This window comes from Nostoc sp. LPT (genome assembly GCF_017115165.1).
In the GTDB taxonomy this organism is placed as follows: domain Bacteria; phylum Cyanobacteriota; class Cyanobacteriia; order Cyanobacteriales; family Nostocaceae; genus Nostoc.
In genome coordinates this window covers 1-53,717 of record NZ_JABXKF010000056.1, presented here as the reverse complement: position 1 = coordinate 53,717, position 53,717 = coordinate 1, and the positions used below count along the sequence as shown (strand labels likewise).

39 protein-coding genes and 2 pseudogenes are annotated in these 53,717 nt (G+C 41.7%); 21 read left to right on the top strand and 20 right to left on the bottom strand.

The window, feature by feature from the left end; all coding sequences use genetic code 11:
- Nucleotides 1-43: 43 nt before the first annotated feature.
- From HWQ58_RS13540 to HWQ58_RS13505, 8 genes are all read right to left on the bottom strand, one after another.
- Entirely contained in the window at nt 44-349 is a 306-nt protein-coding gene (locus HWQ58_RS13540) for a hypothetical protein (RefSeq protein WP_292862985.1), read from the bottom strand.
- A gap of 326 nt (nt 350-675) precedes the next feature.
- The gene (locus HWQ58_RS13535; RefSeq protein WP_292862982.1) at nt 676-3,297 is read right to left on the bottom strand and encodes a TonB-dependent siderophore receptor; all 2,622 of its coding nucleotides are present in this window, start codon (nt 3,295-3,297) and stop codon (nt 676-678) included.
- A gap of 482 nt (nt 3,298-3,779) precedes the next feature.
- The gene (locus HWQ58_RS13530) at nt 3,780-4,232 is read right to left on the bottom strand and encodes a nitrate reductase associated protein (RefSeq protein WP_292862979.1); all 453 of its coding nucleotides are present in this window, start codon (nt 4,230-4,232) and stop codon (nt 3,780-3,782) included.
- Between the two features lie 78 nt (nt 4,233-4,310).
- Nucleotides 4,311-4,769 (bottom strand): phosphate-starvation-inducible PsiE family protein, encoded by a 459-nt coding sequence (locus HWQ58_RS13525; protein ID WP_292862977.1) that lies wholly within the window; start codon nt 4,767-4,769, stop codon nt 4,311-4,313.
- A gap of 295 nt (nt 4,770-5,064) precedes the next feature.
- A complete protein-coding gene (locus tag HWQ58_RS13520; RefSeq protein WP_292862974.1) occupies nt 5,065-7,290 on the bottom strand; it encodes a molybdopterin oxidoreductase family protein in 2,226 nt (741 codons plus the stop codon).
- A 356-nt stretch (nt 7,291-7,646) separates the two neighbouring features.
- Nucleotides 7,647-9,161 (bottom strand): MFS transporter, encoded by a 1,515-nt coding sequence (locus HWQ58_RS13515; RefSeq protein ID WP_292862994.1) that lies wholly within the window; start codon nt 9,159-9,161, stop codon nt 7,647-7,649.
- The gene (locus tag HWQ58_RS13510; protein WP_292862970.1) at nt 9,065-9,625 is read right to left on the bottom strand and encodes a hypothetical protein; all 561 of its coding nucleotides are present in this window, start codon (nt 9,623-9,625) and stop codon (nt 9,065-9,067) included. The genes HWQ58_RS13515 and HWQ58_RS13510 overlap by 97 nt, the downstream gene beginning before the upstream one ends.
- A complete protein-coding gene (locus tag HWQ58_RS13505; protein WP_292862967.1) occupies nt 9,626-11,269 on the bottom strand; it encodes a ferredoxin--nitrite reductase in 1,644 nt (547 codons plus the stop codon).
- Between the two features lie 618 nt (nt 11,270-11,887).
- Here HWQ58_RS13505 and HWQ58_RS13500 point away from each other — a divergent pair.
- From HWQ58_RS13500 to HWQ58_RS13465, 9 genes and pseudogenes are all read left to right on the top strand, one after another.
- Entirely contained in the window at nt 11,888-12,079 is a 192-nt protein-coding gene (locus HWQ58_RS13500; RefSeq protein ID WP_292862964.1) for a Rieske (2Fe-2S) protein, read from the top strand.
- Nucleotides 12,045-12,116 (top strand): annotated as a pseudogene (locus HWQ58_RS38445) (hypothetical protein); the annotation flags it as partial. The gene HWQ58_RS13500 and the pseudogene HWQ58_RS38445, both read left to right, overlap by 35 nt.
- Nucleotides 12,117-12,233: 117 nt before the next feature.
- Nucleotides 12,234-12,896 carry a hypothetical protein gene (locus HWQ58_RS13495; RefSeq protein ID WP_292862961.1) on the top strand — a complete coding sequence of 221 codons (663 nt, stop codon included), beginning with the start codon at nt 12,234-12,236 and terminating at the stop codon, nt 12,894-12,896.
- Between the two features lie 201 nt (nt 12,897-13,097).
- Nucleotides 13,098-13,244 (top strand): hypothetical protein, encoded by a 147-nt coding sequence (locus HWQ58_RS13490; RefSeq protein WP_292862959.1) that lies wholly within the window; start codon nt 13,098-13,100, stop codon nt 13,242-13,244.
- A gap of 47 nt (nt 13,245-13,291) precedes the next feature.
- Entirely contained in the window at nt 13,292-13,507 is a 216-nt protein-coding gene (locus HWQ58_RS13485; protein ID WP_292862957.1) for a hypothetical protein, read from the top strand.
- A gap of 148 nt (nt 13,508-13,655) precedes the next feature.
- Nucleotides 13,656-14,069, top strand: coding sequence for a ubiquinol-cytochrome c reductase iron-sulfur subunit (locus tag HWQ58_RS13480; RefSeq protein WP_292862954.1), 414 nt, complete (start codon nt 13,656-13,658; stop codon nt 14,067-14,069).
- Between the two features lie 53 nt (nt 14,070-14,122).
- On the top strand, nt 14,123-15,424 hold the full coding sequence (locus tag HWQ58_RS13475) for a HEAT repeat domain-containing protein (protein WP_292862991.1): 1,302 nt from the start codon (nt 14,123-14,125) through the stop codon (nt 15,422-15,424).
- A gap of 1,551 nt (nt 15,425-16,975) precedes the next feature.
- Nucleotides 16,976-17,104, top strand: a pseudogene (locus HWQ58_RS13470) (WGxxGxxG family protein); the annotation flags it as partial.
- 572 nt (nt 17,105-17,676) lie between these two features.
- Entirely contained in the window at nt 17,677-18,624 is a 948-nt protein-coding gene (locus HWQ58_RS13465) for a LysR family transcriptional regulator (RefSeq protein WP_292862951.1), read from the top strand.
- 93 nt (nt 18,625-18,717) lie between these two features.
- Here the strand turns inward: HWQ58_RS13465 and HWQ58_RS13460 are convergent, their stop codons facing one another.
- From HWQ58_RS13460 to HWQ58_RS13450, 3 genes are all read right to left on the bottom strand, one after another.
- Nucleotides 18,718-20,442, bottom strand: coding sequence for a DUF4157 domain-containing protein (locus tag HWQ58_RS13460; protein WP_292862948.1), 1,725 nt, complete (start codon nt 20,440-20,442; stop codon nt 18,718-18,720).
- Nucleotides 20,443-20,563: 121 nt separating this feature from the next.
- Nucleotides 20,564-20,731, bottom strand: coding sequence for a hypothetical protein (locus HWQ58_RS13455; RefSeq protein WP_292862945.1), 168 nt, complete (start codon nt 20,729-20,731; stop codon nt 20,564-20,566).
- 48 nt (nt 20,732-20,779) lie between these two features.
- Nucleotides 20,780-22,222 carry a DUF4157 domain-containing protein gene (locus HWQ58_RS13450; RefSeq protein WP_292862943.1) on the bottom strand — a complete coding sequence of 481 codons (1,443 nt, stop codon included), beginning with the start codon at nt 22,220-22,222 and terminating at the stop codon, nt 20,780-20,782.
- Between the two features lie 186 nt (nt 22,223-22,408).
- On the opposite strand from HWQ58_RS13450, the gene HWQ58_RS13445 reads away from it, so the two are divergent.
- The 6 genes from HWQ58_RS13445 to HWQ58_RS13420 all read left to right on the top strand — a co-directional run bounded on the left by HWQ58_RS13445 (nt 22,409) and on the right by HWQ58_RS13420 (nt 30,076).
- Nucleotides 22,409-22,648 (top strand): hypothetical protein, encoded by a 240-nt coding sequence (locus tag HWQ58_RS13445; protein WP_292862940.1) that lies wholly within the window; start codon nt 22,409-22,411, stop codon nt 22,646-22,648.
- A complete protein-coding gene (locus HWQ58_RS13440) occupies nt 22,648-23,172 on the top strand; it encodes a phage tail protein (RefSeq protein ID WP_292862937.1) in 525 nt (174 codons plus the stop codon). Before HWQ58_RS13445 ends, HWQ58_RS13440 begins: the two co-directional genes overlap by 1 nt.
- A 23-nt stretch (nt 23,173-23,195) precedes the next feature.
- A complete protein-coding gene (locus HWQ58_RS13435; protein ID WP_292862934.1) occupies nt 23,196-27,110 on the top strand; it encodes a hypothetical protein in 3,915 nt (1,304 codons plus the stop codon).
- A 33-nt stretch (nt 27,111-27,143) separates the two neighbouring features.
- On the top strand, nt 27,144-27,716 hold the full coding sequence (locus HWQ58_RS13430) for a hypothetical protein (RefSeq protein ID WP_292862931.1): 573 nt from the start codon (nt 27,144-27,146) through the stop codon (nt 27,714-27,716).
- A 71-nt stretch (nt 27,717-27,787) separates the two neighbouring features.
- Nucleotides 27,788-29,521: a VgrG-related protein gene (locus HWQ58_RS13425; protein WP_292862928.1), complete on the top strand. Its 1,734-nt coding sequence runs from the start codon at nt 27,788-27,790 to the stop codon at nt 29,519-29,521.
- A gap of 57 nt (nt 29,522-29,578) precedes the next feature.
- Nucleotides 29,579-30,076 carry a PAAR domain-containing protein gene (locus HWQ58_RS13420; RefSeq protein ID WP_292862925.1) on the top strand — a complete coding sequence of 166 codons (498 nt, stop codon included), beginning with the start codon at nt 29,579-29,581 and terminating at the stop codon, nt 30,074-30,076.
- 140 nt (nt 30,077-30,216) lie between these two features.
- Here the strand turns inward: HWQ58_RS13420 and HWQ58_RS13415 are convergent, their stop codons facing one another.
- Nucleotides 30,217-30,453: a hypothetical protein gene (locus HWQ58_RS13415; RefSeq protein WP_292862922.1), complete on the bottom strand. Its 237-nt coding sequence runs from the start codon at nt 30,451-30,453 to the stop codon at nt 30,217-30,219.
- Between the two features lie 212 nt (nt 30,454-30,665).
- On the opposite strand from HWQ58_RS13415, the gene HWQ58_RS13410 reads away from it, so the two are divergent.
- The 4 genes from HWQ58_RS13410 to HWQ58_RS13395 all read left to right on the top strand — a co-directional run bounded on the left by HWQ58_RS13410 (nt 30,666) and on the right by HWQ58_RS13395 (nt 35,753).
- The gene (locus HWQ58_RS13410) at nt 30,666-31,079 is read left to right on the top strand and encodes a GPW/gp25 family protein (RefSeq protein WP_292862988.1); all 414 of its coding nucleotides are present in this window, start codon (nt 30,666-30,668) and stop codon (nt 31,077-31,079) included.
- A gap of 100 nt (nt 31,080-31,179) precedes the next feature.
- Nucleotides 31,180-33,384, top strand: a complete 2,205-nt coding sequence (locus HWQ58_RS13405; protein ID WP_292862919.1) for a putative baseplate assembly protein — start codon at nt 31,180-31,182, stop codon at nt 33,382-33,384.
- 57 nt (nt 33,385-33,441) lie between these two features.
- On the top strand, nt 33,442-34,473 hold the full coding sequence (locus tag HWQ58_RS13400) for a phage tail protein (RefSeq protein ID WP_292862916.1): 1,032 nt from the start codon (nt 33,442-33,444) through the stop codon (nt 34,471-34,473).
- A gap of 80 nt (nt 34,474-34,553) precedes the next feature.
- The gene (locus tag HWQ58_RS13395) at nt 34,554-35,753 is read left to right on the top strand and encodes a DUF4159 domain-containing protein (protein WP_292862913.1); all 1,200 of its coding nucleotides are present in this window, start codon (nt 34,554-34,556) and stop codon (nt 35,751-35,753) included.
- Nucleotides 35,754-35,805: 52 nt separating this feature from the next.
- Here the strand turns inward: HWQ58_RS13395 and HWQ58_RS13390 are convergent, their stop codons facing one another.
- The 6 genes from HWQ58_RS13390 to serA form a co-directional block, all read right to left on the bottom strand.
- Nucleotides 35,806-36,993, bottom strand: coding sequence for a YbjN domain-containing protein (locus HWQ58_RS13390; RefSeq protein WP_292862910.1), 1,188 nt, complete (start codon nt 36,991-36,993; stop codon nt 35,806-35,808).
- Between the two features lie 143 nt (nt 36,994-37,136).
- Nucleotides 37,137-37,772 (bottom strand): hypothetical protein, encoded by a 636-nt coding sequence (locus HWQ58_RS13385; protein ID WP_292862907.1) that lies wholly within the window; start codon nt 37,770-37,772, stop codon nt 37,137-37,139.
- Between the two features lie 18 nt (nt 37,773-37,790).
- Nucleotides 37,791-42,431 (bottom strand): DUF4157 domain-containing protein, encoded by a 4,641-nt coding sequence (locus tag HWQ58_RS13380; RefSeq protein ID WP_292862904.1) that lies wholly within the window; start codon nt 42,429-42,431, stop codon nt 37,791-37,793.
- A 621-nt stretch (nt 42,432-43,052) separates the two neighbouring features.
- Complete coding sequence (locus HWQ58_RS13375) at nt 43,053-44,330, bottom strand: hypothetical protein (protein ID WP_292862901.1); 1,278 nt, start codon at nt 44,328-44,330, stop codon at nt 43,053-43,055.
- 123 nt (nt 44,331-44,453) lie between these two features.
- On the bottom strand, nt 44,454-45,374 hold the full coding sequence (prmA, locus tag HWQ58_RS13370) for a 50S ribosomal protein L11 methyltransferase (RefSeq protein WP_292862898.1): 921 nt from the start codon (nt 45,372-45,374) through the stop codon (nt 44,454-44,456).
- Nucleotides 45,375-45,551: 177 nt separating this feature from the next.
- Nucleotides 45,552-47,132: a phosphoglycerate dehydrogenase gene (gene serA / locus HWQ58_RS13365; RefSeq protein ID WP_292862895.1), complete on the bottom strand. Its 1,581-nt coding sequence runs from the start codon at nt 47,130-47,132 to the stop codon at nt 45,552-45,554.
- 804 nt (nt 47,133-47,936) lie between these two features.
- On the opposite strand from serA, the gene HWQ58_RS13360 reads away from it, so the two are divergent.
- Nucleotides 47,937-48,719, top strand: coding sequence for a Uma2 family endonuclease (locus HWQ58_RS13360; protein WP_292862892.1), 783 nt, complete (start codon nt 47,937-47,939; stop codon nt 48,717-48,719).
- A gap of 417 nt (nt 48,720-49,136) precedes the next feature.
- Here HWQ58_RS13360 and HWQ58_RS13355 read toward each other — a convergent pair whose 3' ends face one another.
- Nucleotides 49,137-49,991 (bottom strand): bifunctional class I SAM-dependent methyltransferase/HIT family protein, encoded by an 855-nt coding sequence (locus HWQ58_RS13355; protein WP_292862889.1) that lies wholly within the window; start codon nt 49,989-49,991, stop codon nt 49,137-49,139.
- Between the two features lie 79 nt (nt 49,992-50,070).
- On the bottom strand, nt 50,071-50,814 hold the full coding sequence (locus HWQ58_RS13350) for a Uma2 family endonuclease (protein WP_292862886.1): 744 nt from the start codon (nt 50,812-50,814) through the stop codon (nt 50,071-50,073).
- Between the two features lie 247 nt (nt 50,815-51,061).
- Here HWQ58_RS13350 and HWQ58_RS13345 point away from each other — a divergent pair.
- On the top strand, nt 51,062-53,717 hold a 2,656-nt coding region (locus HWQ58_RS13345), incomplete at its 3' end, for a HEAT repeat domain-containing protein (RefSeq protein WP_292862883.1).

Below are 53,717 nucleotides of genomic sequence, written 5' to 3'. Positions count from 1 at the left end.
AAAATCGCTACACTCCACTATTTCTCATGCTTCCGCCTCCTTGTCACCCCTTCAGGATGACGACATTAAAGAGATCGTCCGGTTTAGTTGGGAAATAAACTCTTTGGAATCCCATTTCTGGTTGATTGGTATAGGCAGCTTTGACAATATCTAGGATGTTTTCCAACGATAAGCGATCGCCTTTGGGGAAGATAGCACCAAACTGTTGATGCAGTTGAAACTCGTTGATTTCGCGCTGGAAAACGATCATGCTCCCAGTTATGCCAACCAAGATGGCAATTGATGCGATCGCAAAACCCAGGATGCGATGCACAGTAAATACAATGTTACGTAGTTTTTTATAATTCAAGGTAGACGCTCCTTTGCACAAGCTCAGGCTTGATAAACCAGTTAAAATAGTGGGTTTAAATTTTACCCCCTCATCTTTCCAAGGAAAGGCGGGAGGAAGAATCTTGTTTCCTCCCTAATGGATTGGGGAGCCACTGCGTTGCGGGAGTTCCCCCCGTTGTAGCAAGTAGCGTGAAGGCTAGGATCTGATCGGTGTAGGTTTTTCACATTTAATGGAAAAAAGCCTATTTTTTCGTTCCGAAATCTTTAAGCGCGTGCTTTGCGTCAGAGCGTCAATCAAAACAGGAAATCTAGAAACCTACACTTGTTCAGAGGGCTAAGGTGGGGTCAAAATTCCACAGAAATTGTACCCTGTAAGGTAAATGGTGCTTGGGGGAAGATAAGAGGCCAATTGGTTTCGTAATATCTAACATTAAAGATGTTCTTGAAATTGAGTGCAGCTCGCCAATTATCACGTTTATAAGAAATGACAGCATCAGTTCTGACATAGGAAGGAAGGGTAATAATCGGGTCATAGAAATCATTAACCCGATCGCCCACATAAAATATGCCTCCTCCAAACTGTAACCCTTTCAAACTCCCCTTTTGAATCTCGTAGGTTGTCCACAGACTTGCACCCTGACTAGGAACACCTGGGAAAGCTTTGCCTATGAGTGTCAGATCGCTGTCTTTGCTAGTATAGGCATCATTGAGGTACGCAGAAGCAATGACTTTCCAACCAGGTGAGATTTGCCCGGCAATATCGAATTCAATTCCTCGGCTTTTGACTTCTCCGACGGCGATTGAGTATTGACGATTATCAGGGTCTGTGGTAGGGATGTTTGTTTTGGCAATGTCATAGGCTGCTAGTGATGATATCAGCCGTCCATCAAAAAGCTCGGCTTTGACACCAACTTCATACTGTGTACCACGACTCGGCTCTATTTGCGTCAGGTCTGCTTTTTGAGTTCCTAAGTTGGGTGTAAAGGAGCGACTGTAGCTGACGTACAAAGAGATAGGTTCGATTGGTTGATAAACAATGCCCACACGCGGTGAAAAGGCTTGGGAGTCAGATGCGGAGTTTTGCGGTTCGCTAGGAATACTGATGTCAGCAATACTGTCACTGTCTGTGCTGATAAAGTCATATCTACCGCCTGCAAGCAACTTGAGATTTGGCAGCAATGTCACCTGGTCTTGCAAGGCAATTCCGACAGTATCATTTCTACTGTTACGACTTGACGTACTAACCGCAGGAAAGGGAAAGCCATAGACTGGATTGTAAATGTTTATCGACGGATACGCATCACCAGGAGAGGAAAAGTCGTAGTTTTTAAGGAAACTTGGTTTCCATTCCAATCCTGCCAGCAGCTGATGCTCTATGGAACCGGTTTGAAATTTAGCAATTAAATCAGTTTGCAGCACAAGGTCGGTAGAATATTGATCACCACCGTAGAAGCCTCGCAACACCGTTTCACCATCTTCAGCAAAAGCATACTCATTGACCACACTACTGTAATAATGTTCAAACTTCGCCTCAAACCGACTCCTGAGTCGGAGATGATCATTAAACTGATGGTTGAGCGTTAAATCGATTTGATGGCTTTCAGTGTTTTGATCAGCATTATTGTAATCATTTAAAGAAAGATTGATCGGCAGATTAAACGATCTAGGGTCGTTAGGAAAGCCGCGATCAAAGTTGGAGTCAAATTTTTGATACTCATAGGCGAAATCTAGGGTTGTTGTATCGCTGATTTTGTAGGTAAACGCAGGAGAGATAAAGAAAACCTTGTTGAAAATTAAATCCCGAAAGCTATCGGAATCCTCGTAAGAAACATTCAACCGATACAATAAATTTTTATCGGTCGTCAGCGGCCCAGACAAATCAATCGCCCCATTGTAATAGTTGTAGCTTCCAGCAGTGAAATTAGCAGCATAATAGGGATTGCTCAAAGGTTTTTTCGTGACATAATTGATCACTCCACCCGGTTCCACCTCTCCATATAGCACTGAAGCCGGACCTTTGAGTACCTCTACCTGCTCAATATTGGTGGCATTGGTGAAGATAGACGTAGTGGCAAATCCATCTTTTAAAGAGTTGGCATTAAAGCCACGAATGTTGACACCGTTTTCGGAATTGCCATAGCCCGTTCCAAGGCTTGTACCTGATACATTACGAACAGCATCATTAATCCGCGTGATTCCCTGATCCTTGATCACCTGTTGGGGAACTACCTGAATCGACTGGGGAATATCACGTAAAGGTGTATCAGTCCTAGTTGCAGTTGATGCTTCTGGCACAGTGTATCCATCTTGTTCGCCTGTAACCACAAGTTCAATCGGTTCATCACCCTCAGAGGAGGGTTGACTTGGCTGTGTCTGAGTTTCTGACTGTTGTGGCGTTTGAGGTTGCTGCTGTGCTTGTGTGGAAGGTGCTGCGCTAGGAACACTAAGAATCAAACCCTCGTCAGGACTGTCAAACAACTCTACAGTCGGTACATTCGCCTCACCAATCACCGTCACTCGAATAGTATTAACATCCAAGTTTGCTACCGTTATCTCGGTAATACCTGCAACTGGCTGCTCTGAACGAAATGTAAATGCTTCACCTGAAGGTAAGCGCAGTTGCGCGTTGGGAATATCAGCAATAAAGTTATTGCCAGAACTGCGATTCACCACTTGCAATTTTTCACCAAGGGAGGTTTGTAAAATCACTTCTAAACCCTGCTTAGTGGGATTCGCCTTAACTGCCGTCACTGGCACAATTTCTGAGGTAGGTACTGTTTGTGGTGCTGGCGACTGTACTAGTTCTTGAGCGCTAGTGTTAGTCGGTTCTATTTTATTGAGTCTTGGAATCTCTCTAATCGTTCTAGAATTGCGTAATACCGATGCAACAGATTTATCCTGTGCTTGTTTGTTTATTTCAGCAGCAGTTGCACTTATTGCAACGCAGAACCAAATAGAGCTTGTCACCAAAACAATCTTCAATGTCTGTTTTAACACTATGTAGTACCCCAACACCTACTCTCCACTCACCACTACTCTCAAAAAAGCAGCAAATAGCTGTTATTTGCTGAGATTTGCAGTCAGCTACTTGAGAATAAACATTACAGGAAATGACTCAGCAATTGCAAATAATTCTCAAATTTTTTTCACTAAGTACAGCTCACCATAAAAAAGGTTTGGAATTCGATTTTCTGTAGGTTGGGGAGCCACTGCGTTGGACGGGTTTCCCGGCTTAAAGCAAGTGGCGTTTGAGGAACGAAACCCAACATCCCTGCGTTTGTTGGGTTAAGCAGAGCAAAACCCAACAAAGAGTTAGTATTTTCAACCCCTATTAATGGTGACGTGTACTAAGGGAGTTAATAGATACAGTAGACCAAAAAGCTTTGCGATGCCTGCGCCGGGCGTAGCCATCGCTCTGTAGATTTTTTCTTTGAAAGACTATTGTCTAATTAAAACAGGTGAAATTCTGCAATCGCTCTGTTAAAATTTTTGTTTTCATGTCCTGGCTGACTGAGTTTAATCAAAGCAAAACGCTGTAAGGGCGTTAAAGCTGCCCAGTTTTGCTGTGTTAGGGTTACACCTATTTCTTGAGCTTTTTCCTGAAGGCTAGCTGGTACTGTGGCAGAGTCTAGCCATGCAGGATGAGGCTCAATGGGCAATTTTGTAGTTGGTATACCTGTGCGTTGTATGATTAATTGCTCGATATACTCGCGGTAAGACTGAATTTCCGTTTTTGTAGTGCAAGGTAATTTGACTAAAGCTTGACGCTCATCTGTCGTCATTTGATTCCAATCAGGCAATTTTAGCTTGATGCCACAGGTATCTAATTTGCAACGCACTTGCATGGGAATGCAGCGCAGGGAATCAACAAAGTCTGCTTCAAATTCAAAGAAATCTGTCATAATAAAGTATTTAAAATTAGTTTATACTGTTGCCTTATGCCTGCTTATTGAGCGTACTCGAAATACTGCCTCCTTCAATTAACTTGCATTTTTGGAATTACTGAGACGAATTATCAAATAACTAATTGATAAGGCAAGAATAGCTATACCTAGACCAATTATATCAATACCTTCAATTTTTTCTAAATCAAGAATAATAATTTTTCTCGCAACAGCAATTAAAGAAGTAACAATAACTAATTCAACTTGAAAAACGTGTCTTCGTAAATATGCTGTAATATTTTCTAAAATTTCTAAAGCAATTAAAATATTCAAAAATAGCCCAAATATTTTATATAATGTTGTATTAAACTTTGCGTAAGGGGTTGTAAATAACTCTTTAAAAATAAATAGTCCTAAATCTCCGATCGCTACCAAAATTACGACTACCATAAAAATAGATAGAACTTTAGAAACTAGCACTTCTATGTTTTCAATGACGTGCATGAAATTCTCATCTTTGGTAGCCCCTAAAATTTCCCTCAGTAACTTTTTCATCTGCTGCACCTGATTTTTAAATAAAAGAAAATCCCATAGATAAATCTAGAGGATTTAAAAAAATTACTTGCTGATGCTTTGTAAGTTTTCTATCTTTGTTTTATTCTTTATCCATAGATAAAATGAACTTTAGAAAAGCCTCTAATTGCTAGAATTTTACCCCTTTAGATATAGTAATTGGTAACAGTCAAAATTAGAGAGTTATAAAAAATGATAATAACTATTGACTATTGATTATTGACGAAATTACCTATTGCTGGTTATAAATTACCATTTTCGAGCTATACTTTGCAGCTTACGATTGTGAAGACTGGAGTTGATAATCTTTGATGGGAACTTCCACCGAAATTGGTATCAACTGCACAGCACAGGCTTTTAATTCTGGTTGCAGCGAATCGGGGCAAGATTCTGGATGGGTGAGGGCGTTGGCTTCGGCATTATCTGCCCACAGCGAACCCCAGTGCATAGGGACAAAAACTGTACCAGGCGCGATCGCTTTTGTCACTTTAGCAGGAAACTTCGCTTTACCCCGACGCGATCGCACTTCCACACCCATACAATCGACAATACCTAACCGAGCAGCATCACGGGGATGAATTTCGATAAACGGTTCGGGATGCATTTTGCAAATTTTTTCAATTCGACCGGTACGTGTCTGCGTATGCCAGTGTCCGTAAAGTCTTCCATTAGTTAGGACAAACGGATAATCTGGGTCTGGTGGTTCTGCCAATCCTTTAGAGTAATATGCCCCAAATCGAGCGCGTCCATCAGGGGTGTGGAAGCGCAAGTTAGTGTATAGTCTTTTCTCAGAGCGATTGGCAGATGCTTCTCCCCCTGCAACGCCAGCTCCTCTGCTCCCCCTGCTCTCTTCTGGATGAGGCCATTGAGTCGGGCCTTCTGCTTGCAATTGCGCGTGACTGATACGTGTCATATCGCAGGGGCGATTTTTAGTTAGTTTGACAAACTCAGCGTAAACTTCAGCAGAGTTAGCAAAGGCAAATTCTCTCTCAAAACCTAATCTACGTCCAACTTCGGCAAAAATTTCCCAATCGGCTTTAGCTTCTCTTGGCGGTTGGCGAAATGCTTGACACAGAGTTACCATCCGTTCGGAGTTTGTCATCACACCAGTTTTTTCACCCCACTGGGCTGCTGGTAGCAGAACATGAGCATAAGCAGAGGTTTCTGTAGGATAATATGCGTCTTGGTAAATAGTGAAAGGCGATCGCAACAATGCCTTCTTAGTCCGCTCTAAATCTGGCATACTCACAGCTGGGTTGGTAGCTGCAATCCACAGTAACTCTACAGCATCATTTTCCAACCCAGTAATCATGTCCCAAGCAGTCAAACCAGGATTGGGCGAAATTTGCCTTGGCTTGAGTCCCCAAAACTCTTCAACTTCTGCACAGTGCTGAGGATCTTTCACCGTCCGATAACCGGGTAATAAATGCGCCAAACCTCCGGCTTCCCGTCCTCCCATCGCGTTCGGCTGACCAGTGAGGGAAAAAGGGCCAGCCCCAGGTTTGCCAATCTGTCCAGTCATCAGGTGCAGGTTAATAATCGTTCTTACCTTAGCCGTCCCTTCTGAGGATTGATTCACACCCATTGACCACAAAGACAGTACTCGCTCAGATTGACCCCATAAGCGGGCTGCTGTTTCTAAATCTTCAATGCTGATTCCACATTGACGAGCTACCACTTCTGGCGGATAGTGGCGAATCACCTCAGCATAAGCGGGAAAGTTACTGGTGCAATCGTCCATGAACATCGTATCAATGTAATTCCAGCGCATCAACAAGTGAGCGATGCCGTTTAACAAGTCGATATCTGTACCGGGACGAATAGCTAAATGCAAATCAGCGGCTTCTGCGGTTGGTGTACGACGGGGATCAACCACAATCATTTTGACTTTGCGGTTCTTTTTGTGATATTTTTCCAGTCGATTGAAAACGATGGGGTGACATTCGGCTGTATTAGTACCAATTAAAAATGCACAGTCGGTTAACTCCAAGTCATCGTAACAGCATGGAGGCCCATCTGAACCAAAGCTTTGAATGTACCCAGCTACAGCACTAGACATACATAAGCGAGAGTTGGCATCAAAATTATTAGTACCCAGACAGCCTTTCATCAGTTTTTGGGCTATGTAATAATCCTCGGTTTGAAACTGACCGGAACCATACATACATAAGGCTTCTGGCCCTTGGGTGAAGCGGACATTTTGAATGCGCTTGGCGATCAGATCGAAAGCTTCATCCCAACTAACGCGGCGAAACTCTTGATCTAAGGAGTCTCGCACCATTGGGTAATGTAATCTATTTTTATCTAAAGATTCTGCGATCGTTGCACCTTTGACGCAAACCATACCCTGGCTGGATGGATGGGCTTTATCACCCCGCACCCGCCAAGTTGGATTTCCTTGGCTATCTCGACTAGTTGCTTTGCCCAGTTGGGCTGGAGGTGAAACTTCTAGTCCACAGCCAACACCACAGTAGGGACAAAGAGTTTTGGTAAATTCACTCATGGCAGTTGTACCATTTTGTTATTTTGATTTTGTAACCTCAGATGTAGCGACAGGTTGAGAAGCGTAACTTAGTACAGCTTTGCGTAAAATCGTGGTGAATTGAGGGTTGAAATTTAAATGCATAGGCGCTTCGCCTTCCCGCAGGGTAGGGGCGCAGAGTATAGCGCAAAGGAGCGGAAAGTTTATTTGAGTCCATTCGCTACGAACTTAGACAAAACCGTATTTAGTACTTTGTTAAGCTAGTTTTTAGGGTTTGTAGTAAGCGCTTTATTGCTTAGAAAACAAGGTTTAAAGCCTTACTACGAACTATGAGAATTTATTTGCCTTACTGCCTACTTTCTATTTTCAAGACAGGTCTATTCTTCAGCTAAGAAGATAGGGGTTTTAGTTGCGGTTTCTGGTAATTCACCTTCATAAGCAGCGGCAAAGGAACCTTTTGGTTCTTTGAGGAAAAAGGCACACATAAAAGCGCAGACTAGTGCAGCTAAACCCATTGTGGAAAATAGTGTTGGAGCATCGGTTAAGCTGAAAATTGTCAGGTAAACTACGCCACCAAAATTCCCGTAAGCTCCCACGTTACCGGCAATTTGTCCAGTGGCTTCTTTCTTAATTAGGGGTACGATGCTATAGGTTGCACCGCAGCCAGCTTGGGCAAAGTAGGCGGCAAACATTGTAACTGCGATCGCTAGCGGAATCGGCCAGTTACTATTAATAAAATGTGCCATCAAATAGCCAACACCAATGCCGGCACTGATAATTGTCATTGTCCATTTACGTGAGCCGAATTTATCAGAAATTAAGCCACCACTAGGACGAGAAATCAAATTTAAAAAAGGATAGGTAGCGGCAATCATCCCAGCTATAACATGCTCTGAAACAATGGTTTTTTCAAAAAATTCCGGGAGCATGGAAACAACAGGCTCTAAAACAAAGGTTTTTTCAAAAAATGCCGGAAGCATGGAAACAACTGCTAGTTCGCTGCCAAAGCTAATTATGTAAGTGAATTCGAGTAACGCTACTTGACCAAATTGAAAGCGTTCAGATGCAGCGTAAGTTTTCTTACCAATTAAGAGTTCTCGATTTACTTCCCAAGCTTTATAACTTTGGTAAATAAACAATCCTGCTAATAGCAACCAAGTCAAATACATTTGACTCAGAGTTAGGAAGTGAATGTTCTTTTGTTCCAAGCGCCAAGCTAATAAACCTAGAGCGAAAATCAAACCAAAATTCGAGACAATCATCGCCCAGAAGCTTTTGACACTAGTCACTTCCAGAGAACCATTCTTTTTAGGTTTCTTGTAGACTTTGCCAGTGGGTGTATCTTGGACGCTGTTGTAATAAATTACGCCGTAGATGGCTGCAATGATTCCTGTAAATGCGATCGCAAACCGCCAGTTAGAAGCACCACCAGCGAAAAAGCTCGTAAAAACTGCAATCATCGGCAAGGCAAATTCTGCGCCAAAAGCCCCAAAGTTTCCCCAACCGCCATAAATACCTTGGGCAATTCCCATCTCCTTTGGCTGGAACCATTCGGCTACCATGCGGATACCTACAACAAACCCAGATCCGACAATTCCCATCAACAAACGACTGATGGCTAGTTGATTAAAATCTTGCGCTAGCGCCGTCGCCAAACAGGGAATAACCGCAAACATCAGCAGGATTGAGTAGGTGATTCTGGGGCCAAAACGATCCAGAAGCATCCCAATAATTAGCCGTGCGGGAATTGTGAGAGCAAGGTTACAGATGCCTAAAGTTTTAATTTGCTCTGGTGCTAGATGTAGTTCTCTGCCAATGGTTGTAGCGAAAGGAGCAAAGTTAAACCAACAAACAAAGGTGAGAAAGAAAGCAAACCAAGTCTGATGTAAGATGCGGTAGCGATCGCTAAATGAAAATAAGTTTTTAAGCATTCCAATCTTTCTAATTGAATAAAATATGGAGAAGAGGTAGGGGAAGATGAGGCTTCGAGGTTAACAGTTGAGCCTTTGAACTCGGAGGTTGAGCCTTTGAACTCGGAGGTTGAGCCTTTGAACTCGGAGGTTGCACCTTTGAACTCGGAAGTTGCACCTTTGAACTCGGAGGTTGCACCTTTGAACTCGGAAGTTGCACCTTTGAACTCGGAAGTTGCACCTTTGAACTCGGAAGTTGCACCTTTGAACTCGGAAGTTGCACCTTTGAACTCGGAAGTTGCACCTTTGAACTCGGAAGTTGCACCTTTGAACTCGGAAGTTGCACCTTTGAACTCGGAGATTGAGCCTTTAAGCTTGAAGTATGAGTCTTGCCCAATGCCCAATGCCCAATGCCCAATGCCCAATGCCCAATGCCCAATGCTCAACTAGCAGTTACTAACTAATAGAACTTCTTGCTTGAGTTTTGCCCCAAAGTTTTTGATGAGTAAGTCTTGTAATATTGGTTGCAAGTCTTCGCATGGTATGCCTTTGGTGACGCAAGTTCCCAAATGGGCATCTTTGCCGACTTTGCCACCCATATATATGTCAACGCCTTCGAGGGTTTTGCCATTTTTACGAGTTTTAGTTCCCATCAAGCCGATGTCTGCAACTTGGGGTTGTCCGCAGGAGTTGGGGCAACCTGTCCAGTGAATTCGCACTGGATTAGTGAAGGTTAACTCTTCTTCTAAGGCTTTTATCATTGCCAGGGCGCGGTTTTTGGTTTCGATGAGGGCAAAGTTGCAAAATTGTGCGCCTGTGCAAGATACTAGCGATCGCGTCAGCAAACCAGGGTTAATCGAAAATCTTTCTAGCAACGTTTCTGTTAAAAATGTTGCTAAACGTGAGTCAGCAATATTGGGTATAACAATGTTTTGCTCAACTGTAAAACGAATTTCGCCAGTGCCGTAAACTTCTGCTAGACGAGCGATTTCAAACATATCTTCGGCATACAACCGACCGACAGGAATGTTTAAACCTGCGTAATTTAATCCTGCTTGTTTTTGTTTATATACCCCGATATGGTCGCGTTTTTCCCAGTCGATTTCGTCTTTTGCTGCTGCGGATATTAATGATTTACCCAAACGGCTTTCTACTTCTGCTCGAAATTTATCTAAACCCCATTCATCGATTAGCCACATCAAGCGCGATTTTTGTCGATTAGCGCGTAAGCCACAATCGCGAAATACTTCCAAAACCGCTCTACATACAGCTACTACATCTTCTGGAGCCACCCAAGCATTCAGAGGAATCGCCGCCTCACAACGTTTTGCTGAGAAAAAGCCACCTACTAAAACGTTAAACCCGAAAATTTTGTCGTGGGAATGGGCAGAGGGGCAGAGGGGCAAAGGCGCAGAGGGGAAATTTTGCTCCTCTGCTTCCCTGCTCCCCTGCTCCCCTGCTTCCTTAAATGCTGGCACAAAAGCTAAATCGTTAATTTCAGCATGAACTGAATTGTCTCGTCCACCTGCGATCGCAATGTTAAACTTCCGTGGTAAGTTGCTAAACTCTGGATTTCCTTCTCCTTTGTTGGTGAGCATATCCTGAATTTGCTGTACCAACTCTCGCGTGTCGTACAACTCATCTGCATCCAACCCCGCCACGGGATCGCCTGTAATATTGCGAACGTTATCCATCCCTGACTGAACGCTGGTTAAACCAACTGCGTGAAATCTATTAAAGATATCTGGTAAATCTTCAATCCTAATCCCCCGTAATTGAATATTCTGTCTGGTAGTAATATCAGCGCAACCATCATCTCCGTAACGCTGCACTACTTGGGCCAAAACACGCATCTGGCTGCTGGTAAGAATACCGTTAGGCATCCGCAACCGCATCATAAACTTGCCTGGGGTGACTGGGCGAAAAAACACGCCTACCCATTTGAGTCGATGATCGCGATCTGTTTCGTTCATCGCCTCCCAACCCAAGGCGGCAAATTTCTCTATCTCACTCTTGATAGCGAGTCCATCTTTTTCTGCTTTTAATTTCTCAAACTTATTGAGATTAGTGGTAGTTGCTGTGTCTGTCATAAGGCTGAATCTCGTTGCAAATTACTGAATATGGTGATAATTGCCCAACATCAACCAACCCGTAGTTGCATCAGATGTTGTATCTACGAGGGTTAGGGAATAAAAACTTAATATTTGCTTACGGCTGATTATTTTTACTTAAGAGCATTCCAAAGCAAAACTCCAAATCCGTGATTAGTTAAGGAAAACTTGTCGTAATTTACATCTTTGAAATTTGTCAAGCAGGTTTAGATAGTGTTCATGTAACAATTTCGATACTCATAAATTAAAGGCAAATTTCTGTTAAAATCGTATAAATTGTTACGTTTTTTTGGTAAAATTGCTGAAAATGTATAAAAAGTATGCATTTTTTGCATCAAAGTCAACGAATCAGTGATCTAAAAGCTTAAGGAATAGCGATCGCACGCACAGTAAGTTCAATCACAAATGTTATCTTCACTATCTTCATAATTATTTATATGAAGAGGTTAATAAGATGTTGACAAACATCTACATGAGTTTTAGTGTAAATACTGTACTTCCGTCTCCGGGCGATCGCTCCGGTTAGTAAAGCGTTTGTCCAGAGTATACCTCTGCCACACCCCTTGGACTTTCAAAACATCCTTTAAGGTGTATATTATGAGACAAAACCAAGCTTTGTTGAATGATTGGCATATTGTTGCAGATGCAAGAGAATTAAAACCTTTCACGGTTTTACCAAAGCGGCTGCTCTCTGAAGACATAGTTTTATGGCACAACGGCTCTAAAATATTTGCTTGGCAAGATTTTTGTCCCCATCGAGGCGCGCGTCTTTACTTTAGGAAGGATTGAAAAGGGTAATCTTGCTTGTCCCTATCACGGTCTACAGTTTAATACCGAAGGTAAATGCGTATTAATGCCCGCGACTCCTGACCACGCGCCTCCAAATAGAGCGTTTATCAGAACTTACCATGTGCAAGAGAAGTACGGAATTATTTGGGTGTGTATGGGTACACCAAAACGGGACATTCCACACTTTCCACAGTGGGAAGATTCAGCTTTTCGTAAGATTCTATCTGGTCCTTATCGAATCCAAGCAAGTCCTTTTCGTGTACTAGAAAATTTTATAGACCCTGCACATTTTCCCTTTGCTCATCATGGTATATTTGCGACATCAAATCATCCAGAAATAATTTTTGGTGAATTGAAAGCAAGTAGTAGTGGGATTTGTTTGGATTTTAAGTTCTGGTTCAAAGATTTCTTAGTCGAAAACAATGAAGATGCTGTTGTAACTTTACTTCCTTGCCGATATGAAATTTTTCATCCTTTGGTTGTATATTTTCAAAATGGTATAGGGACAAATGATTACCTCAGTATTTACTGTGCTATAACACCAATCGATGAGAATGAAAGTCAGCTATGGTTGCTTTTTGGAGTAATGTTTGGTGAAGATGTTACTGATGCGAGTTTTCTAGAATTGCAAGCCACAATTTCCGAGCAAGATGCTCGAATAATTGAATCACAACGTCCTCAACATTTCTCTCTAGATTCACAAAAAGAAATACATCTGCCAAGCGATAGACTATCCCTCGCTTACCGAAAATGGCTTTTTGAACAAGGGATTCTAAATTCAAAGGTACAATTAAATAATGCTACAGAAGTGGCATAGGTTCGTATAAATTGTTATCTTCACTATCTTCATTATTTATATGAAGAGGTTAAATAAGGTGTTGACTAAACATCTACACGAGTTTTAATGTAAACATTGTACTTGCGCCTTTGGGTGATCGCTCCGGTTAGTAAAGCGTTTGTCCAGAGTATACCTCTGCCACACCCCTTGATTTTCAAAACATCCTTTAAGGTATATATTATGGGACAAAACCAAGGTTTGTTGAATGATTGGCATATTGTTGCAGATGCAAGAGAATTACAACCTTTGACGGTTTTACCAAAGCGACTGCTCTCTGAAGACATAGTTTTATGGCACAACGGCTCTAAAATATTTACTGTGCTATAACACCAATCGATGAGAATGAAAGTCAGCTATGGTTGCTTTTTGGAGTAATGTTTGGTGAAGATGTTACTGATGCGAGTTTTCTAGAATTGCAAGCCACAATTTCCGAGCAAGATGCTCGAATAATTGAATCACAACGTCCTCAACATTTCTCTCTAGATTCACAAAAAGAAATACATCTGCCAAGCGATAGACTAACCCTCGCCTACCGAAAATGGCTTCTTGAACAAGGGATTCTAAATTCAAAGGTACAATACCAGACTTGATATTTCCGCAACGGTGTTTTGGCCATCTTCTAAGTTTGAGATATGTAAGGTAATCGTGTGAGGAACTCAATAAACGACGCAAAACGCTTAATGAAAAGTATTTCAGATGACAGATGTTAGCTAAAACTTAAATATTATTTCAGCAGCTATGAAACGTCGTGATTTTATTAATTGGGTAGGTTTGGGCTGGATTGCAAGTTCTCTACCTGTAGCGATCGCAGCTTGTTCTTCTCAAACAACTCCAGTATCTAAAGATTGGCAAACAGTAGGTACATCAGCAGAATTAGATAAAACAGGTCAATTGCTGGCAAAAAACTCACCTGCTGGGACTGTGTTGGTAGTCGGCACATCTAAAGCCGGAAATCTAACTGCTGTTGATCCTACGTGTACTCATGCAGGTTGCACTGTAGAATGGAAAGCTGATACAAAAAAATTTGCTTGTCCCTGTCATGGTTCGGAATATGGAGCCGATGGTAAAGTGCAAAAAGGCCCAGCGACAAACCCCCTGAAAACTTACGCCGTCAAGATTGAGGGTAATTCGGTTGTAGTCAAGCCAACCTAGTGGAGGCAGGGGGCAGGAGGCAGGAGGTAGAAAATTGATAATTAAAGCAAGATATTGTGAGTAACATCAAACAGCTTTTGGTGCAAGCCGAGGCAGCATATTATGCAGCTGATTGGTCATCACTAATTCAATATTTGCAACAGTTAATTTTAGGGACAGACTCGGAACATCCAGAGATAGTTAAAAATCGAGAATATCTCCTGAAATTAACACTTTCCATGTTAGAGATGGGGGATTTTCAACAACGCTGGGAAGTTACCAAAGTGTTGACTCACTTGGGAAATATTGCCATTCCACCTCTGATTGAAATATTAGAAGATGAAGACGCAGAAGACGAATTGCGCTGGTATGCAGTAAGGACTTTGGGCGAATTTCAACACCCAGAGGCGATCGCGTCAATAGTTGGATTGTTGAAAAATGATGAGGATGAAGAACTCAAAGCGATCGCAGCTACAGCACTGGGACAAATGGGTACTATTGCTATTACTTCACTAACTGAACTTCTATTAGATGAAAATACACGATTGTTAGCAGTGCGATCGCTTTGTTGTATTCGGCAACCAGAAACCATCACACCGCTGTTGAGTGTAGTCCAAGATCCACAAGCAGCAATCCGTACCGCCGCAATTGAAGCTCTCAGCAGTTTTCATGATGAACGCGTACCACCAGTATTGTTAAAAGCTTTGGATGATACAGCCGCCACAGTCAGGCGTGCAGCAGTGCTTGGTTTAGGTTTTCGTCCCGACTTACACCAAGCATTAGATTTAATAACGAGACTGCAACCCAAACTTTACGACTTTAACCTTGATGTTTGTTGTGCAGCAGCAGTTACCCTTTCTCGGATTGGTAGTGATGATGGCGCTAAATACTTATTTGATTTGCTGATTTCACCCCAGACACCGATAACGCTGCAATTAGAAACCATCCGCGCTTTAAGTTGGGTAGGGACGTTATCGAGTTTGGAATATTTGCAAACAGCACTGAACCAAAGTACATCAGAAGCAGTGTGGCAAGAAATTGTCATAGTTTTGGGACGAGTCCAAAAACCGCAGTTAACGACACTAGCCGCAGAAATCTTACTGGAAATACTACGATCGCAGCATCCAGCCACAGAGATTGTCTGCATCAAAAGTGCGATCGCCTTGTCTTTAGGACAGTTAGGCGAAATGCAATCAATTGAACCATTGATTTCGCTGTTAGGCGATTCTAACGCATTGGTGAGACTACATGCGATCGCTGCACTGAAAAATCTGGATGGGGAAGCCACACATCAACAATTGCAACAGTTAGCAAATAATGATGCAATCACACCAGATTTAAAACAAGGAATAGCGATCGCTTTAGCCGAATGGTAAATTTCAGTCTCAACTTTTAATTGCGTAGCATCTCTTTACCGCAGTCTCTCGTACAGAAGAGAGGACTAAAGTCCTTATTATAAACCTTTAATTATTTACGCCATCCTACTTAACTGATAATAAAAGTATTCCTTAAGTCTAAAGTAAGACACTTCTAGAGTATGAAGTTATAAGTTCTCAAGTGAAATAGTATTGTGAAGTATTGTTCATAGAGTCTCAACCGCTAGCAGCATCTGGCTGTTTAAAGTTTTTAGTGAATTTATATCCAAATAGCTAAAGACTAATGTCAATAAAGGAATTATATTTACGAGATGAAAATCCTGTTGAACTTAGTGATCGCTTCTACTTCTTAGATAAGTCGATTTATTTAACATGCAAATTCTAAAACGCTCTACGCTTATAGACTAACTTAACTTCAATACCAAATTAATTCTTGCGATATAAGTAGTTTTACTCTTATGGTAGAAGTTTGGTGATAAACTAACACTTATATTATCTAATAGCAAGCAAAACAATTCCCAATCCAATAAAGATGGAATAGATAGAAGTTATCATATATAATTTCTATTTTGAACGAACATGTAACTTTGTCCGTAGGTTCTTATCATTATGAATTAATTACTGACTTATGATTTATTTTGCTTGCTTAATCTGAAGAAGAGTAAGTTGTAGTATTTTCAAATCATTTCAGATTTTCCAGAAGAAGCTAAGTAAAACACTCCTCAATTTTTTCTATGTCAGAATTTACCTAATTTTTCAGTAGATTGACGAGACAATATCGCTTTTGAAAATCAATCAACCACAAAAATCTAGAACAAAAAAGGAACTATAAGCATGAAGCCTTTCAAATTATCTAAAGCTGTTTTAGCTACTGTCTTTGCCATCAGTTTTGCTTCTGTATCTTTACCTCCTTTAGTTTCTGCCCAAAGTGGAGGTTCCGGCAGCGGAGGCTCTGGCAGCGGAAGCTCTAGTGGAAGCACAGGCGCTGGTGGAAGCACAGGCGCTGGTGGAAGCACAGGCACTGGTGGAAGCACAGGCATTGGTGGAAGCACAGGCACTGGTGGAAGCACAGGCACTGGTGGAAGCACAGGCATTGGTGGAAGCACAGGCATTGGTGGAAGCACAGGTACTGGTGGAACTACAGGTACTGGAGGTACAGGCACTGATTCCACAACAGGTACTGGTGGAACTACAGGTACTGGTGGCACAACAGGTACTGGAGGTACAGGCACTAATGGCACAACAGGCACTGATTCCACAACAGGTACTGGTGGAACTACAGGTACTGGTGGCACAACAGGTACTGGAGGTACAGGCACTAATGGCACAACAGGCACTGATTCCACAACAGGTACTGGTGGAACTACAGGTACTGGTGGCACAACAGGTACTGGAGGTACAGGCACTGATTCCACAACAGGTACTGGTGGCACAACAGGCACTGATTCCACAACAGGAACTGGAACTACAGGCAGTGATTCCACAGGCACGGGCACTGATGCCACAGGTACTAACAGAAATACAGGCGTCGCAGCTTCCGAAAGAACTAGCGATCGCGGTTTTGATTGGGGTTGGCTAGGTTTGCTTGGTCTAGCTGGTTTAGCAGGACTGCGTAATCGCGAAAAAGTTCGGGCTTATCGCGATCCTGATGAAGTCACAGGTTCTCGCTCCATAAAATAGTATTCACAACACTTTCGGAGGGTACAGCTGTAGTTTGTGCCCTCTGTATCTTTTGCAAATCTGATGCGAGCGCAGCCGTATCTGTAAGTTGTACAAAATTTTGTCTTGCTTAGACCTGATAGCGTTTTTTAATAAGAGTTAGGTTAAACTGTACTTCACCCTTAAACCCTTTTTAAACTCACAAAGAGGGCTTGGGGGTGAAGGTTTTGATATGATTACTTCATCCACTTGCAAACTACTATATAATCTGTCGCGTAATACATCAAGTGAACTACTCATAGTTAGCTACGGCTGAACTATCAACTTCTGCGATCTCACAAGAGTGCCTCAGAGCGATACCATTAAAAATATTATTTAAAAATTTATATATTTCAGCAGAAAATAGTCAATTATTTTTTTTGCAAAATTTACCGAAAAAATCGGTGCAAAGCGCATAATTGACGACAAAGGCGGTAAAATCTGATTTACTTAAATGTAGCTCAGAGAAAAAACTTGTAACAAATTTTACTAAATTGTGGATCAAAATCCGTTAACTTTATAAAACTGATAAATGTAATTCAGGCTACATAAAAATGCGCCTAGAGCAGTTGCAAGCCTTTCTAGCGATCGCCCAAACCGGCAGCTTTCAACAAGCAGCGCGACTATCTGGTGTTACCCAATCGACGATTAGTCGCCAAATCCAAGCATTAGAAGCAGATTTGGGGATAGAACTGTTTCACAGAACTAGTCATGCCAAGCTGACGCTAGGAGGTGAACGTTTGTTACCCCGCGTCCGCAAAATTTGCCAAGAGTGGCAGACTGCAACAGAAGAATTAGCTGATTTAATCGCCGGAAAGCAACCAGAACTTTGCATTGCCGTGATTCACTCCCTGTGTGGATCTTACTTACCACCAGTGTTGCAAAAATTTTGTCATGATTATCCAGATGTGCAATTGCGGGTGACATCATTGGGAAGCGATCGCGCCCTGAAAGTCCTTAAAGATGGATTGGTAGATTTAGCAATTGTGATGAATAATCGCTTTTTAACCACCAGTAGAGAAATGGTGGTAGAAGTACTTTATGACGAACCTATAGAAGTTTTAATTGCAGCCAATCATCCCCTGGCACAATATGAATGCGTCCCTTGGTCGGAGCTAATTCGTTATCCCCAAGTAGTTTTTAAAGATGGTTATGGGATGCAACGCTTAATACAAGATAGATTTGAGCGGATGGAAGCTACACTCCAGTCGGCTTTAGAGGTAAATACCCTAGATGCCTTCCGGGGAGTCGTGCGCCAAGGAAAATTGATAGCTTTGCTACCTCAATCAGCATTACTGGAAGCTTATCTTGACCCTACCCTAGCGATTCGTTCCTTGGCTGGCAATAATAATAGTGGTTTAGCAGATGGTTCCAGTTTAACTCGGCGGGTAGTTATGGTGACAACTCAAGACCGTCTACAAATTCCCCCCATCAAACATTTTTGGCAACTCGTGCAAGAAAATATTCCACAGCAAATTGACCAGCAGCGATCGGCTTCTTAAGCGTTATTAGTCATTATTCAAGAGTCTTTAATTTCTGATGGGACTTTTGCTAGATAATTAATAGTTTATATAAAACTAACTATGCCATGCTTCTTAGCCAGCCCTGAGTCTTGTTGGGATAAACTCATGCTCTATTATCTTGTTATTCTCGCACGTTAGTTGCTGTACACCAGTTAGCCACTGTTGCGACCCCCGTAACCCGATTTTGAACTTAACAGTGCGCGATTTATACTCTTGTGTGATTGTGATCTGCGGTGGATCAAGAAATCTTGCCGTGAGCGACTTACCTGGATCTATAATCATGCCCTGAGTTCCGAGTGCGTAGCTACGGAAAGTATTAGAATTTGGCCTGTTTGCGTACTGATCCAGCGATTCTGTTTCCGTAGTTCTATTGCCGCCGTTGTCTGTCGTAATCTTTGTTATTTCCTCAAAATATTCCAATGGTGGCGGTGTCAAAAGGCGCAATCTTTTCTGCGATTTGTTGTACCATCTGATATTTATATATAAATTATGCCCAAATTGCCTGTCCGTTATGATATCGCTAGGCTGCATCGTCAAGATATCTAACTCCATATATTTTTTCCAGTTCTCCCCGTTCACCTGTATTTCTTCTATTTCATCGCCACCGTTATCTTTATCGCCACTGTCTTTGGAAAAGAATTTTTTAACCTTATCAAGAGGGTTACGCTGGATTACTGGTTGATACCCAGAAGGGGAGTTAAGAAGGGCTTTGGTTTGGATCTTGTTTTTTTTTATCTCCTGTTCAGGAACCAATTTACGCCCAAGCGCACTACCATTTTGTTGGACAACGTGAGTTAACTCATGGGCAAGTAATTCCTTTCCTCCATGACTCTCAGGAGCATATTCTCCTTGACGGAAGAATATATCCTGTCCTGTAGTAAAGGCACGAGCTTGGATAGATTGGTTGAGTTGGTCAGAGCTGCTATCTGTGTGGATTTTGACACTGCTAAAGTCAGTCCCAAAAGCTTGCTCCATTGGTTGGCGGATATCGTCTGAGAGTGGCTGTCCACTTCCCCGTTCTTGTTGGATTGAAGTTTCCAAGTCAGATGTGGCTGCAACCCCACCACCCTGACGTTGTAGTGAAATATTGGTATCTGCCAGAGATTTCATTTGTAATTCTTCTTCTTCCTCTGGTAATGCTTCCCGTTGTAGTGAAATATTGGTATCTGCCAGAGATTTCATTTGTAATTCTTCTTCCTCTGGTAATGCTTCCCGTTGTAGTGAAATATTAGTATCTGCCAGAGATTTCATTTGTAATTCTTCTTCTTCCTCTGGTAATGCTTCCCGTTGTAGTGAAATATTAGTATCTGCCAGAGATTTCATTTGTAATTCTTCTTCTTCCTCTGGTAATGCTTCCCGTTGCAGCGAAATATTGGCATCCGCCAGAGATTTCATTTGTAATTCTTCTTCCTCTGGTAATGCTTCCCGTTGTAGCGAAATATTGGTATCTGCCAGAGATTTCATTTGTAATTCTTCTTCTTCCTCTGGTAATGCTTCCCGTTGCACAGACTGTTTACTTACAGGCTCGCTCATCGTCTGCATCACTTGCTGTGCTACTCTATCAGCTTCCTGCTCGTAAATATCTCCTGGCTGGTTAACCGTGAGTTTTGTTTGTGAACGCAGTGATATTCGACTGATATCGTGCATTAAAGGTTTATTTTGCGATCGCACCTCATTTACTGCTTGGGATGAACCACCAGAGGACTCTGAACCAAAACCACGTGTCGGTTGTTTGAGTGCAGGTATTGAGAAGAAAGCAGTGGTAGCTTTTTTGGGCTGGCCTATGCGTTCTCTCATTTTTTTCTCCTGATGTCTAAGCAGTAGGTGGATGAATATTTTGCTATTACTAACATCTAGAGTACAGCGTTCGCACTTGTAACACAATTCACCCAAAGTCTAAATTTTCGGGAACCCTATTCTATAGTGTCGGGCGATCGCACTCAACCCAACCGACAATATCAGGCGATCGCGCTGTAGCCCTGTAGGGTGCGTTAGGCGTTTGTATTTGGATATTTGACAAGAGATTTGGTGGTTCACGCCGCAGGACAGCGAACCAATCATAAGGTGCGTTAAGGAAGTAACGCACCTTACAAGATCAGGCGATCGCTCTGGATGGGTGGGGCAAACCGATGTCTCAGTTAACCAGTACCCCTTCTCCTGTCCCGCCTCCGGGTGGTGGCTCTTTAGGGTCATTGTCCTTTTTGGAAATGAACTTTTTTTCAAACATACTTTGGAAATACTCTTTCAAACGCTTCTTCATTTCCTCGGATAGTTTGAGGAGCGCAGCATCTATAGCCTTCTTTGCATCCTGTGTATGTTTGCTTTCTGATTCGATGACTTTAGCAACTCTGGTATCAACCGCAGTTGTAGGGAGCTGGTCGATCATTGGAATCAAAACAGAGACTAGGTTCCTAACCTGGTCTCTGAAGTGCTTGCGGTCGGCCTCTTGTGTTAAGTATTGGTTGTCAGTTACCTGTTGTACGATGGCATTCTTGAGATTGCTGTAGGCTAATGTGTTAGTGTCTTCTCCTGTGACCTGGCTAGTGCTGACGGAGCATTGCGCACGGTTGGAGTTGATGATACTCAGGGCTGTGTTGATCTCCCCGTTTGTGAATCCTGGTAGCAAATTGTTCAGATCGTTGAGGAGTTTTTGCACGTTGTTGGCGTAGTCATCACCCTTTAACTTTTCTGGCTGATCGCCGTCTTTTCCGTTCTTGGGACTAGCCCGTTCATGTCCGGTATTTTCCACCAGGTTTATCAATTTTTTACCGCGTTTCTCTTCGCTGCTGATTGCACCACCACTCTGCTGCACAACATGAGTCAACTCATGCGCTAACAACTCCTGCCCCCCCCGACTCCCAGGATTATATTCACCCTGCCGAAAGAACACATCCTGTCCTGTCGTGAAAGCACGCGCCTGAATTGACCGATTCAACTGGTCAGATTGACCATCCGTGTGAACCTTCACCCCACTGAAATCTGCGCCAAATGCCTGTTCCATCGGTTCCCGGATATTGTTCGCCATCGTCTGTCCGCCACCCCTGGCTTGGTTAATGGACGCTTCCAGGTCTGGCGCAGCAGCCATCCCAGTCTCAGCCTGACGCTGCACCATCGGCTTCATCTGTAATTCTTCCTCATCCTCTGGCGCTTCTTCTCGTTGCAGTGTGCTATTGTCCAGAGATTTCATTTGTAATTCTTCTTCTTCTGGCGCTTCTTCTCGTTGCAAAGTGCTAATGTCCAGAGGTTTCATTTGCAATTCTTCTTCTTCCTCTGGCAATGCTTCTTGTTGGATAGACTGGCGATTTACAGGTTGCGCCATTCTTTGCATTACCTGCTGTGCGACGCTATCAGCTTCTTGTTCGTAAATGTCTCCAGGCTGGCTAATTGAGAGTTTTGCTTGGGTACGCAGTGGTATGCGACTTATATCGTGAGTAACTGGTTTATTGATTGGTTGTATTTCAGGAACCGCTTGGCGTGAAATTGCCGACGACTCCAAACCAAAACCGCGTATCGGGTGTTTCAGGGATGGAATTGAGAAGCCTGTAGTAGTTTTTTTCTGGCTGACGTGTTCTCTCATTTTCTTCTCCTGTTGCCCAAGCAGTAGCTAGGTGAATATTTTGCTGTTACTACTAGAGTATAGCGATCACACTTGTAACACAATTCCTCTAAAGTCTAAATCCAGGCAGAAACTAAGTTCGACTTTTGGCTACTTTTGATTCTGATGCACTACCTTTAGCCTGGATTTAGGGAGAGTTTTTTATTTATGGACTCAAATCAGCAAAAAACTTTTTTCACGTTCGATGGAGATGTTGGCGGTACTGCTGGCTACGCTGGGGTTTCGGCAACATCTGATGCAAGCATTGTGGCTAAAACGGCAAGTAAATACCTCAATGATTCACTGCTGCTAAACCAACTCACAGAGCATGTGTATAAACTCTTGCTAAAAGACCTGCGATCGCAGCGGGAAAGGCTAGGCAATTATAATTCCCAAAGGTGGTTGTGATGGCTACAGGTGCTAATAATGGCAACATTACTCACGAATTAAATTATGTTACTACTAATCGTTTCTACGTTGAGATAGACAGTTCTATTGCTGCGTCTTTCGCTGAATGCTCAGGATTAAGTATTCAAATTAAGAAAAATGTTTTTCAGGAAGGTGGTGTTAACGACCAGCAAAGAATTTATTTAGGTCATACAGAATTTGCAGACATAACTCTCAAACGTGGAGTTACCGATCATCCAGGTTTTTGGAACTGGATGAATGCAGTTTTTGATGAAAAAAAGAAAACATCTCGACGCAATGTCAATATTCTGATTTTCAATCAAGCCGGTGAGACAATGATGAGTTGGACTTTGATTGGTGCTATTCCTATAACCTGGAAAACACCTGCACTCCAAGCAGATGGAAAGGCAGTTGGGATTGAAGAATTAACTTTAGCTTATGAAGGTTTACAGGTTGCAAGAGCTACAGGTGGAGGTACTTCTGTACAACGAAATCAAAAAACAGGATATTTTGTTTCTAGCTAATTAGCTCTTTTAAAACTATAACTATGCAAATTATCCAATCTCCACTAGGGAACAATATTCATCCCCTTGGGATTAGATCGTCTTTATCTAATCCTGACAAAATGTTATTGAGAAAAGAGTCTCATTCTCTACAATCACGAAGTAACTTTATTAGTTCCATACAAACTAAACCACCATTAGTCACATCTTCTAAATTCTTCTTATCTAGCGAACATGAAGCATCGATAGAACCATTAATAGGTTGGGATACTCAGGATATAAGTAGTGAGCTTCCATTACTTGAGGTTGATTCTTTTGATTTAATAACTCCACAAGAAAATAGTAGTGAATCAATAACAACCAGTATTCCAGAAATAATGCCGACTCGCATTGATAACAATCTGAGTAATGATACGGCATCAGAAATAAATCTTAGTGGTAAAAGCAAATCTAAATCGAAAAAAACAAATAAATCTCAACAGCCACCAGAAAAAAAATCAACTACTAAATCTAAGACTAAAAAATCGGTCAAATCATCTGCGGCTAAATTGATTGATGAAAGCAATATTCATATTAATTACAATGAAAATAGCTTATTAGCCTCAGATGAATCTCTGCTTATTGAGGCTAACTTAGAACTCCCTACTTTACAGCTTGATATTGCTTCAGACAATCTTAAAAATGATGATTCAATTAGTGTTACAACGCCTAGTAGAACGACATCAATTTTACCTAGCCTTGAAGATAAATCGACTTTATTTAGGAATATTACTAAGGACGAACTGCAAGCAAATCCTGAGTTACCATCTAGTTTACCTAGTGCAGAATCGTCTGTGAGAGAAAGTATTTCACAATTACAACAAAGAAATGAATTATCCGATAATACAAGTGAACTAGCAGAAGCTTCAGTTGTAGAATTTCCTTTGCATCATAATGCAGATCAAACATTTATCTCTGATAATAGCTTGGGTAATAATGAACAAGAAATAATCCCTGAAGCATTAGAATTAGTTAATATTTTAGAAATACCACTCAGTCAAACGCTACCGCAACAAGATGTTGAAACAGATAAACTTCCTTCTATAAGTAATAATCAGACCACCGTTTTTCCGAAAAATTTCATACAGAGAAAAGAGGTGCTACCAACCTTGAATTCTCCATCGTCAAAAGAGGAATCACCAAATATAAATAGTAATTTCGAGGCGATTACAGCCATTGAGTCAGACTTAATATTAGAAAACAACACAAATGATTTTGTCACAGATAACCCTGTGGCTGATAATTCTCTAGAGAATGTAGCTTTATCATCAACACTTACCTCATTTGATGTTGATGGCACACTTCATTCTTTGGCGAACGATCAAAATATTATCGGGGCGGATAGCTTTGCGCCGAAAGCGGATGTTGCTGTACCTAATTCTGATTCTTCAGTAGCTTTATTGTCAGCATTTACCTCACCTAATGTCGATCAAGCACCTACTTTACTCCATCCTTTGGCGAACGATGAAAATATTGTCGGGGTGGATAGCTTTGCGCTGAAAGCGGATGTACCTAATTCTGAGTCTTCAGTAGCTTTATCGTCAGCATTTATCTCAACTAATGTCGATCAAGCAACTACTTTAGTCCATCCTTTGGCGAACGATGAAAATATTATCGGGGCGGATAGCTTTACGCCGAAAGCAGATGTTGCTGTACCTAATTCTGATTCTTCAGTAGCTTTATCGTCAGCATTTACCTCACCTAATGTCGATCAAGCACCTACCTTACTCCATCCTTTGGTGAACGATGAAAATATTGTCGGGGTGGATAGCTTGGCGCCGAAAGCGGATGTACCTAATTCTGATTCTTCAGTAGGTTTATCGTCAGCATTTACCTCACCTAATGTCGATCAAGCACCTATTTTACTCCATCCTTTGGCGAACGATGAAAATATTATCGGGGCGGATAGCTTGGCGCCGAAAGCGGATGTACCTAATTCTGATTCTTCAGTAGGTTTATCGTCAGCATTTACCTCACCTAATGTCGATCAAGCACCTATTTTACTCCATCCTTTGGCGAACGATGAAAATATTATCGGGGCGGATAGCTTGGCGCCGAAAGCGGATGTACCTAATTCTGATTCTTCAGTAGGTTTATCGTCAGCATTTACCTCACCTAATGTCGATCAAGCACCTACTTTACTCCATCCTTTGGCGAACGATCAAAATATTATCGGGGTGGATAGCTTTGCGCCGAAAGCGGATGTTGCTGTACCTAATTCTGATTATTCAGTTGTAAAAAGTCCTGTTACAGTACAACAAGAAATTGATTCTAATGTTACGAGTGAGTCTCCAGTCAGTGCGCCTGTTCAGTTAACACCTACCTCAGCCGATATTGAAGACACACTTAGTTTATTCAGAAACTCTGATAGCAATGAACAGTTAGCCACTTCAGAGTCACAATCTGCTATGGCGGTTAATGTTTCAAATGTCTCAGCAAATGTAACTTCACTGGAACATGACACCAATATTGAGAATACTACCAGCGAGTTTATAGAAAGTCATCCCATCTTAGCGCTACCTGAGATTGATGAAGTACCAGTAGTTACCGCCATATCACCTAAAATTGCTGAAGCATCAAGAATTACCGCCATACCACCTGAGATTGCTGAAGTACCAAAAATTACCGCCACACCACCTGAGATTGCTGAAGCATCAAGAATTACCGCCACACCACCTGAGATTGCTGAAGCACCAGTAAGCGCCATATCACCTGAAATTGCTGAAACTGCGATGTTTAACGAAAAGCCGCTAGGCATCTACACACCACCAATTCCCGCCACATCGCCTGAAATCATTGAAACTGAGAATATTTTCCGGAAAATTATTGACAATGAACAACCAGTAGAATCAGAATTTCCCTTTGCGGTAACAAATCCTGAAATATCAACCCTTGTTGATACCTCAGATAATCGAGATATCCCAGAAGAAGCAACTTCTCCACAAAATGAGGTAGGGACACCACCTAAAGTTGAGCAAAAGCAAAATGCGATCGCAGAAAATTTACCAGCGCCTAAAGGTTATGCTACTGGTGGTCATGTCATAGACTCCCACGTTGAAAATCGTTACCAGATAGCAGCCTCGGATACAGTACCTGCAATGCTTACGCCTGGGGAGTTTGTGATTAATACCAGGGATGCACAGAAGAATTTACCTCTATTGCATCACATCAACACTGGTGGAACACCCCACGAACTCATCCTTCCAAGTTTACAGACACCCAATGCTCAAGAACCGGAAGAAATAACCTCTCCAGAAACCCCGACTAAAGTCGATTCTTTTCCAGACACTTCATTGCAACTAAAAAGTGCTGAGACTCCCTCCTCTGATGTATCCAATTCTTTAATTCCTCCTGCCTTGGGGTTAGATATTGGAAAACAGAAACTTTCTATCCTAAATTCTCCACAGCTTAATCCTCTTCAAAATGAAACAATTCATGTAGATGAACCTTCACCTCCTTCACCTCAATACTCATCACCTCCCCTGATTTTCCGAAAAGCAAATCCTAGCACTAATACATCTTCTCAATGGTCAAATACACCTTCTCAATGGTCAAGTGTGGAAGATTTACTAAATGGAAATAATGATGAATTCCCTAGCTTCAACTTTAGTGATGTGGAATCTAACAGCCAAAATTATGAATCTTCTCAGGTTTCAGAATCGCCACAAGTTTTTGCTAAACACCTTCCTTCACCTAGAGGCTTTGCTGATGGTGGAGAGGTGACTCTACCTGACATATCTAGAAAAATCGAACCAATAACTGAGACGATAGAGAGCGTATCCTCGTCTTCTCAAGAAGATGATAAAGATGATATGGCTGATCTTGAAGCTCTAGCCCGTGAAATTTATAACAGATTACGGCAGCGGATAGAAATTGAGCGAGAGCGTCATGGCGGTCACTCAGGTCGATTACCTTGGTAAATACCATTCAATAATTTTAGGAGAAAAACTCAAATGGCAAGTCCAGCAATTATTGTTATTCAAAAGTCTCAACCGCAACTTGAGAAAGCCAAACTTGTAGCTCATAACGGTGAAGCACCAACTATTGAATTAATGTTTAATCCCACAGACATTAGTTTTACTCGAACTGTGAAGTGGGAAAGTCAACAAGGTAATAGAGGTACTGAACTTCTCCCTAAAGTTAACTTTTCTGGCGTTGAGCCTTATAAATTCACACTTAAACAGTTACTCTACGATACCTATGAAACGAAAGAGTCAGTAATGACAAAGTACATAGACAATATTAAAAAAGGTGTAGAAACTATTAAAGGATCGCCGGATAAGCGACCACCTGTTTACAAATTGACATGGGGAACAGAGTATTTTTATTGTGTAATTACAAGTCTAACTTACACTTTAAATATGTTCCTAACTGATGGCACACCAGTTAGAGCAATGGTAGATATATCCTTGCAAGAAGTAGATAAAAATAACCTTCCTAAAGGAAAAACATCAGCTTCTAAAGGCCCAGATCGTCAGCCAAATCAAAAGGTAGGAAAAACTGATAAACCTAAGTCACAAAAATGACAAATACTAATTTTTCAATCATTTATCATTTAAGGCTAATCTGAAAATTTCATAGTTATAAAATAATAGTTATGCCTAAACAAAGTCTTTATCTAAGTGAGCCAAAAATCCAGATAGAAGGACTAAGCGATTCTTCAGAATTGATGAAAGATTTGCTGCAAATCACCATAGAAGAAAGCCTTCATTTGCCAGCAATGTTTACGTTAGTAGTACATAATAGCTATATTCCCGCTTCTGACCGTCAACAAAACAAACCTTGGCGATATGAGCAGGTATTTAAGATTGGTAAGAAAGTGAAGTTAGGTTTTAGTGAGAGTACTACTTTAGATCAGAACTTTAAACAAGATTTAGAAAAAATTCTGATTGAAGGCGAAATTACGGGGCTGGAAGTTCACTTCAATGAAAAATCTGAAGCTGATATCATTGTTCGCGGCTATGATATTTCCCATCGTCTTCACAGAGGTCGTTATAATCGTTCTTTTTTGAATCAAAGGGATAGCGATATAGTCAAAAAAATAGCTAAAGAAGTAGGGATAAAACTTGGCAATATAGACCTAAGTGGCGAAGTGCATAAGTATGTCTTCCAAGAAAACCAAACTAATATGGAGTTTTTACGGGAAAGGGCTGCTCGCATTGGTTTTGAACTATTTATTACAGATGGCAAAATAAATTTTTGCAAACCAAAAGCTCAGGGAGCTTTACCACTAAAATGGCTAGTTGATATTAATAAATTTAGTACTCGCGTCACTAGTGCTGAACAGGTAAGTTCTGTGGAAGTACGTGCCTGGGACTATACCAAGAAACAATTGATTACCCAAACAGCTAAGAAAGAGAACCAAATAACCCAGACAGGTAATAAGCTAGGAACTAGTACTAGTACTGCATTTTCCAATCTTAAGTCCCAGGAAATGATTGTTGTAGATAAACCCGTTGCCAGCGCCAAACAAGCAAAGACTATGGCTCAGGCTCTGTGTGATGAACTGGGAGGAGAATTTGTTTATGCAGATGCTAAGGCAGAGGGTAATCCTGAGATTCGACCGGGGCGAGTTGTTACTCTTGAGGGTATGGGCGATCGCTATAGTGGTAAGTATTATGTTACAGAAACACGCCATCTCTTCAGTAAGCGTGTTTATAAAACTGATTTCAGCGTGCGGGGACTACGTTCTGGTGACTTATTCACAACTCTATCTCCAGAAAAACGCCTACAACCATCTGAGACTTTATTAGTGGGAATTGTGACTGATAACCAAGACCCAGAGGCATTGGGTAGAGTGAAAGTCAAGTTTCCCACCCTCACAGAAAAAGATACAAGTGATTGGGCGAGAGTTGTAGCTTTGGGAGCAGGGAAAAATAGAGGTTTCGACTGTTTACCAGAGATAGACGATGAAGTACTAGTAGGTTTTGAGCATGGCGATATCCACCGTCCTTATGTAATTGGCGGAGTATGGAACGGCAAGGATGCACCACCGGAAAAGGTGCGTGACTCAGTTGCCAAACGTGGCGTAAGATTACGCACCTTTCAAACTCGTGTCGGACATACTCTCCAGTTTATTGACGAAGATAAACTAACTAGTAAAACAGGTATTCGCCTAGAAACTAAATACGGTCACAAAATCTATCTCAATGATAGTCAAAAGTGTATAGTGATTAAAACCAAACGCGGTCATACAATCACAATGGATGATATGGCTAGGTCTATTTCAGTGGAATCAAAAGGTAATCTGTCATTAAATGCTGTTGGAAATATAGACATTTCAGCCAGGGGGACGATTACAGTCAAAGGTGCAATGATTCGTCTTAATTAATTACTAATTACGAATTATTTTGAAGTTTAGTAATGAAAAACACTATAGGAGGTTGTCATGGGTAGACCAGCAGCAAGAATTACCGACAATGTAGCGCATCTCTTACCGCCAGTATTGACAGGAGGCCCAGGTAGTCCCAATGTGTTGATTGGGTCTTTACCTGCGTGGCGGGGTGTGCTTGCAGCAGCAGTACCGGCTTTGCTATCTGCCAAAACATCTTCTGATGCGACTGTCTTAGCAGCTGAGACTGCTACCAAGGCGGCAAAAGGTACACCAGGGGCACCTGCTGCCCTAGCCGCCGAACAAACTACAAAGACAACAGCAGCATCTACCATGAGTAGCGCAATCACTTCTGCTGCGGCAGGTGCTGATATTCATAATTGTGCCACACTCTCGCCTGTACCTCCTCATGGCCCCGGTGTTGTAATTGACGGTAGCAAAACAGTGCTGATTAACAACCTACCTGCCTGTCGTATGGGCGACACTATTATAGAAGCATTAGGGCCACCGAATAAAATTATCAAAGGTTATCCCACTGTTTTGATTGGCGGCTGATTGGAAAGGCAGAAAGGATAAGGGAGTAGGGGGGTAGAGAAGTGAAATTCTGATCTGCGTCCACGAGTAAAAAAGACTCATTCACGAATATTAAAGACTCGTCGGCGAGTATCAAAGACTCATTCACGAGTAAAAAAGACTCATTCACGAGTATTAAAGACTCGTCCACGAGTATCAAAGACTCGTCCACGAGTATCAAAGACTCGTCCACGAGTAAAAAAGACTCGTCCGCGAGTATCAAAGACTCGTCGGCGAGTAAAAAAGACTCGTCCACGAGTAAAAAAGACTCGTCCGCGAGTATCAAAGACTCGTCCACGAATTTTACAGCGTTTTTCAAATAAATACAGTAGATTGCAACTTAGTGAGGTACAGATCATCTTAAGGGCACAGCACTGCTGTGCCCCTACCTGTGTATTTCATTTGCCTGAAAAACGCTGTGAATCACGGGGTAGGAACCAATACGCTTGAGTTAAGCATTTTTTCTCTCCCCCTGCCTACCTCTTCAACCTCGACCTTTGGCGAATAGGCTTAAACTCTCTGTGCCGATATCTTTGAAGATATCCATGTAACAGCTGTCTAAGTGCCAGATATGGTTTATGGTGGTCAACGAGAGTATTTGGGAACAGGTTGGGCTTATCCACTGCATTTAAGTGTGCAAGGTGGGATACAACTTAGCCGTGAAGATCAAAAAGTTAAAGAATCTATTTGGATTATCCTTCGCACTGGAGTAGGTGAGCGGGTTTATCGACCGACATTTGGATCTCGCTTGTCAGAACTGGCATTTGCAACCTTGAATAGCGAAACCTTACTGCAAATCCGCCTTTATGTTTTGGAAGCGTTAGAAGTTTGGGAACCACGGATTATTGTTGATGAAATTCTCACCGATCCAGACCCTGTGCGTGGCAGAGTGGATATCATCATCAATTATCGACTCAAAGATAGTCCCGATATTTATAGCTTTGTTTATCCTTATTATTTGGTTTCAGCTGGGGAGGAATCGTGATACCAATTCAAAATTCAAAATTCAAAATTCAAAATTAAGAAAGCTAAATTTTATCTGGGTTTCTAGGCTTGTATCTGTCACATTCTTTTTTTAAATTGGTATGAACTTTGATTTTTTACCGAAATTACCTTCTTCCAACTTAGACGATCGCGCCTTCGATGATTTGGTAGACGAATGTATAATGCGTATTCCTCGCTACTGTCCAGAATGGACAGACCACAACCTTAGTGATCCAGGAATTACGCTAATTGAGTTATTTGCTTGGTTAACTGACCAGATGTTGCTCAGATTTAACCAAGTACCTCGAAAAAATTATGTAGCTTTCCTAGAATTACTGGGTATTCGTCTCCAACCTCCCGCCCCAGCCCGCACGGAATTAACTTTTTATTTAAGTGCTGCACTACCTGAAGCCTACACTATTCCGGCAGGATTAGAAGCTTCAACTATCCAAACTGAAACCACAGAAGGTATTACCTTTAGTACAGATTTTCCTCTAATTATCGGCAACCCGCGCATACAACACTTCTTAACTGCCCAAACTACCGAAGACATTCCCCAATCTCTGCGAGAAAGAGTCACAAGTACATGGACTCGTGAATCTAACGGTTTCTGGACAGGTAATGAACAATCGATATTTGAAGAGGAACCTCAGCCTGGTAACTGCTTTTATTTAGCGATCGCTTCTGACGATCCTCTAGATGGTAATGTTCTAGATATTACTTTTCAAGGAGCCGCAGCTACGCCTGCTGGTATTAACCCCAATCAACCGCCTCGGAAGTGGGAAGCCTGGGATGGAGAATATTGGCAACCAGTTTTATTCCAAGAGTCAGATGATGAAACTCGCGGCTTCAGTTTTTACGAACTCGCTGAACAGGGTGGTGATCCGTCTGAAGGGGCAGATGTCCGTCTGCATTTACCGCCAAATTGGCCTGTTACCAACTTTACCGCTTACCGGGGTCGTTGGCTACGTTGTAGCTTTATTGCTACAGAAGCCAATCAATCTGGTTACAATCGTCCACCACGAATAACTGGTTTAGCAGTGCAGTCAATTGGCGGTACAGTTAGGGCTAGTCACAGTACTTTTATTGAAGATGAGCGCTTAGGAATTAGTGATGGTACACCCGGTCAGACTTTTGAATTACAAAGCGCACCGATTTTAGAACGCCGAGAAAATGAGTATATCCTAGTTACGCCCGCTGGTGGATTGCCTCAGAAGTGGACTGAGGTAAGAGATTTTGCTGATTCTGGGCCGTATCATTTTCATTACACCATTGATTCGCTGACTGGTACAATCCAATTTGGGCCGCTAATTCGTGAACCTAGCCAACTTAAACAGCATACACAGGTGCGATCAAGAATCCAGCAACCATCACTAGATGACACATCTGTACAAGTTAGTACCCTGGAAAACAACCAATCTGAACACCAGTACGGCGCAATTCCTCCCCGTGGCTCAGAGATTAGGATGGTTGCTTATCGTACAGGCGGTGGTAGAGAAGGCAATGTTCAAACTGGGGCAATCCAGTTTTTGAAGTCTGCATATCCTTATGTTACTAGTGTGGTCAATCGTGTACCAGCAATCAATGGTGCGGATGCCGAATCGCTGGAACAGGCTGTGATGAAGGCTCCCCGCATCCTTCGCACACGCGATCGCGCCGTCACTGCCGAAGATTTTGAAGTTTTAGCTCAACAAGCAGGGAATGGTGCGATCGCTCGTGTTCGCTGTTTGCCAGCGAATTCTCAAAGACAAGCTGGTATAGTTAGTTTACTGGTAGTTCCTTATGCCAATACAGATGCGATCGCCCAAGGCAATGGCATGACGCCAGAAGATTTTGCCCTCAGTAATGCCCTTCAAGAGCAAATTTTAAGTTACTTAGATGAAAGACGGTTATTAGGAGTACAAATAGAATTAGAAGAACCAAATTACGTAGGTGTTTCTGTACAGACAGAAATTGCTTTAGAGCCAGCATACAACAACCCTTTTGCCAGCGAAGAAATTCGCCAAAATTTAAGGCGATCGCTGTATAAATATTTAAATCCATTAACTGGAGGAATCGACGGCAAAGGATGGCCCTTTGGGCGACCCGTTTATACATCGGATATTGTAGTATTACTCCAACAAACCCCAGGCGTGCGTCATTTAGGCCCCGTCTTGCTGTTTTCCATCCGCAAGCAAGGAGAAAATTGGCGACGACAACCATCGCCAGAACAATTGATCGATCCAGGATCGGAAGGATTGATATGTTCCTGGGCTGATACAAATCTGCGTTCAAATCACGACATCCAGATAATTCGTAATTCGTAATTCGTCATTTGTCATTTGTCATTTGTCAGTAGTTATTCTCCCCCAGTCCCCAATCCTATGGTTCAAAGTCGTAGTCCAGCTGTAAGCATTCAATTAACGCCAATGCAAATTCCCGAAGCTTTACCTGTGGCAGGTTTAGCGTTTGCAAATGCAGAAAAAATTGATGTAGCTGGACGTAGTTTGCTCTTGCATCCCGGACATCCTAGCGAGATGATTGTGCAGGTGCAAAACTTAGAACAACGTCCTTTGCGGGTAAGCTTAAGCGTTGAAGGAAACTTTCCATCCCAGTGGTGTCAGATTGGCACAGAAGGCAGTGAGATACCTCCTCGTGGACAAATGGATGCTATTCTCTACTTCTCAATTCCCGACACATTTTTTGAAGATCAAGAAGCGATTTCCCCTGGAAAAAAAGACAAACTAACTCTTAATTTTCGCAGCCTAGTTACCCTACATATAGACTCAGGCACGGACAACGAACAAATTGAGAGAAGCGAGTATTTCGATTTATATATCCGTCCCTACACTGCCTACATGGAATTCTTGCCAATTTTGTATCGGGAAGTGGATTTTATTGGTCGCTTCATGAAAATATTTGAGCAAGCTTTTCAACCAATAGTTGATAGTTATAATGTCATGTGGGCAAACCTCGATCCTTTGACAGCACCGCAAGCATTACTACCCTTTATGGCTCATTGGGTTGCTTGGCAAGTAGATTCTGTTTGGGATCTCCAGCAACAACGGCGTTTAATTCGCCGAGCTGTAGAACTTTATCGCTGGCGAGGAACTCGTAAAGGATTGCGTCTCTACTTGCATCTTTATACTAATTTACCCCTAGACGAAGATTTACCTAATGAAGCTGATAAACACATTAGTATTACAGAACCTTTTGGCCCAAGTTTCATTATCGGAGATGCACAATTAGGAAATGCAGTTTTAGCAGGTGGACAACCGTATCATTTTATAGTGCGTTTGCGTTCAAACATTTCTAGTGGCATTATCAACGAAGAACTGATCCAAAGAATAATAGAACAAGAAAAACCTGCTTTTTGCACCTATGAATTATCTATCGAAAATCCTTCTAGCCAATAAAATTTTAAACTTCTTCTCTCTGCACCTCTGCCTGAGCTTTTCTTAATTTTGAATTTTGAATTTTGAATTTTGAATTATTTATGTCCCATCCTTTCCCACCCCCACCAATAAAATCTTTTGAACGCCTGCAAGCCGCAGACGGGTTACTAATCAATGCGGAACGCTGGCGCACAGCCCATGATTACCACCGTAATCGGCAAAATGCTCAATATCAAAGTTTAAATCAACCAGGAATTGTCTGCGGTTTAGGCGTGCGAGATATCACTGCCCCAAGCCAAGTAGAAGCTAGATATCGAGATGGACGTTGGGTACAAATTCAACCTGGTATTGCAATTGATTTAGCAGGTAATCTAATTGTTGTACCAACTTCTTATGATTTTCCCATTGATCTAGAAGTAGTAAGTTCTGAACCGCTGATGATCTACTTAGTAGTTAGCTATGTAGATCCTGATGAATTGCGGCGCGGACAGCAAAGAGATGTTGTTCAAGAAACTTATCGAATTGACCAAATAAACTCTATACCAGCCAGTTCAGAAATAGAAATATGTCGAATACTCCTACAACCAGAACATACTGACATTACCCAACCTGCGGATGCTTTCTTTCCTGGATATAACAATATTGATTTGCGTTATCGCCGTCAGGCACAAATGCGTCCCCAAGCACTTGTGTGTATGGCGCAGGCGAATCATAGCGATCCCGAATGTGCGCGTAATTTTTTCAGCCTTTCGTATTTGTTACAAGCAGTAGAACCTTTATACCCAAGTTTCCGAGGGGCTGATGAACCAGGTCAGGTTTCTTTAGCAGAAAATATCCAAGACTATGACATCCTTTATCTCACAGGTGGACAAGCAATTTCTTTAAATAGTCTCGAATTTGAATCTCTCAGAAATTACTTAAATTTAGGTGGTGTGCTTCTAGTTGATGCGCCAACAAATGCTAATCCTTTGATTGAGAGTACTCAAGCTTTGGCACAACAGTTAGAGAGTCCTTTAAGACCTTTAGAAGAATTGCAACGCAGTCATCCTTTAAGGACAAAACCTTTCTTATTTGCTGCTTTACCAATGGTTAATCAACAACAGATTAAACTGTTAATTGGTGGAGGAATTATTCTAGCTATTGGTGATTTAGCAACTGCTTGGGGATTGGATAGAGATTTGAGTTTACCCAGATTGACTATTCGTACAGCTCAGGAATTAGGTATTAATATTCTTCACTATGCTTGGAAACGGCGACAGTTAATAGGTTTGCAACAGGAAGATAATTCCGGGCAGTGGTGAAGGTGCTATTTTAGACAAAAACTACAGGCGATCGCACTATAAGCACTATAAATTAGCTTTCAATTTGAGCGATCGCTTCTGCTGGAGACATTTTATTCTCAATCACGGCGATAATTCCAGGTAGATACTCATCCATCATCGTTATATTGGCATAAACCAAATGTTTGATTAAGGCTGAGGTGAGATTGTCCCCTTCTATATCGATACTGGTTTTAAAGCGAATTTCCCCGTCTGCAAAGTCTAGTTCAAAATTACCAATAATTAAGCCATAATTAGCTCTGGTCATGAATTCTGCTACATAACCCCGCTTAGTTTCTGGCGCGATGATGGGGCAAATCGAGTAAAATACCATTTGCTGCTTTTGAACTCTGGCTTTAGCGTAACAGTTCCATTTGCCGTTTTTTCCTTGATAGACGAGGCGTAAGGTTTGCTCTCCGGAAATTTGTTGGAATTGCCAATCTTCTTCTTGAAAAAACTTTACTATTGCCTGAAAAACATTATCTTCAGAAGTAATTTCCTCAGCTATCTCAGAAATACCTTCTGTAAATTCTTCAAAGACAGTGACTATTTCTTCCAGAGTTTCAGAAACCACTTTTTCAGTACTTTCTGAAATATTATTTATCAATTCTGTAAAAGTTTGTGTCATGTTCTCAAGAGTTTGAGAACTAACATCTTCAAAAGTTGCTGATTGATTATTATTAGCCCATTCTTTAGCAAAATCAAACATTGCATCATTGAGCTTTTTGCCATCAATACCATTTTGGGTAATATCAGAAGGTTTGAGATATGCCCAAACAGTAGAATAGCCTGTTTCACCTTTTTCCTGTTGCTGTTTAACTTGCAGCCCATACCAACTGTAGGGCGATAATAAGGGATGATTGGGCTGTTCTTTACTTAACTTTTGAAGATAGGCTGCTGCTTGGTTGGAGGTTTTCGCGTTTTTTGCCAGTTGTGGTAATAAATCAGAGTCGAGAATGGCCTCGATTTGGATGTCGGGTGAAAGTTGAAAGCTTCCAGCAGAGAGGGGAGTACGGATTTCTGGTTTGAGGTTAAATAAGGCTTCGCTGTCGATACGCTGGTAAAGTTCTGGGCTAACCTGGAAAGTGAGAAGACACTCGATAATTTTGTGGACTTCCTTAGTTAATGCTAAAGTTACTGCGCGAATTGTTAGCGGCGATTCTGAAGATTCTAATAATGTTAATTCGGTGTTTAAGTGATAATTTTTAGTCTTTGTTTTCATGTATCTAATCACATGAGTAACTATAATTTTGGCATTTATACTACGATCAAAAATTTAACCAGATATATTTTTAAGCAATGTGTTAAGTCTTGGTTGATTCTAGAATGTTGCTTTAAAACAACTGCAAATATTTTTCTCTAAAATTACAACCACCGTGCCGCTCCTTGTCCAGCAAACGCTAAGCGTCCTTGAGAGAGGGGTATTATGTCACGATCATCACGTAGTGGATTTGAGTCCCAGAGTTGATTCATGTACTCATTCAAATAGAGAAGTCCAAATCGTTCATCAGCTAGCGCATTGACGTTTGATTCTAGCAGCATCCAGTAGTAGTCAATAATCCAATCGCGGTTACCTTGCTTGTTTTCCCAAGCTTCATCGCCATAGTGAGCATGGGTATCTACAAAAGCAACTTCTGCTTGCAATTGTTCACAGGCATCGCGGAAAGTGTATGCCAATGGCAATAATGGATCTTCTTCCAAAGGTAAGTTCTCATCATCTGGTGTCTCAGGAAATAAGTCAAGAAAGTGGTTTATGGAAAAATAAATCTGTAAGCAGTTGTGATACTCAACTCTATCAAGCCTTGCCCAAGCATCTCCAAATGCGCCCCATTCTCCATAAATCACTTCCAGGCTTGGATCATAAATACCTAATCCTAGCTTTTCATCTTCACTCAAGTATTGTAAATTTTTCATTCCAGCCAGTGTCAGCAACTGTTCTAGTGAATAATCATTACTTCCACGCTCAAGAAAGAAAGCTGCTACTAAGGTTTTAAAAAACATAATTATATGTACTTAATGTTATTGCCGCCAAGGTATCTCTCTTCCGGTAACTTTTACGTTGATAGCTCTAAGCGCGTCTGCAACTTCAGTTGTTACACCTTTCTCACCGAAATCAAAAAGAATTTTTGGTATATTACCATCCGGAAGAGGGTTGGCTTGAGCGGCACGCAAATTCATTTGTGCCTGTTTCTCTAATTCTGTAAATTTTCTACTTTCTTTCCCAAACAGTTCATAGTTCTTAACATTGACCCATGTTCCATCAGGACGTATTTGATCAATCTCAATCTTTTTACCTTCAAATTTTTTATAGGCACCAATTTCTGTACCAGGCGGTGCTGTTTTTGCCTGTTCAAACTCACTTCTAGCACCTTTAAGATTATTGTTAAAGCCGTCAATACGCTCTCCAGTAGCCTCTAATGTCCCTTGTTCCATCTTTGTCATCGGACCTTTTAAATCATTGTCAATCGTCTTAACAATTCGTTCTACTCCTTTTATATCAGGTGTTGTCTCTAACCAACTCTTGATCTCCTGTTTTAAATTTTCGGCTTCTTGACGTAGCCTTGGTAGTTCGGAAACCCCTTCTCCATAAGGCTTGGCAACTTCAGGTGGCTTATTAGCTATTTTGTAGTCTTCTAACAAACCCTTTTCTAAATCGTCGCCACCTCGTTTTTTTGCAGCATCAAGGTAACGTTCAAAAGCATCAATTTTTTTGGGATTGGTTGCATCGCCCACTATGGCATTATACTTTTGGTCAAATAATTTAATGGCATCCGGATGTTTAAGGTTGGCGCGTTCCCCCATAAATTTATTGAGCTTTTTGAGAGCATCTTCAGTAACTTCTACAGCATTTTCTGTACCTTGCGTAACTTGCTGAATTGAACCTTCAGCAATTAATACCCAAGGATTAATTAAACCTTCTAGTCGGAAGCGACCGTTTGCAACCCGAATGCGGAATGCCTTAAACCGCATTCTATCCAACAGCGCTTTACCCAAATCGCCGAGTTTCTTAAACTGTTTACCAACTCCCGTATCAGCAATACCCTTGAAGAGAACCTTACCTTTCTTGATGACATATTTAACACCATTAATGACTGCACGAGAAGCTTTTCTAGCAACGTTAGCTGTACCTTTCGCTACTGCTTTGACACCTTTAGTAGCAGCTTTTCCAACCTCGAAAGTTAACAACATAATGAGTTCAATGGCTCCGGCTGCTAATGCTTTCGCCAAACTCTTACCGCCAGCTTGAATATTTCCTTCCCAAGATTTAGAGAGATAATCGCTCAAATATCCGCCGATTCTTGCTATGGCTTCGGCGGCAAACACTACAGTCAAAATCTCCATAATTATTGGTAGTGCTGCCAAAATTGCACCACCAGAAGCAACGATCGCAGCTATAATGACGGCAGCTGCTGCGATCAATGCACCAAGTAAAATCGGCCAGTTTTTAGAGAACCACTGCTTAATTCCTTGCTTCATCAACTCCCATTTAATTCCGGCTCGCTGTTTTGGCGTTAGTCCATCATCGGGAATCTCTTGTTGTTCTTGTCCTCCTGCTTGCTTTTCTCCAGTCGCTTCAGAGACAATTGCATCCATTGAGCGGCTTTCTTCCTGAGACTCTGCAAGCATCACCTCGCCTTCACCATTGCTTTGCTGCATTAGTTCTTCAGCAATTTCTGGAGAAAGCTCCATATTGTCTTCAACTGCATCCACCCCAACATTTTCCTCACTCCAAGGTGCACTAGGCATTTCTCCAGCTTCACCAGTTTCTGGGGTATTTTCACCTCCCATACCAGGGATACTCACCCCAGCTTGTTGGGCTTGGGCAAGTTCTTCTGGTGCCAGGGGTTTATCTAAGTCAAGTTCACCGCCTCCCATCAGTTCTTCTAAAGCTGCTGTCTCAAACTGAGCAGGCATTGCTTTAGCACCTTCAATTAAATTGCCGAATCGTTTGATTAATTCGCCAAATTCACCCGTGATAATCAAACCAATCACGGTTAAAGCGGCGTTATAAAGACCTTGGACTAATCCTAGCAATTTATCTAATGTTGTTGCTAAGAAATCCAGAACAGTAGAAACAGCTTTCTGCAAAAAGTCAGCTACGCTATTAACTATTTCTGTAGCTTTATTAACTGCTTTGTCAATTGCATCGGTGAATTTTTTAGATATTTCGGGGAAGGCTGCAAAAACTATTTTCACTAGTACTTTGAGAATTTCTCCAAAGGCTTTAATCAGTCCAACTATTACGGTGCGAACTAGATCAATTATAGTCGTTACAACTTTTTTAACAGCATCAAAAATAGCTTTAACTACTTTGCGGAAAGCGTCATAGATAAAGTTAATCGCCTTTTTAAGTCCATCAATAATTGCCTTGCCCAAATCTTTGAAGAAACCTATGACTTTACCAAAGCCTTTTCTTTCAGATTTCTCTTTCTCTGCCTTTTCTCTTTCCTTCGCCTCTTCCTCTTGAGCTTTTTTCTTTTCTGCTTCTGCTTTCTGTTCTGCTTCTGTTAGTTTTTGGTCAGCTTCCTGCTCACCTTTAGCTTTTTCATCGTCTATTTTCTGCTGCTGTTCCTTAGTTGCTTTTCCGGCTTTATCTTGATAATCTTTTTCTGTATTATCTAATTCAGCTTGCCAATCTTGCCTTGCTTGGGCAACTTCTTGTTGAGTTTGTTTTTGTTGCTCTAATTGTTTTTGTTTAGCTTCTTGATTGAGCAGGGTAATTTTTTGATTTGAATCTTCTCTAGCATTGCCTGAGTCGGCATCAAACTGCTGCTTTCCTGTGAGATATTTCTGTTGTTCTGGAGCAATCTTTGCTTGATAATATGGAGTCAAACTTTGATTTAAACCGCCAACAATTTCACTTGGAATTGTGGGGATTTCACCACCTTTGCCAGAAGCGGGCGAAACTTTAGAGAATTCTTTATTTGCTTTGAGGGTTTCATTGCTGGCTTTAGGAAAGATATTATTTTCACCGAAATCTCGACTAATGCTACTAGCAGCCTGACCCTTAGCTGCTTGCACCTGCTGAAGGGATTGCGCTTGCTCCCCATTCATTTGTGATGGGTCAGCTTCCCCAGTCATATTTACTTTCGGACGCTCTCCTGCATTAGTGCTAATTGCGTTAATGTCAAGATTTTCGCTAGATTTTTCAGGACTTGAACTAGGTTTTGATGAAGCGATCGCAGATGATAAACTGCCTACATGACTAGATTTTGACCCTATACTATCGGCTACAGAATTTGATGGCGCTTGTGCTGAAGCTGACTCTGCCGATTTTGCGGTTGCTGGTGCTGAATTATTTGGCGCTACATTAGCCGTTTGAGGTGATAAGCCGGTGGGCGCTGGGATTTCTGGTATAGTTGCTTGCAGTTGTTGCCTTTGATTCTCTAAAGCTTGGGCAGAAGCGGTTTCGGCTTGCGTGTAGGTGGCTAAAGCTTGGGTAGGCGGTGTATTTTTTAGCTGTTCGAGAATTTGACCGGGGTCTTTTGCGCTCAAAGGATCTGCTTGTTGAGCAACCGCCTGACTAGCTTGTCGCTCAGATCCCATAGACTGATTTGCCTTTGTGTCCCCACCTACACTTGGTTGCTGGTTTATCCGTTCAGCTTGCGGTTGATTTTGAGGCTGGGGTTCGTTTTTGTTTTCTTTGACTTGATTGGAATCTAGATTACCATTAGCCTGTTTGGCTTGCGGCTGCTCTTTCTCTGCGATATTAGAAGATTGTTGTGCATCTTGTTCTTGTGCAACGTTGTCTGCCGAAGCTTTTTGGTCTGGTTTTGGCAGCTGTTTAAACGATTCTTTATTTGAGCGAACTGCTGAAGTTTTATCAGATATTTCCTGTTCCCTAGATTCTTTCTCTGACTCTGGCTCAAGTCGCCGACGCACTTGGGAATTTTGCTGCTTTGCTCCTGTCTGCTGTACAACATGAGTCAATTCGTGAGCAGTTAACTCATCCTTCGCCGGATTTTTTCCTGCACTATAGTAAATATCACTACCATGAGTGAACGCCTGAGCGCCCAAATCGCGGTTCATCTGGACTGCTGTGCTGTCAGTATGCACCCGCACTTGGCTAAAATCGTTGCCAAATCGCGGTTCCATAAAGCTTCGCACTTCATCCGCTAAAGGGCTACCCCCTCCCTTGGTATTTGTCAGCTGACTTTCCAGATTATTATCAACTTCAAAGCCACCGTCGTTTACTAGCGGTTGCAGCAATGGCTGCATTTGCAATTCTTCTTCTTTTTCGCGGGCTATATATTTGGGCTGTAATACATCTTGTGCTATGGATTCATCAATACCTGCTGGTGGCTCTGGCACAGCCACACGCATTACCCTGTGCGCCATCGAATCCGCTTCTTGTTCATCAGGATCTGTTGGTGAACTGATGCTAATTCTTGCTTGTGAACGCAACGACATTCGGCTCATATCGTGACTCAAAGGCGCTTTTTGGCGAGTTTCTAATTCTGACAATTGCTCGCTTGCAGGCTGTTCTTCTTTGAGGCTGATTGATTCTTGAGTCGCCGTTTTGGACACAGCAGGTTGTAAACCAAAGCCGCGTATTGGGTTCGCCAGCGTCGGAATATTAGGTAAGATCAACGACGGATTGCTAAAACTTGATGTCGTTGCTCTCTTTTGGGGCATCATGCGATCGCTGATCTTACCCAATGCTTCCTCCAAATGGTTTATCGTGTGAAGCTGTTATGCCAAACTGGCTGTTAAGTCAATATACTACCTTGATCATAAGCAGTACTATCAACTTAAGTCTAAATTTTTGATTGGCATTAGCGGCAATAGCAGGAAAACTCTGGGCGCTAGTGAAGGTGCTATCGATGAAAAGGTTAAAAGCGTAGACGCTTCCTAGGCTTGTCGTCAGACATCGCATCTCTTAAACTAACTGAATAAGTCACGGATTTGAAAGACGATGTTTAAACACAAGCAGCTACTCAAAGAGTAGCCACTCTTTGGGCGTCTATAGGTTTGCGTGCATCGAGAGAATGAGTATTACAGCAATTTTCACCAGCCCCGCTGGGGCGGGTGTAGGGGTATAGGGGTGTGGGGTGTAGGGGAAAGAGTTAGCACCTTACTCTACTAGTGGGTAAGAAGCCCCGCCGCTTGCGGCGATTGTATTGGTCGGGGCATAAATCCCCGACCAATACTGTGACCCCCTTACACCCTTACACCCTTACACCCCTACACCCCTAGTTAAATGCATGGGATACAGACTATTTTAGCGACACAATATATTGTGCCCCTACGTGTATAGCCTATTCAATTGAATTATTGAGTTTAATTGTTTGATATCACCCGATTATTGTTGTCGTTTTCAAGTTCTCTCAATAGAGAATCAAAATCGTTGCTGTTTCCACCTTTAGTAAATAAAGACCTAATTTTAGCAATAATTGAATCTATATCTCTATATAACAAGCTACTTAAGTTTTTCACAAAGTTTATTATTTTCTCAAAGACAGCGAGTTCTATAGTAGAATATTCATTTTGATATGGATATACAACTTTGCCTTTTTCTGTCTCATAGTACTCTTGTTCAGGCATTAGCATCGATCTAAGCGGTCGATCTTGTTTTGCCTTATCTGGTTCGATTCGCTTCTGGCTAAGGAATAAAACATCGTAAACTTTTCCGTTCCAGACAGCCCAGTAATGATTTTGGAAAAACCACCGTTTGCCATCATCACAATTGGGGTCTTGTCCTCGATATGGGGTTTTTCCACCTTCGCTCAGGAAAGGTTTAGGAAGACTTTCAATCGCTATTTTTTTGATGCCAAAATACTCTTCTGCTACTTTTTTAAAAGTGCGTACTAATGTTTGGGAATCTCCTTCAGGAGAGCCTTTTAAAAGAGTTTCATGACTCTTGCTTACCATTGTGTATTTAAATTGTATATTCTCAAAGTTTTTGAAAAGTTGTTCCAAAATTTTCTCTTCTGGTAATGTTTCTTCTATCCCATTTACTAGTGTTTTCGCTAGTGCGTATTCTTGTAAAAATTTTTGTTTTCTATCGGCTGAGTTATCTGCTGCTAATATTTTTTCAGTCTTGGCTGTTAGTTTTGGCTGCTGTGTATCCTGGTTTTGCAAAGTCGGTGTATTCATTTGATTAACTACAGAAGCAGCTACCCTATCCGCCTCTTGCTCATATTTATCTCCTGGTTGACTGACAGTGAGTTTTGGCTGTATTAGCGGTTCCGAAAAGGGTTGAATTTGTGGCAATGACACATTCTCAGGACGTTTGATCGCCATTTTGTCAAAGTTATGACCAAACTGAGATGAGTGTTCTTTAGTTTGCAGCAACGACTCATTCATCTTTGTCTGCAATACAGTGAGTCGTTCTTGTCCCTGTGGCGTTATGATGCCATACTTCGCCTGAATTTTGAGTTTCGTTGCCTCAAATTGATCCTGTTGAAATTTTTGATTCTCTACTTTTGCCTGCACAAGAGGCTTTTTGATAGAGTGCAGCTGAGAGTAGCCAGTTAACGGATGCGAGCGCAACTGACTTTGCTCTGAGGAATAAGCGGATGAGTCAGCTTTTTTGTGGATTTGTAGCCGTTCTTTCATCGCTAGTTTCAAAAGTCAATAGTGGGTAATCTATATATTATGTCACTGAAATATCCCCGACAACTTTTACGAAGACGGGGATATCATTGTTTACGAATGATTTAGGATTATTTTTCTACTGGGTTAAGAACGCCGTACATTTAAGCAACACCATTCTTTGCGTTTCCACAGGGTAGCGACAACCCAACCATTTTCTTCTAAAGCGTCAGCAACAGCTTTAGATTGTTCCAGTAAAATTCCACTGAAGATTGCCCAAGTTTCAGGTTTAGCGATCGCACTCATTTCTGGAATCAATTCAATAATCACATGAGCCAAAATATTGCAGACAATACCATCTACTGGGCTTTCAATTAGTTTTGTCAAAACGTCTACACTTCCCTGTGCAGGTAGTAAACGTTCTGGGCTAATGTCGTTCAGCGCACCATTACTGATAGTTGATTGCACCGCCAAAGGGTCAGTATCCACTGCATAGACTTTCTCGGCTCCCAATAGCAGCGCCCCAATAGAAAGGATACCAGAACCACAGCCAATATCCGCAATTACCAGATGCTCATGTTTGCCACTATTACCCACAAAGGACTGAGGAACTCCACTTAGCCGCATTTCCAGGGATTCCAAACATAGCTGAGTAGTGGCATGGTTGCCCGTACCAAATGCTACACCAGGGTCAAGGCGAATGACTAACCGTTCGGTTGTTTTTGGTAATGGTAGCCAAGCGGGGTTAATTAGGAAGCGATCGCCTATTTCTTGTGGATGCCAATATTGTTTCCAGCTAGTCGCCCAATCTTCCTCATCAATTAATTGCCATTGCAAGGAAGGAGATGAAATTCCTACACAGAGAGCATCTTGACGCAGCCATAGCGACAGCGCTGCCAAATCTAGTAGCTGCGTTTGAATTGTCGGCAGATAAGCCCTTACTAAAGATGAATTTCCTTTATTTTCACTAGCTGTACCACGACAGCCAAAATCTTCCAGTCGCCAAAAGATCGAATCTTCTAAGTCTGGCTCACATAAAATATTTAGTTCCCACCAGGTGTTTGCCATTTTTGAGTGCTGAGTGATGAGTGCTGTTAGCGGAAGCGGGGCGTTTAGCCCGTGCTGAGTTTGAGGGAGTTAGGAGTTAGAAGTTAGGAGTTAAGAGTTTTCCTTTTTAACTTTTAACTTCTCACTACTCACTCCTAACTTTTCTTCACTCAGCACTGGTTACTCAGCACTCAGCACTCATAGTGTTACTGTATACGCGTCCCGAATACCAGGGACTTTTATAATCTCATTCAAAATGCCCTCTGGTAAAGGGTCATCAATGCTCAGAGCCATTACCGCATCACCACGGACGATTTTACGACCTACTTGCATACTGGCAATATTCACATTAAAACTGCCGAGTAGGGAACCAAGTTTGCCGATAATCCCTGGCATATCGCGGTGCAGGGTAAACAACATATATTTGCTGGGTGGGACGTTAATTGGGAAACCGTCAACGTCGGTGAGGTGAATTTCTCGCTCACCCAACAAAGCACCTGTAACAGAATGAGTACCTAAAGTACCCGTGGCTTCTAGATGCAGTGTGCCGGCATAATCTCGAATGGAAGCATCGCGGGTTTCAATCACCCGAATCCCGCGCTCTTTAGCTTCTATGTTGGCATTTACGTAATTTACTCGTTCCCGCAAAGCTTGGTAAAGTAGTCCTTTGAGGGCAGCGACGATTAAAGGCTGACTTTTGTTGGTTGCGAGTTCTCCTTGCAGTCGAATATTGAGTACTTCTACCCTTCCACCAGCTAGTTGTCCCACTAGATTACCTAGAGTTTCTGCTAGTTGCATATAGGGTTTGAGTTCTTCCAACACATCGGGGCCGAGTCCGGGAATGTTGACGGCTGAACGTGCTGGTAGTCCTAAAAGGACATCGCGAATTTGTTCGGCAACATCAATGGCCACATTCACTTGAGCTTCTGCGGTAGAGGCTCCCAAGTGGGGAGTGAGGATGATTTCTTTACCTAGCGATCGCAATTCAGATTCACCCAGTGGTTCAGACTCGAACACATCCAAGGCTGCACCGCCGATTTTACCCGCTTTCAAAGCTACTGCTAAAGCTACTTCATCAATGATCCCACCACGAGCGCAGTTGATAATCCGCGCTGTGGGTTTCATTTTTGCCAAGGTTGTGGCATTGATTAAGTGGGTAGTTTCTGGGGTTTTCGGGATATGTAGGGTGATATAGTCTGCTTGCTGGAAGAGTAAATCTAACTCCACCAACTGACAGCCAATTTGTTCGGCTCGTTCTGTAGAAATAAAAGGGTCATAAGCTAGGAGTTTCATCCCCATTGTCCTAGCTACAGCGGCAACATGGGAGCCAATTTTACCCAAACCGACAACGCCGAGAGTTTTTTTGTAGACTTCCGCACCAACAAAACTATTGCGATCCCACGCACCGCGTTTCACCGAAGCGTTAGCATCGGGAATGTGGCGAGATAAAGCCAAAATCATCGCTAGCGCGTGTTCGGCGGCGGCAATTGTATTTCCCTCTGGAGAATTGACTACCACAATTCCCCGGCGTGTGGCAGCAGGAACATCCACATTATCCACACCCACACCAGCACGACCGATGATTTTTAGCTGGGTGCCGGCTTCAATGATTTCTTGAGTGACGCGCGTACCAGAGCGAATCATCAGCGCGTCATACTCACCAATAATTGCGATCAGTTCCGCTGGTTTTAGACCTAGTTTGACATCAACGGTAGCAACTTGCGAAAGAATGTCAATTCCAGCTTGGTCAATCGAATCAGAGACAAGAACCTTAGACATGATTACTTCATTTAAAGCTACAGGTTTTGCTGCACAAGACTTTTTAGTTTAGTCTTTATCTGTCGCAATTCAGCAAAAATTATTCGTTTGAATATCAACTTAACCTTTACTTACACTACGTGCTGATAGTATCGAAGCGTGAATTGCTCCCGATGGGCACTGCTTTCTAAGTTTTTCAACATAAGTTAGCTGTTTGCACCACCCTGTCGCTAAATATAAAGCATTAATAGCACTAAGCACCGATATATTTATTAATAGTTAAGAGTTACCAAAATTTTATCGCCTGAAGCAACTTACTTGGTGGGGTATAAACGCTTGTATGCTTGACTGGGCTGCAACTTTAGCTGAGGCAATGCTATACACAACCAGGAAACGAGCTAGTAACTAATATATCTGTCGAATCTTGTCTGTTTGTCAATACCACAAGTGGTATCCCTTAGTCAAAGCATAACATTGGCTCGTCAAGATCATCGGATTGTGACAGTTAGAATTTAGGCATCAAATAAATTTTATTGCTCATGATTCCGGCAGATTTAAGATTGTTTAGTAGTTAAAAACTATCAATTAGTGTCAGTAGAGTACTTAATATACAATAGTAAACTAGTAATTTGTCAAGCTAATTTCGAGAGTTTGTAGTAAGCACTTTAGTGCTTAAAAAACCAGAACTAAAGTCCTGAGTACGAACTCGTTCACGCCTCGCGATCGATGAGGCAGACTACTAATGACATTGCAAGGGGAGAAATCGCTATAATTCTGTTGAGCTAAATAGAGCCAAATATCCTTTGAGTTTTGGGAAAACCAGCCATGTTAGAGTACAACTTGCCAAAGTACTTGCCCTCAGCCGAGGAACTACCAGACTCTGATGAAACGCCTGTGGATAATGAACTGCAAGAATTGATACCAGGCTTGTTAAAGGCGATCTTGCTGATACTTTGGTCAGAACGCATGGACTGGTTGTTTGCGATAGATATGGGTATTTATTATCACCCTGATAAACCGCCAATTGTGCCAGATGGGTTTTTGAGCTTAGGAGTAGAGCGGTTTTATGATGAGGAACTGCGTCCCAGTTATGTGCTGTGGGATGAAAATGTTGTACCGATTTTCGTCCTAGAAGTAGTTTCCCAAAACTATCGTAAGGAATACACTACTAAATTGGATGAATATGAGGCTTTAGGTGTACTTTATTACGTGATTTATTCCTCTCGCCGCCGCCGCAAACCGCATCTGGAAGTACATAAGTTAGTTAATGGTAAGTATGAATTGCAAGAGGGAAACCCCGTTTGGCTACCAGAAATTGGATTGGGAATTGGTTGCGAAAGGGGAAATTATTGTGGTGTAACGCGGGAATGGATGTATTGGTATGATGAGCAAGGACAACGGTATCTCACGCCCGCAGAACAAGTAAAACAAGAGACACTACGTGCTCAACAAGAGACACTACGTGCTCAACAAGAAGCACTACGTGCTCAACAAGAAGCACTACGTGCTCAACAAGAATCACAACGCGCTGATGTTGCAGAACAACGGGTTCAACAGTTGGCAAAACAATTAAGAGCGCTCGGAATAGATCCAGATAATCTGACTTAACTGAAATATTTTGCAATATTTTCAACAAAACCTAATTTTTAGGTTTTGTTAGATATATGTATTTTTCATAAATGATTGTTGAAATTTTTACATTTAATCAATTAGATTACACACGCTTGATGCAATTGCGCCCATGTAATACCATTTCACTTTAAGGTTGATACATTTAGGTAAGCACAGGAGCAGAGGAAAAAATATTTATATCTTTCATTTGGTGAAATGGTATAAGTTAGCAGCATATAGCGCTTGATCTACTACTTGCAATAACTCATCAGTGGTTTTTCCAGGATCTGGAAACATAGCCACTCCACCCAAAACTTAAGTTTGAGCAAGTCATGATGTTCCAGTAATTTTCATAGTTACTTCAAAGCGGTAAAGTTACAGCAAAATTATGAATACTGAATTATTACAGAAAAACTATTGCTTTTTAGGAATAACGTTTCTGATTCCACTTTTATTAGAGACAGTATCACCTTTGTAACGAGGGATGATATGAATACTAGTGTGCATAATATTTTGACCTGCGGCTCGATTAATATTCATTCCTATATTAAAGCCATCAGGTTCAAATTCTGCTTTGAGAATTTCTTGTATTTTATTCACCATAAACCAGCAAGCAGATTGCTCTTTAAATGGTAGTTCCAAATAACTGCTAACATGACGTTTGGGAATCACCAAAATATGTCCTTTGCTTATTGGATAGGCATCAAAAACAGCATAAGCAGTTGCTGATTCAGTTAATAAGTTTAGATTTTTCCGAGGATTACAAAATATACAATAATTAGATGAATTCCGCTGATGATTGTAGTGAATATATTCATATACTTCCCGATATTCATCTACACAAATTGAATTAAAAGGAAGTTTGACAATACATTGATATGTTGGCTTTTTATGGACATAATGCTCTCTAAAACCTTCTTTTTTGATATCCCTTCTCACAGCATAATAAGCTTTGCCTCCTGGTTTTAATAAGTGGGATATTTCCATGAGAACATTAGCTTGCCCTTCAGGAAATAAAACATTTAAAACATAAAAGCAAATTATTGTATCGAATTTAGTATCAGGATATTTTGGAAAATAATAAGGGTCATAGCCTGTAATATCACAACCTTTTTGGCGCAATATTTTAACATCATTACCAAAACCACAACCAAAATCTAGTATTTTGCCTTGGAGAAGGTTTTGATTTAATAAAAACTGTGCCGGAAATGATAGATAACTTCTTTCGATCGCAGTAAGATGGCTGAATTGATTTTTTTGCTGTTTCATGGAATTTTTGGTGCTGATGTCCCAAAATTATTATTCCCAGCATTTCTTTAGGTTATGCGATGTCTACGACGGGTTACGCCTACGCATCAGGGTCAATACCTAGCTCACGTAACTTAGCTGCTAATATATCAGCACGCTGGCGTTCTTGTTCAGCACGTTGGCGTTCTTGTTGGGCTTGTTCGCTGCTCCACAACAGCAAATTTCCTTCTGTGTCCCACCAGCGCAGCCAATTCATGGTTTGACATAATCTTTCACCTTGCCAAATTCCGAGAAATAACTCTAACTCAGGAATCCAGTAACGTCCATTCGTGTCTGCTTGCTGCAAGGTATATTGTCCATTATTTTGCAAGCGCCGTAGTTCTATACTTGGTTCGTAGGGGTCGTAGGTTACGTAGGTTGGAACTTGGAGAATCTTTTCGTAATAATAGAGTTTACCATAGGGTGGAGTTGAGCGGACTGATAGTTCTCCACCTTCTGTGTCTGAGAGAAATTCCATCACTACAGCTGTAGCAGCACCTTCTAAATTTGGGGTATAGCTGCGACGAACTACATTTGTTCCTACAGACTGTACTTGAGGGACGTAAAACCAGTCTGGTGCTTTGACAACGATTTTTTTGTTGACTGTGGCTACAAGTCCAAAATTAGAGCCAATCAGCATTTGAGGTTGGATGCGTCCTGTGCTTCCCAAAGCATCGGTAAGCGCAGCAGCAAGAGCAGGTTGTTGAATATTTTCCACTGGATCGTCAGGTAAAATGAAGTCGGCTGGAAGTGCTTCCCAAGTAACAGTTGGTTCTTTTTGGATGGGGTTAACTTGTAGAACCATAAAACTACTCCTAATATCAATGCACAGTTATTAGTTATTTTTAACAAATCTTCAGCCAGTATCGCTTTTAAGTTAGAGGTAAAGAGAATATTTCTGTTAACTATACCTTTGTGCGATCGCAGCATATAAAACCAGATAATCTTAAGTTTTGGATAAGTAGACTCGCACTTCCTAAAAACCCAGAAATCTGGAAATATTTCTCTAGCGAGTGTATATACTCGTAGTCAAGCACTTAGCAGGCGTGAGTATGATAGTTGAGTGGTTCACTCTCTGGATAGGTCAAAAAGCGGTTGGATTTCTTGTCAAAACTATTATCAGCGAAGAGTTTGTCAAGGATTTAGTCAAGGACTACGCTAAAGATTTTTTCAAATATATCTTTAATAATGCTGTAACCGCGCCTTTTAAGCGAGAACCCCTGGAGAAAGCTGTTGTCATGGCTGTAACAGAGTTTTTGCAACTCATGCAGCAGGATTTAGATGATAGTGAACTTGCTGAAGATGAAATTAAGAAGTATGAGCAGCCGTTAAATAAATTTTTGAAGCATCCAGAAGTCAAAGGAATTTTGGGAACTGCTTTTAAAGATGACTCTCAAGCTATAGACATCAAGAAAATAGAAACAATTTGGTATGAACTTAATGCTTCATACCCGTTACCAGATGATTTTAACTGGAAACGGATTGCTAGGAAATATCTGCAAAAGGTTAAAGAGATTATTATAGGAGTTACTGAACTGCGAGAGATTCTAGATTCCCGAAATTTAGACAAAATCCAGAACAACACAACAGAGATAGCCGGGATTATTCCTGATTTTGATTTGGAAATATACCAAGAAGCTATTAAAGAAACCTATAGCAATCTGAATTTAGACAGTTTAGATACGAGTACCTATGATTATCGAGATAAACTCAAAGTTTGGGATATATTCATAGCACAAAATGTCCGCGAAATTCATCAAGTTATTCCCCGAATTCACGAACTTCCGAAAGAAAATCTCCGAAGATTGCGAGAAACTAACGAACTGGAAGCAGAACTTCAGTTAGAAGAATTAGAACGCTACAAACAAGTTTATTTAGAACAACCGAAACGTTCTGTTGTGGATATTGTAAATGAGCAGCAGATTAATAAATATATTGTGATTCTGGGCGACCCTGGTTCCGGGAAATCTACTTTATTAAAATACTTGGCATTAAATTGGGCTAGGAGTCCTCTGAATAATTCTTTTTCTCTACCGATTCCTGTGCTGATTGAGTTACGCACTTATATGCGACGGCGGGAGGATAAAGAGTGTGATAATTTTCTCGAATTTTTTCATAAATGTAGTGGTGCGATTTCTCATCTCAACCAACATCAACTGCACCAACAGCTAAAGATTGGTAAGGCTTTGGTGATGTTCGATGGTTTGGATGAGGTATTTGATCCTGCTCAACGAGAAGATGTAATTACTGATATTCATCGCTTCACTAATGAATATCGTCATGTGCAGATTATTGTCACTTCTCGCGTGATTGGCTACAAACCGCAACGTTTGCGAGATGCTGAGTTTCACCACTTTATATTGCAAGATTTAGAAGCAGAACAAATTCAGGATTTTATTTACCGCTGGCATGAGTTAACTTTTATCGATCCAGCGGATAAAGTTAGAAAACGGGAACGGCTGCAAATCGGGATTGAGACTTCACAATCTATTGCAGAACTAGCAGGAAATCCTCTGTTGTTGACAATGATGGCGATTCTGAATCGGAATCAGGAATTACCAAGAGATAGAGCCGAACTTTATAATCAAGCATCGCGGGTACTATTGCATCAATGGGATGTGGAACGTGCTTTGCAAGAAGATAAGAGGTTAGATCCTAAAACTATTGATTATAAAGATAAGCAAGCAATGTTGCGTCAGGTTGCCTATCACATGCAAACCGGGGATAAAGGTTTGGCTGGCAATTTGATTAGTGTAGATAATTTAGAGAAGATTTTGACTGACTATTTCAAAAGTCTAGAAATCACTCAAGCTAGAGAAGTTGCGCGGGTGATGATTAATCAACTGCGGACTCGCAACTTTATTTTATGTTTCTTGGGTGCAGATTACTATGCCTTTGTGCATCGGACTTTTTTAGAATATTTCTGTGCTTGGGAGTTTGTCTGGCAGTTTGAGAAGGAACGCAGTATTACAATTGAGTATCTCAAAACTGAAGTTTTTGGCAAACACTGGCAAGATGAAACTTGGCATGAGGTACTGCTGTTAATTGCGGGAATGATTGATGTTAAGTTTGTTGGTGAAATTCTTGAGTACTTAATGGTGCAAGATGGCGAAGAGGAAAAGTTTATCAACTTGTTTTTAGGGGCTAAGTGTCTTGCAGAAGTGAGAAATCGCTCGGTGATTGCGTCAGTAGCTAATAAATTACTTGACAAGCTAAAAGACTTAACTAAATATGACCTATGGTACTATTACTCTTTGTTTGATGAAGAAGAAAGTAAGCTAGTTCGGGAAGTTCGCACTCAAGCGGTTGCAACAATCGCCGTAATTTGGAAAGATAACCGTGATATCTTACACTGGCTCAAAGACCGCGCCACTGCTGATAATTCTGGGAATGTGCGACGTGCAGCCATCCAAGCATTAGCCAGCAATTTCCAAGATGACCCGGACACGCGCTCGTTTCTCAAAGACCGCGCCACTGCTGATAATTCTGGGAATGTGCGACGTGCAGCCATCCAAGCATTAGCCAGCAATTTCCAAGATGACCCGGACACGCGCTCGATTCTCAAAGACCGCGCCACTGCTGATAATCAATGGGATGTGCGAGGTGCAGCCATCGAAGCATTAGCCAGCAATTTCCCAGATGACCCGGACACCCGCTCGATTCTCAAAGACCGCGCCACTGCTGATAATCAATGGGATGTGCGAGGTG

Coding starts and splice junctions, on each gene's coding strand:
- HWQ58_RS13410 (WP_292862988.1), top strand. CDS start 30,666: ATGGTTTATGGTGGTCAACGAGAGTATTTGGGAACAGGTTGGGCTTAT.
- prmA (WP_292862898.1), bottom strand. CDS start 45,374: ATGGCAAACACCTGGTGGGAACTAAATATTTTATGTGAGCCAGACTTA.
- HWQ58_RS13350 (WP_292862886.1), bottom strand. CDS start 50,814: ATGGTTCTACAAGTTAACCCCATCCAAAAAGAACCAACTGTTACTTGG.
- HWQ58_RS13530 (WP_292862979.1), bottom strand. CDS start 4,232: ATGACAGATTTCTTTGAATTTGAAGCAGACTTTGTTGATTCCCTGCGC.
- HWQ58_RS13520 (WP_292862974.1), bottom strand. CDS start 7,290: ATGAGTGAATTTACCAAAACTCTTTGTCCCTACTGTGGTGTTGGCTGT.
- HWQ58_RS13450 (WP_292862943.1), bottom strand. CDS start 22,222: ATGAGAGAACACGTCAGCCAGAAAAAAACTACTACAGGCTTCTCAATT.
- HWQ58_RS13465 (WP_292862951.1), top strand. CDS start 17,677: ATGCGCCTAGAGCAGTTGCAAGCCTTTCTAGCGATCGCCCAAACCGGC.
- HWQ58_RS13505 (WP_292862967.1), bottom strand. CDS start 11,269: ATGACAGACACAGCAACTACCACTAATCTCAATAAGTTTGAGAAATTA.
- HWQ58_RS13480 (WP_292862954.1), top strand. CDS start 13,656: ATGAAACGTCGTGATTTTATTAATTGGGTAGGTTTGGGCTGGATTGCA.
- HWQ58_RS13525 (WP_292862977.1), bottom strand. CDS start 4,769: ATGAAAAAGTTACTGAGGGAAATTTTAGGGGCTACCAAAGATGAGAAT.
- HWQ58_RS13435 (WP_292862934.1), top strand. CDS start 23,196: ATGCAAATTATCCAATCTCCACTAGGGAACAATATTCATCCCCTTGGG.
- HWQ58_RS13490 (WP_292862959.1), top strand. CDS start 13,098: ATGGGACAAAACCAAGGTTTGTTGAATGATTGGCATATTGTTGCAGAT.
- serA (WP_292862895.1), bottom strand. CDS start 47,132: ATGTCTAAGGTTCTTGTCTCTGATTCGATTGACCAAGCTGGAATTGAC.
- HWQ58_RS13460 (WP_292862948.1), bottom strand. CDS start 20,442: ATGAGAGAACGCATAGGCCAGCCCAAAAAAGCTACCACTGCTTTCTTC.
- HWQ58_RS13500 (WP_292862964.1), top strand. CDS start 11,888: ATGAGACAAAACCAAGCTTTGTTGAATGATTGGCATATTGTTGCAGAT.
- HWQ58_RS13375 (WP_292862901.1), bottom strand. CDS start 44,330: ATGAAAGAACGGCTACAAATCCACAAAAAAGCTGACTCATCCGCTTAT.
- HWQ58_RS13385 (WP_292862907.1), bottom strand. CDS start 37,772: ATGTTTTTTAAAACCTTAGTAGCAGCTTTCTTTCTTGAGCGTGGAAGT.
- HWQ58_RS13440 (WP_292862937.1), top strand. CDS start 22,648: ATGGCTACAGGTGCTAATAATGGCAACATTACTCACGAATTAAATTAT.
- HWQ58_RS13495 (WP_292862961.1), top strand. CDS start 12,234: ATGGGTACACCAAAACGGGACATTCCACACTTTCCACAGTGGGAAGAT.
- HWQ58_RS13405 (WP_292862919.1), top strand. CDS start 31,180: ATGAACTTTGATTTTTTACCGAAATTACCTTCTTCCAACTTAGACGAT.
- HWQ58_RS13395 (WP_292862913.1), top strand. CDS start 34,554: ATGTCCCATCCTTTCCCACCCCCACCAATAAAATCTTTTGAACGCCTG.
- HWQ58_RS13425 (WP_292862928.1), top strand. CDS start 27,788: ATGCCTAAACAAAGTCTTTATCTAAGTGAGCCAAAAATCCAGATAGAA.
- HWQ58_RS13355 (WP_292862889.1), bottom strand. CDS start 49,991: ATGAAACAGCAAAAAAATCAATTCAGCCATCTTACTGCGATCGAAAGA.
- HWQ58_RS13445 (WP_292862940.1), top strand. CDS start 22,409: ATGGACTCAAATCAGCAAAAAACTTTTTTCACGTTCGATGGAGATGTT.
- HWQ58_RS13415 (WP_292862922.1), bottom strand. CDS start 30,453: ATGATCTGTACCTCACTAAGTTGCAATCTACTGTATTTATTTGAAAAA.
- HWQ58_RS13485 (WP_292862957.1), top strand. CDS start 13,292: ATGTTTGGTGAAGATGTTACTGATGCGAGTTTTCTAGAATTGCAAGCC.
- HWQ58_RS13360 (WP_292862892.1), top strand. CDS start 47,937: ATGTTAGAGTACAACTTGCCAAAGTACTTGCCCTCAGCCGAGGAACTA.
- HWQ58_RS13390 (WP_292862910.1), bottom strand. CDS start 36,993: ATGAAAACAAAGACTAAAAATTATCACTTAAACACCGAATTAACATTA.
- HWQ58_RS13420 (WP_292862925.1), top strand. CDS start 29,579: ATGGGTAGACCAGCAGCAAGAATTACCGACAATGTAGCGCATCTCTTA.
- HWQ58_RS13430 (WP_292862931.1), top strand. CDS start 27,144: ATGGCAAGTCCAGCAATTATTGTTATTCAAAAGTCTCAACCGCAACTT.
- HWQ58_RS13400 (WP_292862916.1), top strand. CDS start 33,442: ATGGTTCAAAGTCGTAGTCCAGCTGTAAGCATTCAATTAACGCCAATG.